Origin of the sequence: Orbus hercynius, from assembly GCF_003634275.1 — a bacterium.
GTDB lineage: Bacteria > Pseudomonadota > Gammaproteobacteria > Enterobacterales > Orbaceae > Orbus > Orbus hercynius.
This window is the reverse complement of record NZ_RBWY01000001.1, coordinates 230,686-288,356: the sequence shown is the minus strand read 5'-3', so window position 1 is coordinate 288,356 and position 57,671 is coordinate 230,686. Positions and strand designations below refer to the sequence as shown.

General features: G+C 38.1%; 56 protein-coding genes, 1 other RNA gene and 1 pseudogene (2 of these 58 only partly in view). 26 read left to right on the top strand and 32 right to left on the bottom strand.

The genetic code is table 11. The annotated features are described in order from the left end of the window. Positions 1-962, bottom strand: the 5' portion of a protein-coding gene (locus DES39_RS01460) for an alpha/beta fold hydrolase (protein ID WP_121143998.1). 277 nt of this gene lie to the left of the window's left edge; 962 of the gene's 1,239 nt are visible here — the first part of the coding sequence; it begins with the start codon at positions 960-962; its stop codon lies off the left edge, out of view. Positions 963-1,103: 141 nt separating this feature from the next. Here DES39_RS01460 and DES39_RS01455 point away from each other — a divergent pair, with 141 nt between their 5' ends. Then, a complete protein-coding gene (locus DES39_RS01455) occupies positions 1,104-1,994 on the top strand; it encodes a LysR family transcriptional regulator (RefSeq protein WP_121143997.1) in 891 nt (296 codons plus the stop codon). Positions 1,995-2,888: 894 nt separating this feature from the next. Here DES39_RS01455 and DES39_RS01445 read toward each other — a convergent pair. Further along, complete coding sequence (locus DES39_RS01445) at positions 2,889-3,716, bottom strand: hypothetical protein (protein ID WP_121143995.1); 828 nt, start codon at positions 3,714-3,716, stop codon at positions 2,889-2,891. A 769-nt stretch (positions 3,717-4,485) separates the two neighbouring features. Further along, positions 4,486-4,812: a thioredoxin TrxA gene (trxA, locus tag DES39_RS01440; protein WP_121143994.1), complete on the bottom strand. Its 327-nt coding sequence runs from the start codon at positions 4,810-4,812 to the stop codon at positions 4,486-4,488. Between the two features lie 185 nt (positions 4,813-4,997). Here trxA and rhlB point away from each other — a divergent pair, with 185 nt between their 5' ends. After that, complete coding sequence (rhlB, locus tag DES39_RS01435; RefSeq protein WP_121143993.1) at positions 4,998-6,245, top strand: ATP-dependent RNA helicase RhlB; 1,248 nt, start codon at positions 4,998-5,000, stop codon at positions 6,243-6,245. Positions 6,246-6,255: 10 nt separating this feature from the next. Here rhlB and DES39_RS10895 read toward each other — a convergent pair whose 3' ends face one another. The 4 genes from DES39_RS10895 to DES39_RS01415 form a co-directional block, all read right to left on the bottom strand. Continuing rightward, positions 6,256-6,489: a prepilin-type N-terminal cleavage/methylation domain-containing protein gene (locus tag DES39_RS10895; RefSeq protein ID WP_170143303.1), complete on the bottom strand. Its 234-nt coding sequence runs from the start codon at positions 6,487-6,489 to the stop codon at positions 6,256-6,258. A gap of 88 nt (positions 6,490-6,577) precedes the next feature. Continuing rightward, complete coding sequence (locus DES39_RS01425; protein WP_170143302.1) at positions 6,578-7,006, bottom strand: DUF2509 family protein; 429 nt, start codon at positions 7,004-7,006, stop codon at positions 6,578-6,580. Continuing rightward, a complete protein-coding gene (locus tag DES39_RS01420; RefSeq protein WP_147405408.1) occupies positions 6,999-7,562 on the bottom strand; it encodes a prepilin peptidase-dependent protein in 564 nt (187 codons plus the stop codon). The genes DES39_RS01425 and DES39_RS01420 overlap by 8 nt, the downstream gene beginning before the upstream one ends. Next, positions 7,556-8,059: a hypothetical protein gene (locus DES39_RS01415; RefSeq protein ID WP_147405407.1), complete on the bottom strand. Its 504-nt coding sequence runs from the start codon at positions 8,057-8,059 to the stop codon at positions 7,556-7,558. Before DES39_RS01415 ends, DES39_RS01420 begins: the two co-directional genes overlap by 7 nt. Before the next feature lie 232 nt (positions 8,060-8,291). Here DES39_RS01415 and epmA point away from each other — a divergent pair, with 232 nt between their 5' ends. Continuing rightward, positions 8,292-9,278, top strand: a complete 987-nt coding sequence (epmA, locus tag DES39_RS01410) for an elongation factor P--(R)-beta-lysine ligase (protein ID WP_121143988.1) — start codon at positions 8,292-8,294, stop codon at positions 9,276-9,278. Continuing rightward, on the top strand, positions 9,278-10,627 hold the full coding sequence (rmuC, locus tag DES39_RS01405) for a DNA recombination protein RmuC (RefSeq protein ID WP_121143987.1): 1,350 nt from the start codon (positions 9,278-9,280) through the stop codon (positions 10,625-10,627). Before epmA ends, rmuC begins: the two co-directional genes overlap by 1 nt. Positions 10,628-10,863: 236 nt before the next feature. Here the strand turns inward: rmuC and cydB are convergent, their stop codons facing one another. The 4 genes from cydB to sucC form a co-directional block, all read right to left on the bottom strand. Further along, positions 10,864-12,009, bottom strand: coding sequence for a cytochrome d ubiquinol oxidase subunit II (gene cydB / locus DES39_RS01400; protein ID WP_121143986.1), 1,146 nt, complete (start codon positions 12,007-12,009; stop codon positions 10,864-10,866). A 19-nt stretch (positions 12,010-12,028) separates the two neighbouring features. Further along, complete coding sequence (locus DES39_RS01395; protein WP_121143985.1) at positions 12,029-13,606, bottom strand: cytochrome ubiquinol oxidase subunit I; 1,578 nt, start codon at positions 13,604-13,606, stop codon at positions 12,029-12,031. Between the two features lie 108 nt (positions 13,607-13,714). Then, positions 13,715-14,584 (bottom strand): succinate--CoA ligase subunit alpha, encoded by an 870-nt coding sequence (gene sucD, locus DES39_RS01390; RefSeq protein WP_121143984.1) that lies wholly within the window; start codon positions 14,582-14,584, stop codon positions 13,715-13,717. 15 nt (positions 14,585-14,599) lie between these two features. Then, positions 14,600-15,772 (bottom strand): ADP-forming succinate--CoA ligase subunit beta, encoded by a 1,173-nt coding sequence (sucC, locus tag DES39_RS01385; protein ID WP_121143983.1) that lies wholly within the window; start codon positions 15,770-15,772, stop codon positions 14,600-14,602. A gap of 207 nt (positions 15,773-15,979) precedes the next feature. On the opposite strand from sucC, the gene fldA reads away from it, so the two are divergent. From fldA to cls, 5 genes are all read left to right on the top strand, one after another. Next, positions 15,980-16,492: a flavodoxin FldA gene (gene fldA, locus DES39_RS01380; protein WP_121143982.1), complete on the top strand. Its 513-nt coding sequence runs from the start codon at positions 15,980-15,982 to the stop codon at positions 16,490-16,492. A gap of 164 nt (positions 16,493-16,656) precedes the next feature. Further along, positions 16,657-17,106 (top strand): ferric iron uptake transcriptional regulator, encoded by a 450-nt coding sequence (fur, locus tag DES39_RS01375; RefSeq protein WP_245959546.1) that lies wholly within the window; start codon positions 16,657-16,659, stop codon positions 17,104-17,106. A gap of 84 nt (positions 17,107-17,190) precedes the next feature. Then, on the top strand, positions 17,191-17,730 hold the full coding sequence (locus DES39_RS01370; protein ID WP_121143980.1) for a septation protein A: 540 nt from the start codon (positions 17,191-17,193) through the stop codon (positions 17,728-17,730). A gap of 18 nt (positions 17,731-17,748) precedes the next feature. Further along, complete coding sequence (gene yciA / locus DES39_RS01365) at positions 17,749-18,210, top strand: acyl-CoA thioester hydrolase YciA (RefSeq protein ID WP_121143979.1); 462 nt, start codon at positions 17,749-17,751, stop codon at positions 18,208-18,210. Continuing rightward, a complete protein-coding gene (cls, locus tag DES39_RS01360; RefSeq protein WP_170143300.1) occupies positions 18,210-19,679 on the top strand; it encodes a cardiolipin synthase in 1,470 nt (489 codons plus the stop codon). The genes yciA and cls overlap by 1 nt, the downstream gene beginning before the upstream one ends. A 21-nt stretch (positions 19,680-19,700) precedes the next feature. On the opposite strand, the gene cpdA is transcribed toward cls, so the two are convergent. After that, a complete protein-coding gene (gene cpdA, locus DES39_RS01355) occupies positions 19,701-20,516 on the bottom strand; it encodes a 3',5'-cyclic-AMP phosphodiesterase (protein ID WP_170143299.1) in 816 nt (271 codons plus the stop codon). A 131-nt stretch (positions 20,517-20,647) separates the two neighbouring features. Further along, entirely contained in the window at positions 20,648-21,286 is a 639-nt protein-coding gene (nudF, locus tag DES39_RS01350) for an ADP-ribose diphosphatase (protein WP_121143977.1), read from the bottom strand. Between the two features lie 139 nt (positions 21,287-21,425). Here nudF and tolC point away from each other — a divergent pair, with 139 nt between their 5' ends. Next, positions 21,426-22,775, top strand: coding sequence for an outer membrane channel protein TolC (gene tolC, locus DES39_RS01345; protein WP_121143976.1), 1,350 nt, complete (start codon positions 21,426-21,428; stop codon positions 22,773-22,775). Positions 22,776-22,856: 81 nt separating this feature from the next. Here tolC and eco read toward each other — a convergent pair whose 3' ends face one another. Continuing rightward, complete coding sequence (gene eco, locus DES39_RS01340) at positions 22,857-23,360, bottom strand: serine protease inhibitor ecotin (protein ID WP_121143975.1); 504 nt, start codon at positions 23,358-23,360, stop codon at positions 22,857-22,859. Positions 23,361-23,518: 158 nt separating this feature from the next. On the opposite strand from eco, the gene ydiK reads away from it, so the two are divergent. Then, positions 23,519-24,568, top strand: a complete 1,050-nt coding sequence (ydiK, locus tag DES39_RS01335) for an AI-2E family transporter YdiK (RefSeq protein ID WP_121143974.1) — start codon at positions 23,519-23,521, stop codon at positions 24,566-24,568. A gap of 35 nt (positions 24,569-24,603) precedes the next feature. Here the strand turns inward: ydiK and htpX are convergent, their stop codons facing one another. Both htpX and ffs read right to left on the bottom strand, forming a co-directional pair. Next, positions 24,604-25,500, bottom strand: a complete 897-nt coding sequence (htpX, locus tag DES39_RS01330) for a protease HtpX (protein WP_121143973.1) — start codon at positions 25,498-25,500, stop codon at positions 24,604-24,606. A gap of 182 nt (positions 25,501-25,682) precedes the next feature. Then, positions 25,683-25,778, bottom strand: an RNA gene (gene ffs / locus DES39_RS01325) — signal recognition particle sRNA small type. A gap of 177 nt (positions 25,779-25,955) precedes the next feature. Between ffs and galE the strand changes: the two genes are divergently transcribed. From galE to DES39_RS01310, 3 genes and pseudogenes are all read left to right on the top strand, one after another. After that, positions 25,956-26,972, top strand: a complete 1,017-nt coding sequence (gene galE / locus DES39_RS01320; RefSeq protein WP_121143972.1) for a UDP-glucose 4-epimerase GalE — start codon at positions 25,956-25,958, stop codon at positions 26,970-26,972. Continuing rightward, positions 26,965-27,365 (top strand): annotated as a pseudogene (locus DES39_RS01315) (GNAT family N-acetyltransferase). The gene galE and the pseudogene DES39_RS01315 overlap by 8 nt, the downstream one beginning before the upstream one ends. 1 nt (position 27,366) lies before the next feature. Then, positions 27,367-27,951: a Maf family protein gene (locus DES39_RS01310; RefSeq protein WP_121143971.1), complete on the top strand. Its 585-nt coding sequence runs from the start codon at positions 27,367-27,369 to the stop codon at positions 27,949-27,951. Between the two features lie 66 nt (positions 27,952-28,017). On the opposite strand, the gene DES39_RS01305 is transcribed toward DES39_RS01310, so the two are convergent. Continuing rightward, a complete protein-coding gene (locus DES39_RS01305; protein WP_121144746.1) occupies positions 28,018-29,004 on the bottom strand; it encodes a 2-hydroxyacid dehydrogenase in 987 nt (328 codons plus the stop codon). Between the two features lie 254 nt (positions 29,005-29,258). Here DES39_RS01305 and DES39_RS01300 point away from each other — a divergent pair, with 254 nt between their 5' ends. Both DES39_RS01300 and DES39_RS01295 read left to right on the top strand, forming a co-directional pair. Further along, positions 29,259-30,527, top strand: coding sequence for an AmpG family muropeptide MFS transporter (locus DES39_RS01300; RefSeq protein ID WP_121143970.1), 1,269 nt, complete (start codon positions 29,259-29,261; stop codon positions 30,525-30,527). Positions 30,528-30,544: 17 nt separating this feature from the next. Beyond that, complete coding sequence (locus DES39_RS01295) at positions 30,545-31,195, top strand: NAD(P)H-dependent oxidoreductase (protein ID WP_121143969.1); 651 nt, start codon at positions 30,545-30,547, stop codon at positions 31,193-31,195. A 50-nt stretch (positions 31,196-31,245) separates the two neighbouring features. Here DES39_RS01295 and DES39_RS01290 read toward each other — a convergent pair whose 3' ends face one another. Further along, positions 31,246-31,434: a hypothetical protein gene (locus DES39_RS01290; protein ID WP_121143968.1), complete on the bottom strand. Its 189-nt coding sequence runs from the start codon at positions 31,432-31,434 to the stop codon at positions 31,246-31,248. Positions 31,435-31,712: 278 nt separating this feature from the next. Here DES39_RS01290 and tmk point away from each other — a divergent pair, with 278 nt between their 5' ends. The 4 genes from tmk (at position 31,713) to yciH (ending at position 34,479) form a co-directional block, all read left to right on the top strand. After that, on the top strand, positions 31,713-32,351 hold the full coding sequence (gene tmk / locus DES39_RS01285; RefSeq protein WP_121143967.1) for a dTMP kinase: 639 nt from the start codon (positions 31,713-31,715) through the stop codon (positions 32,349-32,351). After that, positions 32,338-33,357 (top strand): DNA polymerase III subunit delta', encoded by a 1,020-nt coding sequence (holB, locus tag DES39_RS01280; protein ID WP_170143298.1) that lies wholly within the window; start codon positions 32,338-32,340, stop codon positions 33,355-33,357. The genes tmk and holB overlap by 14 nt, the downstream gene beginning before the upstream one ends. 92 nt (positions 33,358-33,449) lie before the next feature. After that, on the top strand, positions 33,450-34,148 hold the full coding sequence (gene pyrF / locus DES39_RS01275; RefSeq protein WP_121143965.1) for an orotidine-5'-phosphate decarboxylase: 699 nt from the start codon (positions 33,450-33,452) through the stop codon (positions 34,146-34,148). 10 nt (positions 34,149-34,158) lie between these two features. Beyond that, positions 34,159-34,479, top strand: a complete 321-nt coding sequence (gene yciH / locus DES39_RS01270; RefSeq protein WP_121143964.1) for a stress response translation initiation inhibitor YciH — start codon at positions 34,159-34,161, stop codon at positions 34,477-34,479. Between the two features lie 65 nt (positions 34,480-34,544). On the opposite strand, the gene tmaR is transcribed toward yciH, so the two are convergent. From tmaR to leuA, 7 genes are all read right to left on the bottom strand, one after another. Beyond that, positions 34,545-34,865 (bottom strand): PTS system regulator TmaR, encoded by a 321-nt coding sequence (tmaR, locus tag DES39_RS01265; protein WP_121143963.1) that lies wholly within the window; start codon positions 34,863-34,865, stop codon positions 34,545-34,547. Positions 34,866-34,977: 112 nt separating this feature from the next. After that, complete coding sequence (gene hxpB, locus DES39_RS01260) at positions 34,978-35,649, bottom strand: hexitol phosphatase HxpB (RefSeq protein WP_121143962.1); 672 nt, start codon at positions 35,647-35,649, stop codon at positions 34,978-34,980. After that, the gene (locus tag DES39_RS01255; protein WP_121143961.1) at positions 35,642-36,415 is read right to left on the bottom strand and encodes a class I SAM-dependent methyltransferase; all 774 of its coding nucleotides are present in this window, start codon (positions 36,413-36,415) and stop codon (positions 35,642-35,644) included. Before DES39_RS01255 ends, hxpB begins: the two co-directional genes overlap by 8 nt. An 80-nt stretch (positions 36,416-36,495) precedes the next feature. Further along, positions 36,496-37,101: a 3-isopropylmalate dehydratase small subunit gene (leuD, locus tag DES39_RS01250; protein ID WP_121143960.1), complete on the bottom strand. Its 606-nt coding sequence runs from the start codon at positions 37,099-37,101 to the stop codon at positions 36,496-36,498. Between the two features lie 21 nt (positions 37,102-37,122). After that, positions 37,123-38,535 carry a 3-isopropylmalate dehydratase large subunit gene (gene leuC, locus DES39_RS01245; RefSeq protein ID WP_121143959.1) on the bottom strand — a complete coding sequence of 471 codons (1,413 nt, stop codon included), beginning with the start codon at positions 38,533-38,535 and terminating at the stop codon, positions 37,123-37,125. 24 nt (positions 38,536-38,559) lie between these two features. Beyond that, positions 38,560-39,639: a 3-isopropylmalate dehydrogenase gene (leuB, locus tag DES39_RS01240; protein WP_121143958.1), complete on the bottom strand. Its 1,080-nt coding sequence runs from the start codon at positions 39,637-39,639 to the stop codon at positions 38,560-38,562. Positions 39,640-39,696: 57 nt separating this feature from the next. Next, positions 39,697-41,241 (bottom strand): 2-isopropylmalate synthase, encoded by a 1,545-nt coding sequence (leuA, locus tag DES39_RS01235; protein ID WP_121143957.1) that lies wholly within the window; start codon positions 41,239-41,241, stop codon positions 39,697-39,699. A 529-nt stretch (positions 41,242-41,770) separates the two neighbouring features. Between leuA and hslV the strand changes: the two genes are divergently transcribed. After that, positions 41,771-42,298 carry an ATP-dependent protease subunit HslV gene (hslV, locus tag DES39_RS01230; protein WP_121143956.1) on the top strand — a complete coding sequence of 176 codons (528 nt, stop codon included), beginning with the start codon at positions 41,771-41,773 and terminating at the stop codon, positions 42,296-42,298. Positions 42,299-42,365: 67 nt separating this feature from the next. Further along, entirely contained in the window at positions 42,366-43,697 is a 1,332-nt protein-coding gene (gene hslU / locus DES39_RS01225) for an ATP-dependent protease ATPase subunit HslU (protein WP_121143955.1), read from the top strand. 59 nt (positions 43,698-43,756) lie between these two features. Here the strand turns inward: hslU and amtB are convergent, their stop codons facing one another. From amtB to purE, 6 genes are all read right to left on the bottom strand, one after another. Continuing rightward, positions 43,757-45,055: an ammonium transporter AmtB gene (amtB, locus tag DES39_RS01220; protein WP_121143954.1), complete on the bottom strand. Its 1,299-nt coding sequence runs from the start codon at positions 45,053-45,055 to the stop codon at positions 43,757-43,759. Between the two features lie 47 nt (positions 45,056-45,102). After that, on the bottom strand, positions 45,103-45,441 hold the full coding sequence (glnK, locus tag DES39_RS01215) for a P-II family nitrogen regulator (RefSeq protein WP_121143953.1): 339 nt from the start codon (positions 45,439-45,441) through the stop codon (positions 45,103-45,105). Positions 45,442-45,598: 157 nt separating this feature from the next. Further along, positions 45,599-47,029 carry an alkaline phosphatase gene (gene phoA, locus DES39_RS01210; protein ID WP_121143952.1) on the bottom strand — a complete coding sequence of 477 codons (1,431 nt, stop codon included), beginning with the start codon at positions 47,027-47,029 and terminating at the stop codon, positions 45,599-45,601. Between the two features lie 104 nt (positions 47,030-47,133). Further along, the gene (gene dgt / locus DES39_RS01205; RefSeq protein WP_121143951.1) at positions 47,134-48,624 is read right to left on the bottom strand and encodes a dGTPase; all 1,491 of its coding nucleotides are present in this window, start codon (positions 48,622-48,624) and stop codon (positions 47,134-47,136) included. A gap of 1 nt (position 48,625) precedes the next feature. Then, positions 48,626-49,711, bottom strand: a complete 1,086-nt coding sequence (gene purK / locus DES39_RS01200; protein WP_121143950.1) for a 5-(carboxyamino)imidazole ribonucleotide synthase — start codon at positions 49,709-49,711, stop codon at positions 48,626-48,628. A 23-nt stretch (positions 49,712-49,734) separates the two neighbouring features. Next, positions 49,735-50,265, bottom strand: coding sequence for a 5-(carboxyamino)imidazole ribonucleotide mutase (gene purE, locus DES39_RS01195; RefSeq protein WP_121143949.1), 531 nt, complete (start codon positions 50,263-50,265; stop codon positions 49,735-49,737). Positions 50,266-50,548: 283 nt separating this feature from the next. Between purE and guaB the strand changes: the two genes are divergently transcribed. The 4 genes from guaB (at position 50,549) to modC (ending at position 54,392) form a co-directional block, all read left to right on the top strand. Beyond that, positions 50,549-52,012 (top strand): IMP dehydrogenase, encoded by a 1,464-nt coding sequence (gene guaB, locus DES39_RS01190; protein ID WP_121143948.1) that lies wholly within the window; start codon positions 50,549-50,551, stop codon positions 52,010-52,012. Between the two features lie 251 nt (positions 52,013-52,263). Then, the gene (modA, locus tag DES39_RS01185; protein WP_121143947.1) at positions 52,264-53,022 is read left to right on the top strand and encodes a molybdate ABC transporter substrate-binding protein; all 759 of its coding nucleotides are present in this window, start codon (positions 52,264-52,266) and stop codon (positions 53,020-53,022) included. Continuing rightward, the gene (gene modB / locus DES39_RS01180) at positions 53,019-53,708 is read left to right on the top strand and encodes a molybdate ABC transporter permease subunit (protein ID WP_121143946.1); all 690 of its coding nucleotides are present in this window, start codon (positions 53,019-53,021) and stop codon (positions 53,706-53,708) included. Before modA ends, modB begins: the two co-directional genes overlap by 4 nt. A 3-nt stretch (positions 53,709-53,711) precedes the next feature. Further along, complete coding sequence (modC, locus tag DES39_RS01175) at positions 53,712-54,392, top strand: molybdenum ABC transporter ATP-binding protein (RefSeq protein ID WP_121143945.1); 681 nt, start codon at positions 53,712-53,714, stop codon at positions 54,390-54,392. A 63-nt stretch (positions 54,393-54,455) separates the two neighbouring features. Here modC and mukB read toward each other — a convergent pair whose 3' ends face one another. Next, a protein-coding gene (gene mukB / locus DES39_RS01170; protein WP_121143944.1) for a chromosome partition protein MukB crosses the window boundary here: on the bottom strand, positions 54,456-57,671 show its 3' portion. It continues 1,191 nt past the right edge of the window; the window shows 3,216 of its 4,407 coding nt (coding positions 1,192-4,407); its start codon lies beyond the right edge, outside the window; its stop codon occupies positions 54,456-54,458.

Genomic DNA, 57,671 nt, shown 5'->3' with positions numbered 1-57,671 from the left:
AGCTGCATTTTTTTGCGTTCACTTATAGCTTCTGTATCATGAACCTTTAACCAGTGTTGTGTATTGATGAAAGATTGTAATGTTTTGAAGAGAGATTCTTTTTCATTAAAGCTGCCCTGCATAATAGTTTCTTTTGCTTTTTGCCATTGTTCAATTCGTTCACTGTATTCTTGCCGTGCTGAAGTACCTATTAGTACCATATTTGAAATAAGCGATGGATTCAAAGCAGCCATTAACATAGCAATCATCCCGCCTTGGCTCTGTCCAATTAGGGTAGCAGGATCGAGTTTTAATTCTTTAATAAATAAAGTAACATCCTCAGCTAAATCTTTTAGTTCCCAGCCCTCTTTAGGATAATCTGACATACCATGAGCCGGTAAGTCGAAAGTAATACAGCGATAGTTTTTTTCTAACTCAGAAACTTGTGCCTCAAAGATTGAACGATCTGCAAACAATCCATGCATAAAGATTAATGTAGGACCATTTCCTCGATCAGAATAGGCATATCGAGTACCGTTGAGATTAATTTCTTTTTTTGTGCAGTCTTGGTAATAATTAAAACTTTGTGATAGTAATAGAGAGTCTTCAAAAATATGGTAGCGGGCAATTTTATTATCGCGCAAAGTAAAATGAATAGCCATATCACTACTGATTAGGTGTCCTGTCTTATTAACACGATAGCGAAAATTACCCAAGGTAACAACTTCATTACCATTGATTAGGGTATGATTAATATTAAATTCAGTCGGTGTTAGCATTTTTGGAAAATGACTAATCCATTTGCCTATTTGTTCCTTACCGGACATAAGCCCGATACTAAAAATATTCGTATCCCCATCAACATGCCAAACAATGTCATCTGTAAGCAGTGAAATTGCTTTTTCTACATCACATTCTGCAAAGGCTTTAAAATAGCTTTGAATAATGTTTTTAACTTGTTTTATTTCTTCTTTATCCGACATTTTATACTACTCCATTTAATTGGTGGTTATTAAGTTTGCTAGAAACTTGATAAGTGCATCATATGGCATTGCTATTAATTTAAAAATGCAAAATAATAGAGATATATTTTCTAAAAATGAAAAATATAGGTATTAAATATTATGAATAGACGATTAAATTGGGATGATTTACAGTATTTTTTGCATGTTGCAAAAACGGGTAACCTTACACAGTCTGCACTTGATTTAAAAGTGAGCCAATCAACAATTGCACGTAGAATTAGTGCCCTCGAAAAAGATATAAAAGTCACATTATTTACTCGCCATCAAACAGGGTATTATTTAACCGAACAAGCAAAAAGTATCTTTCATTATGCCGAGGAAATTGAAGCTAAGTTTATGGGGCTTGAGCATACGGCAGCAACGTTACAAATGGATGTGGAGGGGAACGTTAAATTAGCTACGGCAGAAAGTCTGGCTAACCACTTAATTATTCCTGTTTTACCTAAGCTTTATCAAAAATACCCTAAATTACAATTAGAAATTGTTTCGGGTATTAATAGTGTGGGGTTTGTAACGCATGAAGTAGATATTGCATTGCGTTTTGTGCGGCCAGAGCAAAATAATTTATTAGTTAGGCGAGTAGGCCGAATGTCATACAGTCTCTATGCACACCAAAACTATCTATTACCTTTTAAAAAGCCTTATGCCGATAATATGGATCGCTATAGCTTTATTACTTGGAGTAATAGCTATTCCCATTTACCCAGTGCAAAGTGGTTAGCTGTAAATATTCCGAATACAGCATCTAAGTTAGTTACAACCAGTGTTGCTAACCAAGTTGCTTCTGTGGAAGCTGGGTTAGGTATTGCAGTATTACCTGATATGTTAGTCAAAAATAATAAAGAATTAATCGCTATTAAAAAGCATATTTTCTTTGATGAGCTTTGGATTGTATCTTACCCTGAGTTGCGTTCATCAAATAATATAAGAGCCGTGATAGATTTTTTAGTTAATGAACTAAATGAAACTACATTAATTGATTCGATATAGTTTTATGTTCATAAAATAAAAAAGTAAAAATCAGTAACGGTATATTTTTCTTGGAGACATTCTTAGCGACATGATAAACCATCAATTAAGGAGATTATCCCGTGACAAGACAATTAAGTAGTGAATTTAAACGAGAATGTGCATAATTAGTTCTGAATTATGGCTATGCTCATAAAAATGCCACAAAAAAATAAGTATAAGTATTTAATAAAAAAATTAGATTTTACTTTGATTGTACACCATATTATTTTAGTCCATAGCAGTCCAGTATTTAAACGTCTACTAAAACGTATAACAAGTAATTTATGGAGAATTTTCAATATGAAAATATGTAAAAAAATCAAAACCATAGATGCAGAGTTGGCAAAACTTTATTTGTCCTGCGCTTCCGCCATTCTCTCCCAAGGCGTAACAGCAATACACAAAACGAACCAAATCACCTCAAAAAGAATAAGGCTCATTTTTTAACCAGCAATTTTATTCCTATCTGTATCATCATGTTCATGCACTCAATCAATTATTCCAGCACAAATATTGTATAAATAATCATAGATAATAAATTGATTAATATTTAGCCATATAATATATAGCGCCAAAATTCAGGTTACCTGGAGAAAAGTAATTTTGATAATTCGCAGGTTATAAAATGGTAACTGAATAACTTTTCTGGAAATCGCCCCTAATTCTAAATTTTACCTTATCTTATTTTGTTTACTAAAATGAGCCTGCAATACTGACTTGCAAGGATTTACAAAGATATTTTTAATCAAAAATGTATCAAAACTTGTTGTTAATAAGGCTGTTTCGCCAGTTTTAAAAAATGCACAATTTCTCATAGCGTTAGTGCGCAGGTGAGGCGGGGCTCAACGGCCCGCCAGCGCATAAAACAGTTATTTATAAATAGTCTTTTAAACGGTTTGATAATTTTTTTGCACCAACTAAGTTAACATGATCGCAATCAAAAAAATCATCATCATTAAAGAGATTTGAGTTAAAAAAGTCAATCATTTCAAACTTGTATTGTTTTTTTAACTCAAGTATTTTCTCAAAAGAGTTATTAGGAACTAGTCGCTTATAATCACGCCTAGCTGGCGATAGAATAATACATAATTTTTGATTATTTTTATTACATTCATTTATCAACTTTACAACATAATCTAATTGATCATTCTCTCGTTTATTTTCTCTTAGGTGTATATTCACTCGATCATTTACATTAAAACAGTCTAGCGGTTTATCTTTATGATACAAGAATCCATTATCAATTTTTTCAAACATATTAGTTTGCATTCTAAAAATTTTAATTTTCTTCTGTTCTAAAATTAATTCGTTATTATTAAATTTAGGTTCGATATTATATAGAAACTTAAAGTAAGCACTTATTGATTTTTCCTTAGTTTTTTCGATTTCAAAACCATTGGAAAAAATAGAGTAAAATAAAACGATAGTTTTTAACTCGTCATAAGAATTATTCAACTTTTTGTATAATTGGTATGAATAATATAAATCTTGACTGGTAGAACATAAATTAAATGAATTTCGTCCTATTATTTCAGGAATAAATGAGTAAGCGCCATGAGAAGAACCTAAAGCAAGTATTTCTAGCTTTTTCACTGCATTTAACTGAACCTTTTTATTATATAATTCATTAAAAACAAATGGTCCCTCTGTTTTTTTTAAACAGATTCCTGTTGTATTAAATATCCAGTTCCTTAATCCCATAAAGTTCTCGCAGTACGTTACTAAAGGTTATTCTTAATTCTACAAACAACAATGCCAATCTGTAAATATCTATTTCTCAAGTTAAACTTCTATCTTCTTTATTTATCATATGCCACCACTTACACTAATCTATTGCTAAATATTTGGAGATTATAATGGCAGCTGATCATGATTACGGTACCCAAGTTATTGAAATTAACCATGGCAGCAAGCTATCTGCAAGTAATACACAAACTGTTATTCCTTGAGGTTTAAGGAGCAAAACAGGCCAACTTACCACGTGCCTCTTCATTTTGAAAATCAACCATTGTTAATAGGGTATTTGTAGTCGCTAGTAAGCATATACTTGCTGTACATCTGTTGCTTTAGCGTTAGTAAATTCCGCCACACAGACGTTATTACCAACAACAAGAGCACGACTAAATAGGTAACCTTTAATTTGTCAGAATAGATTCTTTGCCAACACTTAGCATATATTAGAATCAATACAATTAACTCAAACAGTAAAAAGACGATTTTATGTGACTATAATGTTAATTCTAGCAGATAGATATAGCCAACTGTGTTAATTTCGATGCACACATGAAAAACAGTAATTTTTATCAGAAGGGAAAGTTAAAACAGCAGAGTAATAACAATTAATAGACTAGCAATTGCAATGATCAAAAAGATAATTAACTCAGCGTAAACAATATTTATCTTGAATAAAAGAGAATGACAAAAATAAACTTATTACTGCATCAATGATGCAGTAATAAGCGTAATATAATTATAGATGATTATCTAAAAACGTTTTTAATTGTAGTTTAGATAAAGCACCTACTTGCGTTGCAACTACTTTACCCTCTTTAAATAAGAGTAATGTTGGAATACCACGAATTCCAAATTTTGGAGAAATTGATGGATTTTGATCAACATTCAATTTTGCAATAACTAATTGATCAGCATAATCTTGTGCGATTTCTTCAAGAATTGGTGCAATCATTTTACATGGACCGCACCATTCAGCCCAAAAATCAACCAAAACAGGTTTAGTTGTTTCAGCCAGGATTTTATCAAAATTAGCTTCTGTTAACGCGACAATAGCATTACTCATTTTATTCTCCACCTATTAGATAATTATAAGTTATTAAACTCGATTTTACTGTCAAACATATTAGGCTATATTTTAGTTCTTCACCAGTAATTGAAACAATAGGGAGGAATAATTAGTGCTGTATTTCTACATGATGTGTTATACTCACAGCAATTTTGGAAAAACACGAAGTAAACTATAATTTTATGACACAATCTTATTTGACAAAAACATCATTTGATCAATTCGAATTAAACCCGTTAGTGTTGAGTGCATTGCACAAAAATGGCTTTCACTACTGTACACCGATTCAAGAAAAATCATTGCATCATACAACGAAAGGTCTTGATATAGCAGGACAAGGGCAAACAGGAACGGGGAAAACTATTGCTTTTTTAACAGCAACATTTAATTATTTACTTAATCACCAACCAATTGAAAATCATCAAAAAAATCAGCCAAGGGCAATCATATTAGCGCCAACACGAGAACTGGCTGTACAAATTCATCATGATGCTCAAATACTCGCTGCTGAAACTGGCTTACATTTAGGATTAGCGTTTGGTGGTGATGGGTATGATAAACAGCTAAAAGTAATAGCGGAAGGCGTTGATATTCTCATTGCAACAACGGGTCGATTAATAGATTATGCAAAACAAAAATATATTAATTTAGATGCGGTCCAAGTTGTTGTACTAGACGAAGCCGATCGCATGTTTGATTTAGGCTTTATCCGCGATATTCGTTGGCTATTTCGCCAAATGGTGCCAGCTAAAAAACGCTTTACCATGCTATTTTCAGCGACCCTATCGCACAATGTTAGAGAGCTTGCATTTGAATATATGAATGAACCACAGTATATTGAAGTTGAGCCCGAACAAAAAATTGGCCATCGTATTAAAGAAGAACTGTTTTTCCCATCAAATGAAGAAAAATTACCGCTGTTACAAACATTAATTGAAGAAGAATGGCCAGAGCGCGCAATCATATTTGCTAACACTAAGGTTACCTGCGATAAAATTTGGCGGCATTTAGTTGCCGATGGGCATCGAGTGGGTTTACTTAACGGCGATATCGCGCAAAAAAAGCGACTTACAGTACTTGAAAAATTTACTCAAGGTGAGTTAGATATCCTTGTTGCAACTGACGTTGCCGCCAGAGGTTTGCATATTCCACATGTTACACATGTTTTTAATTATGATCTACCGGATGATTGTGATGATTACCGTCATCGTATCGGTCGAACTGGCCGTGCTGGTGATGATGGCGTTTCAATTTCCTTTGCGTGCGATCGGTATTCTCATAATTTACCAGGAATCGAAAATGTTATAGGTCATTCAATTCCGGTCAGTCATTATGATTCTAGTGCGTTGTTGAGCGATCTACCAAAACCCAAAGCACCACGCCCTTTTAATAATGGTCGCCGCACTAAAAAACCCATGAATAAGGCTTAATTTAACCTTATCAATAGCAATACCACCTATCTTGGGTAACACTATTACCTAAGTTAGGTTGAACTGTTATACGAACAATATGACAATGATCCAAATAAGGTGTAATCATAATTCGATAAAGCCAATTAGATGGCAGCTCAATTAAGTCAGTATTGGGATATATGTCTAGCAACTGAAAAGCAATATGTTCTGCCTGTTGTTGCTCTTTAGCCTGTGATAGATTAGCGAGTAAGACAGACTGCATATTCAGAAATCCTAAAATAACAATATTGATTAATAAAATTGCTATCAAGACCTCTAGCAAAGATATTCCACTTTGCCCATTAAAATCATTATTCACAATCTGCTTGTCTTTTTTGTGGGCAATAATCAAGCCAATGTCCATGCTCAATTTTTAGCCGACCTTGCCGATAATTTGCCAAGTGGTAATAAGTAAATTCCCCTGATTGCCCTTTAATCACTGTGTAATTATTATTCGATAATGTCGCTAACTTGATACAAGCATAAAACAAGCTAGTAGGATGTTTTTTGCAATACCAAGTGTTATCGGGTAATTCCCACTCCAATGTTAATGCCCATTGAATCGCTGATAAAGCGTAATTTTTGTTTTGATAATGTTGTTTGTCAACAACCGTGCGTTTTTGAGTCGATAATGAAGTTCGGCGAAACTCAGTTAGTAAAACGCTCGTCAACAAAAACAACATCATCACCATCGCTATCGCACTAAACCCATCACTTTTCTTTAAAATAAATTTAGACATTATAATTCCTAACATAATAAGTCGCTTGATACTTAATCGAAGGAAAACGGATTAATCCCACCAAAATAGTTACTTTTGTGCTAGAACGGTATTGCTTTGCCTCAAATTGCAATACAGCAACTTCATTGGGATCAAATAATTTTTCCCAACGAGTGACAGCCTTGCCACAATGCGTCGCACCATTTTGAGCGCTAAGATTATGTTGATAATAACGGTAAGCGAAAACATCAGATCGTTGCCCCAAATTTGTGTGATCGCGCCAAATACCACTAATTGTGGAATCATAACGAATTATGATGCAATCACCCGATGGATTAATCGTTATCGCTGGTTGTTTAATATCCTTTGGGGAACTGGCAATAAAGCCAGCACGCTTGAGATCTTTAAATAACCCAGATAAAGCTTGCTCAGTTAACTGCTCAAGACGATTTTGTTGATAAATATTCATCATCCCCATATGAAACTTAGGATAAAAAGCTACAATACTCAGCATAATAAATGATGTTAGAGCCAACGCTAGCAGCATCTCTAACAATGAAAATCCACGTCTTAGCACGGGCTAAATCCGCTTAAATAGGTCTGATAACTACAGTAACGAATTCTTCCCGGCATAGAAATAATAATCTGACTATTACCGATACGATTGCTAAGGCGAATGCTGGTCGGCGTTGCCGAATTGTGCCGTCCATAAAAAATCAATGCCGAATCAGTCGTTAAACCAATCAAATCAACTTGCTTATGATCAGGTATAAAGCGTAATTTGGTCTGACAATCAGCCGGCCGATGATGCCGGCTTACAGCAATACACCACGGCAGAGAATGCGATCTAATCACGTATACCGTTAAATTATCATTGTGTCGGTTAGCATCAGACTTAACCTCATTTAAAAATGAGGTGAGTGCTAGTGTAACGGTCAGTAGTTCATTACGATCTCTTAAGTCCCGCCAACTGCTTATCCCTCCCACAGAGAGGATGGATGTCATCAAAATCACGACCAATATTTCTAATAATGAAAATCCAGTGAACTTCATATAGCAAAACTCTGCCATCATACGAATATCAAAATAATAAGTGAAAACGGTAGCAATGGGCACAATAACAGATCGATTTGCGATATAACACGTAAAATGATGTTAAAATAAACAAGAACTCACAACAAGCAGCCTAGAGAGCCGGTGATTTTTAAGCTATCGGCCATTATTGGCTTTTAATATTGGGGTTATTTCTTTAAACTAGTCACCAATTTTAACCTAACATTTTTATTACACACGAGCTAACCACGTTATGATAAACCCAGAAAATTGGCAACCAACAGCATCCATCGATCTTTTATTAAAGCGCGCTAAGATTATTAAAAAAATCAGGGAATTTTTTGCCGATCGTTGCATTCTCGAAGTCGAAACACCAATTTTAAGCGCAGCAGCAGTGACCGATTTACATTTAAGTTCATTCCAAACTATCTTTACTAAACCGGGTAATATGGACTTACTATTAGGGAAAAAATTATCCTTAATCACTAGCCCTGAGTACCATATGAAACGACTTATCGCCGCAGGAAGTGGGCCGATTTATCAAATTTGCAAATGTTTTCGTAACCATGAAGAGATCGGACGTTATCACAATCCAGAATTTACCATGTTAGAGTGGTATCGTATTCAATTTGATATGATGCAAATGATTAACGAAGTTGATGATCTGTTACAGCTTATTTTAGACACGCAGCCTGCTGAATATATAAGTTATCAAAACGCATTTATCAAATACTTAAGCCTTGATCCTTTTGAAGCGAGTCGAGAAGATCTCATCAACGCGGTAGATAAACTCGAATTAAGCTTTAATACCCAAGATGTTGATATCGATACCCTATTACAATTTTTATTCACCTTTGGTATTGAACCACATATCGGCCAGGAAAAACCTACCGCTATCTACCATTTCCCTGCAACACAAGCGGCACTAGCTGAAATCTGCTGCGAGGATCACCGCACAGCCAAACGTTTTGAGTTTTACTATAAAGGTGTTGAGCTGGCTAATGGCTTCAAAGAGTTAATTAATACTAAAGAGCAACGAGCACGTTTTGAGCGCGATAATCAAGATCGCCTCAGTAAAGGGCTACCGGTTCAAATAATTGATGAATATTTGCTAGCAGCAATGGCTGCAGGACTTCCTGAATGTTCTGGAGTTGCTGTAGGGTTAGATCGACTTATTATGTTAGCACTCAATCAAATGACGATTAGCCAAGTAATGAGTTTCAATCTGGAGAATGCTTAATGCCAGATACCACGCTACTTGATCTGCTCGTACTGCCACTCGGTGGTATCACCTTATTAATTCTACTAGTCCTTATTGTCTGGATTGTTAAACTACGCCTAACATTCAATAATCAACAGCAGCTGTTTGATTTACAACTTGAACAAAAAAAAACGGATAATGAGGTATTACTAGCTGAAATATCCCTATTACAAAATGAATTATCGCAAATAAGACAACAAAACTTGCAGCTTAGTATTGAAAACAGCGAACAAAAAACACGCCTTGAAGAGAGTCGAATCTTAGCGGATGAAAAACAAAAAATCTTAATTCAAAGCGAACAACGATTAAATGAACAGTTTGAAAACCTAGCAAATCGAATTTTTGATCAAAGTGGTAAAAAAATTGAACAACAAAACCAGCAAAGCTTAAATCATCTCTTAACGCCACTTAAAGAACAGTTAGAAGGGTTTAAAAAACAAGTTCAAGATAGCTTCGGACAAGAAGCAAAAGAGCGGCATACCCTCACATTTGAAATTCGCAATCTGCAAAAACTTAATGACCAGATGGCGAAAGAAGCTATCAATCTGACTAATGCACTCAAAGGTAATAATAAAACTCAAGGTAACTGGGGCGAAGTGATTCTTAACCGAATTTTAGAAAATTCTGGTTTGCGAGAAGGCTATGAGTATGAGTTACAAGTCAGTTTAAATAACGACAATAATCAACGCATGCAGCCCGATGTTATTGTTCATTTACCGCAAGGTAATGATGTAATTATTGATGCTAAAATGACGTTAATTGCATATGAACGGTATTTTAATAGTGACGATGAGCAAGAAAAATTCAAAGCGATGAGTGAGCATCTTATTGCTGTTCGTAATCACATTAAACAGCTCAGCCAAAAAGATTACCATAAACTCAACGGTGTGAAATCACTTGATTATATATTAATGTTTATTCCTGTTGAGCCCGCTTTCCTTGCGGCGATTGACCAAGATCCATCATTGATTAATGATGCATTAAAACACAATATCATGATTGTCAGCCCTACAACCTTATTGGTTGCACTGCGAACCATTAATAACTTATGGCGCTATGAATATCAAAATCGTAATGCAGAATTAATCGCCGAGCGAGCAAGCAAACTGTATGACAAAGTTCGTGGTTTTATAGAAGATATGGAAGTACTTGGGAATAGTTTAGATAAAGCACAACAGACTTATCATAGCTCAATGAATAAATTAACAAAGGGACGCGGTAATATCGTCGGTCAGTTAGAACAGTTCAGGGAAATGGGTATTGAAGTGAAAAAACCAATAAAAAATGAAATCAGTGAACAAGCAAAAGAGGAACTTAATCATTCCTAAGTATTCAATATTTGTAGTCACATAACAATACGATTATGAATGTAAACCAGTGAGTAATAAGATAAAAAAAGCGGATATCATATCCGCTTTTTATTTCACCTAAAAACTAATCTACTTTCTTCTCATCAATCTTTCGGTCAATCCATAATCCAATGACCACTGAAAGAAGGCTTGCCGCTGCCGTTATAGCAACCCAGAAAAAATAATGCATGCGTTTTTCCCCGTTTATATTTTATTTAGTAAAGCCCATGATCGTGCTTTTCAATGTAGTTTTTGTTTAATCGACCAAACATTTTGGCATAAGCCCAAATAGTGTAGAGTAAAACAATCGGCAAAAATATCGCCACAACCCAAAACATAATTGTTAATGTTAGCTGGCTAGAGGTCGCATCCCAGATAGTTAAACTAACATTGGGCATCAAACTTGACGGCATAATGAATGGGAATGTAGCAATACCAAATGTAAGTAATACACAAATAATCGTTAATGAAGAAGTCAGAAATACCAATACATTTTTATTTAAACCAGACAGTATAACCGTTAAAAATGGGAAAATGATACCAAACAATGGGACTGCCCATAAAATAGGATAGGTATTAAAGTTGGTTAACCAACTCCCATCAGCCGTTACAGTTTTAGCTAAAGGATTAGAAACAGCATTATGATCGATAGCACTTGTTATTTCATAACCATGGAATCCCCATAAACCAAAAGTAATCCATAAGCCAGTAATAATAAATACGGTTACCATGATTAAGGCTGCAACTTGCGTTGCTTTGCGAGCACGCAAATACAGTTCACCTGTTGTTTTCAGCTGTAGCCAAGCACCGCCATGAGTTACAATCATCATTAAACTCACAATACCTGCAAGTAAAGCAAATGGATTAAGTAGACCCCAGAAATTACCATGGTAAAAAATGCGTTGGAAAAGATCGATCTCAAATGGTACACCTTGCAATAAATTACCAAAGGCAACACCAAAAACTAATGCAGGAACAAAGCTACCAAGAAATATACCGGCATCCCACATATTTCGCCATTTTGAGCTTTCTAATTTACCTCGATAATCAAAACCAAGTGGTCGGAAGAATAACGCACAAAGTACGAGAATCATCGCAATATAAAACCCAGAAAATGATGCTGCATATACCATTGGCCAAGCAGCAAATAAACCCGCACCAGCAGTAATTAACCAAACTTGGTTGCCATCCCAGTGTGGGGCAATAGAATTGATCATAATTCTACGCTCATTATTGGTCTTGCCAATTATAGGGAGTAAAATTCCAACGCCCATATCAAAACCATCTGTGATAGCAAAACCAATTAACACGGCAGCAATAATCACCCACCAGATCACACGTAAAACTTCATAATCAAACATAGTGTATTCTCCTTGAGCCCTATTCTTTTTCTGCTTGTGGGGTTGTATTTTCAAAATGGTAGTTACCCGTCTCTAACGAGCTTGGGCCCAAACGCGCATATTTGAACATTAGGAACATTTCAGCTACCAAGAACAACGTATATAACCCACAAATAAGTAGCAATGTAAACAGAACTTCCCCAGCAGATAGTGATGAATGGGCTACACTTGTTGGTAAAATATCTTGGATTGCCCACGGTTGACGACCGTATTCAGCAACAAACCAACCGCATTCAACCGCAATCCATGGAAAAGGAATGCTAAACAATAAGAAGCGGTGGAACCAACGTTTTTCACCAATTTTATTTTTACAAGTTAACCAAACTGCGATGACAAAACCAAGCAACATTAAGAAACCTAAGCCAACCATGATTCTAAATGCCCAGAACAATGGTGCAACTGCTGGAATAGAATCTTGAACAGCCGCTTGAATATGAACCTCGTTTGCATCAGAAAGCTTAACATTGTCTTTATCTGTAAAACGTTGTGCTAAGTAACCATAACCCAAGTCATTTTTATACTCATTGAACATTTGACGAACTTCGGGATCTGTATTACCTTCTTTGATTTTTTCAAGGCTGCTATATGCTAAGATACCATTACGTATTTTAACTTCATTCTCAGCCATAATTTCTTTCAAACCTTTTACTGGCGTATCAAAAGATCGTGTCGTAATAATTCCCATGACATAAGGAATTTCAATAGCAAAAAGATTTTCTTCTTTAGATTGCGATGGAAAAGCAATTAAATTAAATGCTGCTGGTGCAGGGTTTGTGTCCCATTCAGCTTCAATCGCTGCTAGTTTAGTAGGCTGAATAGTCGCCATTTCATGACCCGCATCATCACCCATAATGATTAAATTAACGGACATTACTAAACCAAAAACCCCTGCAACGGCAAATGAACGCTTGGCAAATTCAACATCACGATTTTTCAGTAAGTAATAAGAGCTGATACCTAAAACGAATACCGCACCCGTGACATAACCAGCCGAAACAGTATGTAAAAATTTATACTGAGCAACGGTGCTTGAAATCAAATCAAGAAAATTACTCATTTCCATACGAGAAACGATCGGATTAAACTCAGAACCAACAGGGAACTGCATCCAACCATTAGCAACTAAAATCCAAAGCGCTGATAAGTTAGAACCGATAGCAACTAACCACGTTACCATCAAGTGCTTACCTTTACTCATTCGGTCCCAGCCGAAAAAGAATAAGCCAACCATTGTTGACTCTAAGAAAAAGGCCATTAGCCCTTCAATCGCCAACGGTGCACCAAAAATATCCCCAACATAATGGGCATAATAAGACCAGTTTGTTCCAAATTGGAACTCCATGGTTAATCCTGTTGCAACACCTAGCGCAAAATTGATACCAAATAATTTACCCCAAAATTTGGTCATATCTTTCCAGATTTGCTTCCCACTAACAACATATACAGTTTCCATAATAGCAAGAAGAAATGCCATTCCCAACGTGAGTGGGACAAATATGAAATGATACATTGCGGTAAGTGCAAACTGGAGTCTGGATAGTTCAACAATATCTAGCATATTAACTCCCTAAAGACTGCCATTAAAGCCTACAATGAATGATAAAAATAAATTCGTGCTATTGTACACTAAAATTCAACAATAAAAATTGACAATAATCAAAAAAATTTAATTAAATTGTTTTTTTACTGCTTCACCGATACCAATAAGGCTAGATACAACGGTCACTCCGGCTTCTTCTAATGCTTTTATTTTTTCTGCAGCCGTCCCTCTACCGCCAGAAATAATCGCCCCGGCGTGTCCCATTCGTTTACCGGTAGGTGCAGTGACACCTGCAATATAGCCTATAACAGGCTTAGAAACATGTTTTTTAATATACTCTGCAGCGGCTTCTTCAGCTGTCCCGCCAATTTCACCGATCATGACAATCACTTCAGTTTGTGGATCTTGCTCTAATAAAGCAAGTATTGCAATAAAATCACTGCCAGGAATGGGATCACCACCAATTCCAACACATACGGATTGTCCAACGCCAATATCTGTAGTTTGTTTAACGGCTTCATACGTGAGCGTTCCTGAGCGAGACACAATTCCAACCTTACCAGCTAGATGGATATGCCCAGGCATAATACCAATTTTACATTGATTGGGCACAATAATACCTGGACAGTTTGGTCCAATCATTATCGTGTCAGTCTGCTGTAATTTATATTTTACTAACAACATATCTAAGACCGGAATCCCCTCTGTAATGCAGACGATAAGTTTAATACCAGCATCTATGGCTTCTAGGATTGAATCTTTACCAAATGCAGCCGGTACATAAATAACACTCGCCGTTGCACCTGTTGCATCAATTGCTTCTTTGACCGTATTAAAAACAGGCAAACCTAAATGCTCTGTACCGCCTTTACCAGGCGTTACCCCGCCGACTAATTGCGTCCCATATTCAAGTGCCTGTTTAGAATGGAATGTTCCTTGGCTACCCGTAAAGCCTTGGCAAATCACTTTAGTATCTTTATTAATTAAAATTGACATATTGACTCCATTACCCTATTTAGCCACTGTAGATATTTTTTGTGCCGCATCAGCTAAACTTTGTGCACTAATGATATTGAGTTTGCTATCCGCTAATATCTGTCGTGCAATTTCAGCATTATTTCCTTCAAGCCTAACAACAACGGGTACACTTAGATCAATTTCTTTAATTGCTGCAATAATGCCATCTGCAATGAGATCACAGCGTACAATGCCACCAAAAATATTGACTAAAATAGCTTTGACATGACTATCTGATAAAATAAGTTTGAATGCTTCACACACTCTTTCTTTTGTAGTCCCACCACCGACGTCAAGAAAATTGGCCGGCTCACCACCATATAATTTAATAATATCCATCGTTGCCATCGCTAAACCCGCACCATTAACCATGCAACCGATATTACCATTTAATGACACATAGCTAATCCCTTGTTTAGTGGCAATAGACTCGCGTTCATCTTCCTGAGTAATATCTCGTTGTACACTAAGATCAGGATGACGATATAAAGCATTATCATCGAGTATAACTTTAGCATCTAGACATACTAATGAATCTTGCTGAGTCACCACCAATGGATTAATTTCAGCTATTGATAAATCATTTTCAATAAATAGTTTGACTAAATTAACAAAAATTTTGGTAAATTGATTAATGAGCTTACCACTTAAACCAAGTTTAAAAGCCAGCTCTCGTCCTTGATATGCACAAGGACCAACTAATGGATCAATATCGACTTTAAAAATGAGCTCAGGTGTATTCACCGAAACCGCTTCAATCTCCATTCCACCTTCTGTTGAAGCCATCACCACAATCCTCCGAGAACAGCGATCAACGATCACGCCAAGGTAAATCTCATTATGGATATCACAAGCTTGTTCAATCAAAATTTTATTTACTGGCTGACCGTTACTATCTGTTTGATAAGTCACTAAATGCTTGCCTAACCAATGTTCACTAAACTGTTTAATTTCTGACAATTTGTCCGTGCAAATAACCCCACCAGCTTTGCCACGGCCGCCCGCATGAACCTGACACTTTGCCACCCATTTAGCCGATACATTTTGTACTGTGAGTTCAGCCAATGTTTCAACAACGTCATCTATAGAATGACAAATATATCCAATAGGAACAGGTAATTCATATTTTTTAAATAAAAGTTTTGATTGATACTCATGCAGATTCATAAATGGATTCCAAAAAAATTGGTTATAAACTTACACCAAATAGATAGAGTTAATATTTGGAAAGTGTAATCCAATATTTAACGATTGGGTAGTCTTGTCACCCTTTCATAAAAAAAATCTATAATAAATGCAGCATTATTGCTGTTTTTTTATGGCGTGATGCTATAATTCTCATTTTATAAGTAACCATAAAAATAAGGTAAAAATATGTCCAAAATTGGAATTTTCTTCGGCAGCGATACTGGAAACACAGAGAAAGTAGCAGAACAAATTCAGCAATTATTGGGTAGCGATAACGCTGATCTCTATGATATTGCTAAAAGCACAAAAGAACAGATTGAAAAATATGATTTGCTCTTTTTAGGTATTCCAACTTGGTATTATGGCGAATCACAATGTGACTGGGATGACTTTTTCCCGAATTTAGAACAAATTGATTTCACTAATAAAGTTGTGGCTATTTTTGGTTGTGGCGATCAAGAAGACTATGCTGAATACTTTTGTGATGCAATGGGAACATTAAGAGACATCATTGAACCTAAAGGCGCTAAAATTGTTGGTCACTGGTCAACTGAAGGATACCACTTTGAATCGTCAAAAGGCTTAGTTGATGATAACCACTTTATAGGCCTTGCTATTGATGAAGATAGACAAGCAGAATTGACCGAAGAGCGTATTGCTAACTGGGTTGAACAAGTGAAAAAAGAGATGGCAATCTAAGTACCCTTTTTGCTAACATACAAGGGCGTTCTAATCGGCTTAATTCTCGCGATAACGCGTTAAAATAAGTAGATTGGAATATCCTTTTAAAATGATTGCTGTATTTTTAGCAATTATTTCCTATAATAAGGTTAATGAATAATCGTGTATCGGGATTTTATATAGTGACTCAAGAAAATAATACTGCGTTGAAAAATGCGGGTTTAAAGATTACGCTACCGCGGCTAAAAATTTTAGAATTATTGCAAAATCCACAATATCAGCATGTAACTGCGGAAGATCTTTATAAAAAGCTATTAGAATTAGGCGAAGAAATTGGGTTAGCAACTGTCTACCGTGTATTAAATCAGTTTGATGATGCAGGTATTGTGACACGACACAATTTTGAAGGTGGTAAAGCGGTTTTTGAACTGGCCTCACAAAATCATCATGACCACTTGATCTGTTTAGATTGTGGAGATGTATTTGAATTTAGTGATGATGTAATCAATAAAAGACAGCAAGAAATCGCTGAGCAACATGGTATAAAACTGACTTACCATAGTTTATATCTTTATGGACACTGTGCCGGTGGTGATTGTAAACAAACGCCTTCTCTCCATCACAAAAAATAATCACATAACGTATGGAAAACCTGATGAATCGTCGGGTTTTTATCATTAATATTCATATCGCGTTTTGCATAGGTTTGCGTTAGCATGAAACAATTACTTAATTTTATTCCCCTCGTTTTCTTCTTTGTTTTTCTAATGATGTACGATATTTTTGCTGGTGTTAAAGCCTTAATTATTTCATCAACCATTGTCTTTATTATAATCTGGTTGACTTATAAAAAAATTGAAAAAATAGAGCTATTTTCTTATTTGATGGTACTCGTCTTTGGTGCTTTGACACTTTACCTACATAACGAAAATTTTATAAAATGGAAAGTAACACTGATTAATTTTTTATTTGCTATTATTTTACTCATAAGTCAAATTGGCTTCAAAAAAAACCTTATCCAAAAATTGATGGGTAAAGAGATACAATTACCACTATCGGTATGGAATAAACTTAATATATTATGGGCAATATTTTTTATTTTATGCGGGCTCATTAGCTTATATGTTACTTATCACATGTCTACCGAATTTTTTGGTATATTCAAGGCATTTATTTTACCTGGCGCCTCTTTACTATTAGCCCTAGTATCAGGTATATATATCTATAGCCACATGGATAAAAATAACGATAAATAGTTATATGGAATATTAAAAATGAAAAAAGAATTTATTGCCCCAAAAGGGCAACTTGTCCTACGTACACTCGCAATGCCAAGTGATACTAATCCACACGGCCATATTTTTGGTGGCTGGATTATGTCACAGATGGATCTTGGTGGTAGTATTTTAGCACAAGAAATCGCGCGAGGAAGAATTGTGACTGTTAATGCAAGTAGTATTACTTTTCATAAACCTGCAATGGTGGGGGATGTTGTATGCTGCTATGCACATTGTTTGAAAACTGGGACATCATCCATCACAATCTCTATTGAAATCTGGGTCAAGAAAATTTCTGATGAAAGTAATACAATTGGTCAACGTTATTGCATTACCGAAGCTATTTATACCTATGTTTCTGTTGATAAGCACAACAAACCACGTCCGTTACCAGAACAAATTCAACACTACAATTGCGAGATGGACGATATTAGCAAATTAGCCTTAAGTAATGCTTAATGACAATTTCATGGATCTCTATTTATGATTGGATGAGTTATCTCATTCTTTTTAGCTATTGGTGTTTAATTGTCGCCACCACATTAAGAATTGTAACTAAAAGACGGCCAACAACCTTTGTTGTTGCCTGGATGCTAATCATTTATATTTTACCGATTGTGGGAATTATTCTCTATTTTTTATTGGGTGAAACCCGGCTAGGCCAACGTAGAGTCAAAAGAGCACAAGAGATGAGGCCCGTTGTTGATAATTTTGTCAAACAACTACACGACTACCCGTTCATCTTTACCAACAATGTTAGTAGTGTTGCCAAGCCATTATTTCAGTTATGTAAGAATCAAACAGGTTTGGATGGAATCCGAGGCAATCACATTGATTTAATTTGTACGCCAGATGAAATCTTCGATCACCTCATTAATGATATCAACCAAGCCACCTCTAATATCGAAATGGTATTTTATATTTGGTATAAAGGAGGCAGGGCAAATGATGTTGAAGAGGCATTAATTCAAGCTGCAAAACGTGGAGTAACATGCCGATTAATGCTTGACTCTGCAGGAAGTAGACAATTTTTGAAAACCGATGAAAACCATAAAATGAAACAAGCTGGAATTGAAATTGTTGAATCTTTGCAAGTGAACCTACTACGTTTTATGTTTCGTCGGCTTGATTTACGCCAGCACCGTAAAATTGCGATTATTGATAACCATATCGCCTATACTGGCAGTATGAATATTGTTGATCCTCGTTTTTTCAAACAAGATAAAAATGTGGGCGAATGGGTCGATATTATGATTCGTATGGATGGCCCTATCACTGCTTTAATGAGTACGATTTTTGCCAGTGACTGGGAGCTAGAAACCGGGAAAAAAATATTGCTGCCAAAAGTCACTGTGTTTGCCGAACCGCCGGAAGCCCAAAAACATATTATGCAGCTTATTCCATCAGGGCCTGGTTATACTGAAAATATGATTCATCAAGCCTTGTTGACCGCGATTTATTCCGCCCAAGAAGAAATCATCTTTACAACTCCTTATTTAGTGCCAAGTGATGATTTATTGCAAGCAATTTGTACTGCTGCACAACGCGGTGTCAACGTCTCGATTATCATTCCAGAAAAAAATGATTCCGTAATGGTAAAATGGGCTAGTCGTGCTTTTTTCAGTGATCTATTAGAAAGCGGCGTCAAACTCTACCAATTCGAACATAACTTACTACATACAAAAAGTGTTTTCATTGACAATCAACTCAGCCTTGTAGGTACCGTAAATCTTGATATGCGAAGCTTATGGCTCAATTTTGAACTCACGGCTGTAATTGATGATACTGAGTTTGCAAATAAGCTAAATAATTTACTCAAAAGCTATTTGAGTCAATCCACCGAGATATCGGCAATCAAATGGCAAAAAAGACCTTATTGGTATCATGTCATTGAACGGTTGTTTTATTTTTTTGCGCCACTACTCTAAATCAAGCATGTTTCCCGATAATTAATAGCCTTGCTGTGAAATATCAGGAAGAAATGAATCATTCTCCAGTGAATAACTCATAGACTTCACACCTCCATTATCGCTGAGCTCAATAACACGCCAACCTGGCCCATCATCAGCTAGCGTAAAATTGTGACATGCAGGCTTAAATTGGACACAGGTTGAAGGGGTCGAAAACACATGACAGTGATACCAAGTCTTTTCTATCGCTTGATGGATATGTCCCCAAGCAATCGAGCGGATATTGTGATGTTGACTAACGATTTCGCCGAGTGTGTCACTATTTTTTAAACAATGCTGATCCAACCAGTCGCAATTTGACCTAATCGGATGATGATGCAAAAACACGGCAACATAACGATCAGGGTAATTTGCTAATGTTGCAGCCAAAAATTCCAGTTCAGAAGGCGGTAAATACCCGTAAGGTTTGCCAACGACTTGACTATTTAATAGCACAATTAACCAGTGCTCACCCACTAAAATAACCTTTTTTTCCGGTAGTCCATGTTGTGTAAAAACAGCTTTCATTTCTGCATACACATCATGATTACCTGGCAACCAAACACAAGGAGTGGGTAACTGTTTGATCGTTTGAACAAACCGTGTATATGCAGCCCTACTGCCATCTTGAACAAAATCACCTGTCGCTACAATCAAATCATAATCATCCGATTGGTGTTTAATCTCATCAATCACCGCTTGAAAACTTTCATTGGTTCTAACACCCAAAAGTGCATCGTTATTCGCAAACAAATGCGTGTCAGTAATATGCAAAATTTTCGCGTTATTATCGCGTTGACTAAGCGAAATACTCAAATGCGTTTCCAATACTGACCTCATAGTGTTAATTATTTTATTGTAGTCTATGATAAAAATATCTGTATTTCTGTCAGATAGCGCACATTTTTTCAAAAATTAATGAGGTCATGTTTAAAATGTGAATAAAGTCACACACGATTCCACGCAGATTGCACAGTGCGATAATTTAACTGTAACCACTGTAAAGCAATAATAGATGCGGCATTTGCAATTACTCCATCGCAAACCCATTGATAAGCCTGTTCTCGACTAACAACATGCACTTTAATATCTTCATTTTCTTCAGTTAGGCCGTGAATACCTTTTGCAGTTAATGAATCGACTTCACCCAAAAATATGTGCAATTGCTCGGTTAATCCACCTGAGCTAGAGAGATAACTTAATACTGGTTTGCAACGACCAATCTCAATTCCGGCTTCCTCTTTGGCTTCACGACGTGCTACTTCTTCTATTGATTCATCTTGGTGGTCAACCATACCGGCAATCAACTCAAGCATCCATGGTGTTGACTGAGTCTCGATGGCTGCAATACGAATTTGCTCAATTAAAACGACTTGATCGCGCTTCGCATCGTATGCGAGCAACCCGACCGCATTACCCCTTTCTAAAATTTCACGCGTAACAGTTTCACTGATAGATCCATCAAATTTTCGATACTGAAATCGATACTCTGATAACGAAAAGAAGCCTTTGTATAGCACTTTTTTGGTCAAATTTAAGACGTCTTGATAACCAAATTGTATTGGATTAGATTTACTATTTTTCATAATTTAGCGTCCATATGGAATTAATTTTTAATAAAAAGTGCTAATAGTGAAAAACTAGCTCTTATGTATATACTAATTATCTGTTAAAATTGCGCAATCTATTTTGTCAAAATAAATGTTGCATTCTTAGGGAATCTCGATGAAAAAAGTATTACCATTCTTAATCAGTTTAATCATAGCGCCTTCAGCATTTGCTGAAAATTTAATCCAAGTTTATGAGCAAACAAGGCAGACAAACCCTGAACTAAAAAGTTCATTGGCTAACAAAGATAAAGTCTACTCAGCAATTGCAGGCCAACGAGCAAGTTTGCTACCACAATTAGGTTTAACAGCATCTTATGGCCTTAATTATGGTTACCGAGATAGTGATGATCAAAATCAAAAAACAGGTAACTTAGGGCTAAACCTCAGCCAAAGCCTATTTGATTATTCAAAATGGAAAGATCTCGATATTGCTAAGAAACAAGCTAGTGTTTACGATATTGCCTATCAATCACAAGAACAAGCATTGATTTTAAATACTTCAACTTATTATTTTAATGTGTTAAAAGCACTTGATACCCTAAGTTATATTGAAGCGCAAAAAAAATCAATCTACCGCCAACTTGAACAAACTCGCCAAAAGCATAAGGTTGGTTTAGTGGCGATTACTGATGTACAAAATGCACAAGCTAACTATGATTTAACAATCGCACAAGAAGTAACTGCGTCAAATAATCTCAATAATGCGTTAGAAGATCTTAGACAAATTAGTGGTCGGTTCTATAGCAATTTAGCCACGATTGATATTAAAGTTTTCACCACGCAAAAACCAGATCAAGTAAACAAACTATTGCAACAGTCTGAAAATTCTAATTTAGATTTACTAACTGCCCGCTTAAGCCGAGATGTCGCGAAAGATCAAATTAGATTAGCACAAGCTGGCCACTTACCAACGCTCACTTTGAATGCATCTACGGCGCTGAATAAAAATGAGTCTTACGGTGACAAACTCAACGCAGGGCCAAGCTATGGTCACAGTAACAAAATATCTGGGCAAAATTCGATTGGTATCACCTTTAGCATGCCAATATTTTCTGGTGGAGCCACCATGTCACAAGTTGAACAAGCCCAATATAATTATGTCAGCTTTAGTGAACAACTTGAAACAACCAATCGAAAAGTGATTAATTTGGTTCGTTCATCATATAATGATATCTCAGCATCAATTAGTTCTATTAAAGCGTATGAACAAAGTGTAATTTCAGCGCAAAGTTCATTAGACGCAACGCAATCTGGTTATGAAGTCGGTACTCGTACTATTGTTGATGTGCTTACTGCCACGACACAGCTTTACGATGCGAAACAACAACTGTCTGATGCAAAGTATGATTATCTCATTAGCTTGTTAAAATTAAAAAGTGCCATTGGTACATTAAATGCGAATGATCTAATCGAGTTAAATAACATGTTAGGTAAAGAAACCAGCACAATAGTAACAATTGATTAACACACTCGAGTTTTAATTACTCAAAAATAAAAAACCTGCCTTTAATAGACAGGTTTTTTTATATCAGCAATTCATCTGTACTTATTTATCGATAATTGCAGCCTTTAATGGTGTTTGAGCTGACCAAACACGGTATTTGACTTGTACGTTGCTCGGCGTATAAACCACAATCGGTAGCTTACTATTGTAACGAATAAGTCCAATATCGTTATTCATCGTCACAAATGCCATTTTATTTTGCTCATCAGAAGGGCATGCCATCATCGTCGAAATACCGCTTCCTACATTTTCAACGACATAATATGAATATCCCCAGCCCTTTAAATCCTCTTGCTTGATTTGCCCAGACAAGCGGTGAATATTACAATCAACTAGCATGTCTTTACCAATAATTAATTCAACTTTGGCATTTTGTTCATCTTTAAGTTGAGGCAAATAAATAACAGAACGCACTTCACCACTTTTTGCGGCAGGGAAAGGCGCGATAGTTTCTTTATTCACTGCATCAGATTGATGAGATACTCCCGAGCATGCAACAAGAAATGAGCTCAATGCACTTAATGTTAACACAATAATTTTTTTCATTTATCCTCCTATTTATCAACAATTAATATCAACAATTTTGGTTTTCTCTATCATAAATACTAGCGCAATCATTGCAAGTTTAACGTAAATAAATTAATAGCCGCAAAGATTGTTATCAGCTATCATATCACTGTTTTTAATTCGATGATGCAAACACTATGCCTATAGAAAAAAATAATGATTTATTAAAATTAATTTTAAACCTGATTATCATGGGTTTATTTATTATCATTACTTACAGAGTAATAGAACCCTTTTTATTTGGTTTCTTTTGGGCAGTCATGGTGGTTATCACCACTTGGCCACTAATGATACAACTTCAACATAAACTGTTCAATCGACGCCTATTAGCTGTGCTAGTGATGACCATCATTTTATCATTATTTTTTATTATTCCATTTATGCTCATCATTATGAGTATTACTAAAAACAGTGGTTTTTTACTCGATCTAGCCAAAAATCTTTCTCAACAAAGTCTGCCCTCTTTTGACTGGTTAGCTCGAATCCCACTAATTGGAAACGAACTCTATACCAAATGGCAAGAAGTCATCAACAATGATGGCAGCGAATTAGTTAAAGAAATACAACCTTATTTTGGTACTGTCGTATCTTGGATGATTGAACAACTGACTAACATTAGTGTATTTGTTTTTCACTGTGCGGTCATGATAGTGTTTAGTGCCCTATTATTTCTTAAGGGTGAAGATGTTAAAAAATATGTTTATCACTTTGCCTATAAACTATCTAAACAACATGGTGAAAATACCATTACCTTAGCGGGTAAATCAATTAGAGCCGTAGCACTCGGTGTAGTCGTCACGGCTGTAACTTTGACATTAATTGGTGGACTGAGTCTGGCAATCACATCCATGCCATTTACAGGCTTCTTAACTTTACTCCTTTTCCTTTGTTGCGTAGTACAGATTGGCCCAACATTAATCATGGCAATATGTACTATTTGGCAATTTTGGGATGGTCACCTTGTTTCGGGCTTTATTCTACTGACTGTCACTATTATTCTCACAACCCTTGATAGTATTATGAGAATATATTTAATCAAAAAAGGAGTCGATTTACCTTTCTTATTGATTTTATTTGGTGTCATAGGTGGACTACTCGGATTTGGTGCAATGGGACTCTTTATTGGCCCAGTAATTTTAGCATTATCTTATAACATTATTCATGCTTGGATTGAAGAACAAGATTAAAAGATAGCGAATTGCTACCTTTTAATCAATAAAAGTTAGCTAATCAAGCGGCCATCGGTTGATTGAGATAAATACGTCCCATTACGCAATGCTTCGATACGTTTATCAAGTGGGGGATGGGACATAAATAGTTCTGACATTTTTGCTTTTTTAACACCATTAATGCAAAAGGCCATAATAGATACATCTTCTTTTGGTTCATAACTTACTTTTAAACGCTCTAAGGCCGCTATCATTTTTTGCGTACCGACAATTTTTGCCGATCCTGCATCAGCATAAAACTCACGTCGACGTGAAAACCACATCGTAATCAAGCTCGCTAATATACCAAACACAAATTCAAACACCATCACAATTAAAAAATAGACCATAGTCGACATTCCTCGATTACGCTCTGACATTGCTTGTACTACTACAGATGCTAATATTCTTGAAATAAAAATGACGAAAGTATTTAATACTCCCTGCAATAAGGTCATAGTGACCATATCGCCATTGGCAATATGGCTTATTTCATGGGCAATCACCGCTTCTGCTTCATCTTGGCTCATTGATTCGAGTAATGCAGTGCTCACTGCAACTAATGAGTGATCACGGCGAGCGCCGGTTGCAAAAGCATTCATATCTGGCGCTTTATAGATAACAACATCTGGCATTTTAATATTTACTTGCTCTGATTGCCGACGCACAACATCAAACAACCACTGTTCTTGAGCATTGCGGGGTTGTTTGATAACGGTACCGCCAACTGCACGTAATGCCATCGTTTTCGATAACAATAATGAAATAATTGAGCCGCCAAAACCGAAAATGGCCGCAAAGATAAGTAAACCAGAGGTACTACGCGCATCAACGCCAAAAATACTTAAAACAAGACCAAATACAAACATAACAGCTAAGTTAGTCAGAATAAAAAGACCTATTCGCATCATATGATTATTCCTTATTAATAACAGACATATCTACTCATAATATATGGACAATTAACACAATTTTAAAGTCATATATTATATAAAATACTGCAAAATTGGCGATATAAACGAATTAAAGTGCAAGAAGGCAATTATCATGCATGTTTTAACAATAAAAATGCATCAAACAAGATTGGAGGAGTCCCTATCAGCCACATCCCACACACATATAACTTACTTTGGCTGCTTCCTTCCGGACCTGACCTAGTGAGCAAGCAAATGTTGCAGGAGGACCCATAGGGCCTCCATAGAAGAGGACTAATTATCCACTAAAAATAGCGAAAAGACAACAACAATAGTATCAATGGAGCCAAATTTTCCCCTATTTAATCAAATGATCTCAATATTTTTAAGCTATATTTATCGATTGATTCACGTTATACTTAAAGCATATTTGACTGTATTAAGTAAATAAAATGAACATTCTGATCACTGGCGGCTTAGGCTATATTGGTAGTCATACCTGTGTCAAATTGCTTGAAGCAGGCTATCATCCAATTATTATTGATAATTTGTATAATAGTAAAAAAAGCGTTTTACAGCGCATTGAACGCATTACAGGTAAAACGCCTTTATTTTATTATGGTGATATTCGAGATAAAGCGTTGTTAAACACTATTTTTCAACAACACACAATTGCTGCGGTCATCCATTTTGCAGGTTTAAAAGCTGTTGGTGAGTCGGTTACTAAACCCTTAGAATACTACGAAAATAATGTTTATGGATCTATTTGCCTAGCACAAGTTATGCAAGCGCATCAGGTAAAAAATTTGATCTTTAGCTCTTCAGCAACGGTATATGGCGAAAAAAATCCAACCCCTTATTTAGAAAGCTATCGGACAGGTAATATTACCAACCCATATGGTTGGAGTAAATTTATGGTTGAGCAAAGCTATATCGACTTATATAACGCACAGCAAGATTGGAGCATCGCATTACTGCGTTATTTCAATCCAGTTGGCGCCCATCCGTCAGGTTTAATGGGTGAAGACCCGAAAGGTATTCCCAATAACCTGATGCCATATCTATCACAAGTTGCGATAGGCAAACGTGACAAGCTCTCTGTCTATGGTAATGATTATCCAACCAAAGATGGCACCGGTGTGCGTGATTATATTCATGTTGAAGATTTAGCCTTAGGTCATGTTGCGGCCTTACAAAAAATGGACCAACCTAGTGTACATATTTATAATCTCGGTTCAGGGCAAGGCAGTAGTGTACTAGAGGTACTTGCTGCTTATGAAAAAGCTTGTGGAAAAAAACTACCTTATCAAATTGTTGACAGGCGAGCCGGAGATATTGCCGCTTTCTGGGCTGATGCATCAAAAGCGAAGCAAGAACTGAATTGGCAAACCGAGTGCAGCCTTGATGATATGGCAAAGGATAGTTGGAACTGGCAGGCAAAAAATCCTGAAGGATATCCAAATGAATAACCTGATTTATCGTGCGGATATTAAACCACAATTAGAAGAAACAATCCGTTTATACTCTCGCTGTTCCTTAGGAGAAAGGCGCCCACTCATGCCCCTCGTTTTCAAGCCATGCTTGATAACGCTAACTTGCTTATTACTGCCTGGGATGGCGACAAACTTACCGGTATTGCCCGCTGTATGACAGATTTTGTCTTTACAACCTATTTATCGGATTTGGCGGTTGATGAAGATTATCAACATCAAGGCATTGGTAAACAATTGATTAAAGAAGTACAAAACAAGACAACGCCGGAATGCAGAATTGTTTTATTATCAGCCCCGCAAGCCGTAAACTATTATCCTCATATTGGATTTAGCCCTCATCCATCAGCCTGGACATTAATTAAAGATTGATATGAAACTCATTTTAGCGTCAACATCGGAATCTCGGAAAAAGATTCTCAAAAAATTTGCCTTACCTTTCGACTGTGTTGCGCCACAATGTGATGAAACTCCCTTACCTAATGAGAGTGCAATCGATTTGGTGCTGCGTTTATCACAAATTAAAGCCGAGTCAGTTGCCGCGCATCACCCCAATGATATTGTGATTGGCTCAGATCAAGTAGGCGTACTAGATGGTAAAATTATTGGCAAGCCGCATTCAACAGATAATGCGATAGCACAATTATTAAATAGTAGTGGTAAAACATTTTACTTTTATACGGGGCTTTGCGTCATTCATCAATCTTCACAGCAAATAACGACCTTATATGAACCCTTCAAAGTCACATTTAGGCAATTAACCTTAGCCGAAATTGAATCTTATGTGCAAAAAGAGAGGCCGCTACAATGTGCTGGTAGCTTTAAATGCGATGAGCTTGGTATTACACTATTTGAAAAATTTGAAGGCCATGATATTAACGCCTTAGTTGGTTTACCGCTGATTAAACTCAATCAAATCCTGATTCAAATGGGCTTTAATCCATTATTGTTAAAATAACCCGACGTAACATCGGATTATCTTATTAATATCACGCCAACGATTTAAATCGAGTATGACATCCGTTTATACTATATTATGGCATTCTTGATTTTCAAATACGTGTTGAATATTCGATAACGTTGTTTCAGATATATTGAGTAATGCTTCTTGCGTTAAAAATGCCTGATGTCCCGTAAAAATCACATTATGGCATGACGATAAGCGACGAAATACATCATCTTGAATAACATCATTTGATTTGTCTTCAAAAAACAGGTCTCGTTCATTTTCGTAAACGTCCATCCCTAATGCACCAATTTTTGAGGTTTTAAGTGCATCAATTGCGGCTGCAGCATCAAGTAGCCCACCTCGACTAGTATTAATAATCATTACCCCATTTTTCATTTTACTAAATGATTGTGCATTCAATAAATGATAGTTATCTGGCGTCATTGGGCAATGTAGTGTAATCAGGTCAGATTGCGCATACAACTCATCTAAATTGACATAATTTGCTCCAAGTTCAATAGCTTTATCAGTTGGATATGGATCATGCGCTAAGATTTTCATGCCAAAACCATTCAAAATACGAATCATCGCTTGCCCAATCTTACCGGTACCAATCACACCAGCAGTACGATTATGCATATTAAAACCCGTTAATCCTTCTAAAGAGAAATTAGCATCTCGAGTGCGTTGATACGCCTTATGAGTACGACGATTTAGTGTCATCATTAAAGCCATAGCATGCTCAGCAACAGCTTCTGGTGAATATGCAGGTACCCTAACCACTGTGATGCCCAATTTTTTAGCTGCGTCTAGGTCAACATTGTCAAAACCGGCACAGCGTAATGCTAAAATCTTTACGCCCGATGCAGCAAGCTGCTGTAAGGTTTTTTCATCAGCTTCATCATTAACAAAAATACAGACAGCATCGAAACCATCTGCCGTCACGGCCGTTTTACAACTGAGTTTATGCTCATAATATTCAATATCAAAACCAAATGATTTGTTTGTCATTTCTAAATGTTCACGATCGTAGTGCTTACTACTAAACACAGCAACTTTAATTTTATTGTTCATCGTATAACCTCATTGAATTGCATATTAACCCCGACTATTCTTATTAGCATAATCCTTTCTAAATATAAATCAATAGATAGCTATTGCTGCAATTTTCTGATTTAGCATGATGATAGAGACTAAAATATTGATACTAAGTTCTATATTCATGGTTTTTAAAACAGATGATATTCCTACACGCAAGCTGTGGTATAATCAATATAGCCTATAGATAAAAATACAAAATAGCATATGCGATTGACATGAATAATAAAGCACAAAATACTGAATCGATCATCCGCACCATTTTAACAACTAAAATGCTCATTTGCGTTTTTACTGGTTTTGCATCTGGATTACCACTCTATCTTTTAATTCAACTAATGCCTGCTTGGTTAGAAAGTGAAGGTGTTAACATCAAAACAATTGGTGCATTTACACTTACTCAAATACCCTATGTATGGAAATTCCTCTGGGCACCGTTCATGGATAATATTTCATTATTTAATATGGGGCGTAGACGAGGATGGATGATTTGCACACAAATTTTATTATTCTTTAGTATCGCAGTATTAGGATTTATTTCACCCCAGCTCAATATTATGCTTATCGCCATTCTCAGCTTTGCAATAGCACTTTTTTCAGCTACCCAAGATGTTGCGCTTGATGCCTTTCGGCGAGAGCTACTTTCAGATAAAGAGCTAGGACTCGGTAATAGTATTCATATTAACGCTTATCGCATTGCTGGTTTAGTACCGGGATCGCTTTCATTAATCTTATCTAATTTTTATGCTTGGGACATTGTATTTATGATTACCGCGTGTTTTATGTTCCCAGCCATCGTTATGACATTATTGGTTAAAGAACCCAATAAATTCACTGCTAAACCGTATAAAATTGAAAATATCATCACAAAACCATTTGTTGAATTTATTCAGCGTAATGGCATAAAATCAGCGCTAACGATTCTGGCATTTATTTTCCTGTATAAATTAGGCGATAGCATGGCAACATCCCTTGCAACACCCTTTTATCTTAAAATGGGATTTACCCGCATAGATATCGGATTAATTGCCAAAAATGCCTCACTATGGCCAAGTGTATTTGGTGCCTTAATCGGCGGCATTACGATGATTAAAATTGGAATTAATCGTGCATTATGGTTATTTGGAATTGTGCAATTGTTATCAATACTCGGATTTTTGTGGTTATCAATTGAAGGACCATTTGAAAACATTCGATCAGCCCAGCTTATTTTATTGGCAGCCGTCATTGGCTTTGAAGCGTTAGGTGTGGGTTTAGGGACGGCAGCTTTTGTCGCTTTTATTGCCAAAACAACCAATCCATTATATACCGCAACCCAATTTGCACTTTTCACTAGTTTTGCCTCAATTCCTCGAACACTGATCAATGCATCAACTGGTGTTATTGTCGAAAATGTGGGATGGACAAATTTTTTTGGGTTATGTACGATACTTGCTATTCCCGGAATGTTGCTACTATATAAAGTAGCACCGTGGCAATCAAAATAATTTAGACTGGAGACAACATGGATAAGCTCACTCAAGCTTTTAATTTTCGTCATGCTTGCAAAGTTTTCGACGAGGCAAAAAAAATATCCGCACAAGATATTGATTATATTTTGGAAGCAGGACGAACTTCACCCTCTTCATTTGGCATGGAACCTTGGCACTTTGTTGTGACTACGAATGACTCACTGAAAGAAAAATTAAAAACAGCCTGTTATAATCAGCAGCAAGTAACAACCTGCTCTCATTTCATCGTCGTCCTATATCGTAAATCAACACAATTTACAATGCAAAGTGAATATTTAAGGCAAACCGTCCAACGTTCATTACCAACTGATGGTGCTTCTTTTGATCTTGATGCCGCCTGTCAATATTTTATCAATTACTGTAATAACGGATTATCGCATGGCGTAAGTGTAGATAATTGGTCTGAAATGCAATGCTACATCCCGTGCGCAAATATGATGACCGCAGCGGCTTATCGTCAAATTGACTCGTGTGCGATCGGTGGTTTTCAAGCAGATAAATTGCTCGCAGAACTTGCTAAAGCTAGCCCTCAGATTAATGAACACAATTTTGGTATTGCCTTATGTCTTGCCTTTGGATATCGTAAAAATCCGCAATCAACACAATTTAGATGGTCTAAAGAAGAAATAACCACTTATCTATAAAAAAATCCCGCACTCAGCGGGATCATTTTGAGTTAAACATTCATTTTTTATTATCGTAAAGCACTATATAAATTTTCGACATCACATGATGCTGAGCCAATAATAAATGAAATACCAGATAAAATATCAATAATTTTCGAATCTTCAGCACTATTTTGTGCTGAATTAAGAATTTCTTGAGCCCAATTTATTTTACGTAGTACAACTTCAAGCTGTTCTAGTGTCATATCGTTAACCATTTTTTCATCTCCCACTTGCAAATTATAATATTAAATAGATTACTCATTTAGTGTTATTATGATGGCTTTTTTTTGCTTTTCAACACAAAAAACACAATTATCTAATTTTTTACGTTTATTTATTTCTTTTTTAAAAACAAATAAATTTTAAAAAATATATCGATAACTAAAAAAACAAATAAAATGATTAAAAATCATACTAAAGATAAATAAATTGATAAGTATTTTATATGATAATAGCGTATAATTCTGATTGTTAAAAACGAAGGATTGATCTTATGCTTGGTAAGTTTATTGTTATTGAAGGTCTTGAAGGCGCAGGAAAAACAACCGCCATCAATGCTGTTACCCATATTTTAATCAAGAAAAATATTACTGAACTTGTCTATACAAGAGAACCTGGTGGCACTGCGATTGCAGAAGCATTACGAACTATTATAAAAAAGGGTCTCAACGATGAGCCACTCACTGATAAAGCAGAGTTATTGATGTTTTATGCCGCTCGTATTCAACTCATCGAAAACGTCATAAAACCAGCATTACAGGCCAATAAATGGGTGATTGGTGATCGCCATGATCTGTCAACCCAAGCTTATCAAGGTGGCGGCAGGCAAATCGATCCACAATTCCTTTCAATGTTAAGAGAAGGTGTATTGGCAGGATTTAAACCCGATTTAACCATTTATATGGATATCTCACCTGAATTAGGTTTACAACGCGCAAGATCCCGTGGTGCACTTGATCGTATCGAGCAAGAATCCTTACCATTTTTCGAGCGCATTCGTGCTCGTTATTTAGAACTAGCCCGTCGTGATAAAAGTATCATCACAATTGATGCTTCACAATCGCTAGAACACGTAACACATGATCTTCAACACGTCCTTAATCTTTGGTTGCACTCAAATGGAATCGACTAATTCGACTATTGCAGCTTATCCTTGGTTGCTAAATGGCTATCGGGATTTAACGCTACCTTTAAATCAAGGACGAGCTCACCATGCGCGCTTAATTCATTATCTGCCTGGCTCGGGTGAAGATCTCCTCATGAGTCAGCTGGCAATGCGTTTGCTGTGCTTAACGCCAAAGCATAACCAACCATGCCAACAATGCCATCACTGCCAGCTATTCTTAGCAAATAATCATCCTGACTATGATGTGATTGAACCCGAAAAAAATAAATTGTTGATTGGCGTTGATCAAATTAGACAAATAACAAAAAAAATATATGAACGTGCTCAGCAAGGTGGCAATAAAGTTATTTGGATAAAAGCCGCTTCACAGATGACAGAAGCCGCAGCCAATGCGTTACTAAAAACATTAGAAGAACCACCAGAAAATACCTATTTTCTACTTTCAGACAAAAATAATGGTCAACTATTACCGACAATTCGCAGTCGTTGTCAATTTTATTTTTTAGCGGTTCCTGATATTGAAACATCAATCTCTTGGCTAAAAACAAAGTGCGATTGCGGTCAGTATAATGACAATCAATTGGCAACCGCCTTGTTACTAAGTTGTAATGCTCCTTTGGCTGCATTATCGCTATTAACGACCGAGTGCTGGCAAGCACGTGAGCAATTTAATCAGCAATTACAACATAATATGATGCAAAAAGAGATGTGGGCGTTGCGTGAGATATTAATTCATCAAGACAATATCTTCATGTACTTAGACTGGTTTTGTACACTCATTAGCGATGCGCTCAAAGCTAAACAGAAATCAGGTCGATTCATTATTAACCGCGATCAGGTGCCACTCATTAGATTAATTGCTACATATAAAGTTGAAAAAATCATTGAGCTTTATGAGCGGTGGCAAAGTACCCGTAAACAACTTGCCACCATCACAAGTTTGAATCAAGACTTAATCATAAGTAATCTACTAGCTCAATCGGAAATAATCCTCTATTCTTCGGCTAATTAACTTCAAAATAGAGTGTAAGTATTGCTATAATAGCACTCAGTTATATTTCGATGAATTGCTAGAATAGTGCATTTATACAAGGGAATTATATCATGCCATCACCAATTATTGTTGCTGTCGATTTTGCCGATATTAAATCAGCATGGAATTTTATTGATCGTGTTGAACCAACAGATTGCCGTTTAAAAATCGGTAAAGAGCTATTTACAATAGCAGGTCCCGAATTTATTAAACAAATTCATAATAAAGGCTTTGAAGTCTTCCTTGACTTAAAATTTCATGATATTCCAAATACAGTTGCAAAAGCAGTGACCGCTGCAGCGGATCTCGGTGTTTGGATGACGAATGTTCACGCAAGTGGTGGCTCACGCATGATGCAAGCTGCTAAAGATGCGCTCTATTCTTATGGTAAAGATGCACCCATGCTAATTGCCGTTACCGTGTTAACTAGTATGGAATCAGCTGATTTAAATGAAATTGGCATCAATGTGTCACCATTAGAGCAAGCGACAAGGCTGGCAGTACTTGCTAAAAACTGTGGTTTAGATGGTGTTGTGTGCTCAGCTAAAGAAGTACAAAGTTTTAGGACTCGCTTAGGTAGCGATTTCAAATTAGTAACACCAGGCATCCGTCCAGTTGGCACGGATCCAGATGACCAACGCCGAATAATGACCCCGCAACGTGCTCAAGCAGCAGGGTCAGATTATTTAGTTATTGGTCGCCCAATTACCCAATCTGATCAGCCTGAGCAAACACTACGAGATATATTATCAACACTCGAGCCCGTTTAAGGTTTGTCTTATGTCAGAAAATCATCTTGTTTATTCGACTGAAACAGGTCGAATAAAACCAGTACCCAATAAATCTATCAGTTCCAAAGGCGATGGCATTGTTCGTATACAAAAACAAACGGCGGGTAGAAAAGGCAAAGGAGTTTGTGTCATCTCCGGATTAGACTTAGAGAATATAGAATTGACTAAGCTTGCCGCTGAGTTAAAAAAACGCTGTGGTTGTGGTGGCAGCGTCAAAGAGGGTACCATTGAGATTCAAGGCGATAAACGAGAACTACTCAAAGAGTTACTGGAATCAAAAGGCTTTAGAGTCAAATTCGCTGGTGGATAGTTAGATTGTTTTAAGCATAAAAAAACCAAAACAGTTGTTTTGGTTTTTTAGTAACTCGCTAAAGCTTAGCTGCAGCTCATTACACGCATTTTTGATGATATTTCACGACGCTCTTTTGAGATTTCAGCATTTTTAATAATAAAGTCATCAACACGATCTTCATAATCAAGTTTCATATTGGCAATAATTGCTTGAACTTCATCATACGTCATATTAGGTTTAATATAATCACTTAAATTTTCAAGTAGCAACACACGTTTTTGGTTGTCACGAATTTTTTTCTCATTATCAGTGATTTCGCGTTTGAGTTTATTTAAACGACGAGATAGACGAACATACTCTAATACGTTCTGGAATGAAGGTTTTACTACTTTATCCTTTTCCATGAATAACCCCTTATATCAAATTGTGAATATATAAATTATCAAACTACTAATAAGTATATACTAGTTATAACTTAAAGTAGACAAAATTCCAAACTTAATCAGCACTTTTCGATTATTTTAAATGTGCTCGAGACAGTTCCAATAGTGATTTAAATTGATAGTCAGCAAGGCACCACTGTGGAAGAGTGCGCTCATGCGCGGCTGGAATCACGATCGATTTCATTTGCGCCGCTTTCGTTGCAATCATACCTGGAATAGAATCTTCAATCGTCAAACAGTTAAACGGACTTTCACCCAATTTTTGGGCAGCCAGTAAATACACGTCTGGATTTGGTTTGCCATAAGCCAACTTTTCAGCTGATACGCGCACATCAAAATAATGGGTGAGATTCAAACAATCCGTTACCGCATCAATAACGCGCATTGGTGAAGACGATGCAAGGCCAACTTTCAAACCTAATTCACGACAGAGCATTAATGCCTCTTCTACCCCTGCAAAAATGGGCTTAGTTGCAGAGACTTTCTCAATAACTAAGTCGATAATTTTGTTTACCAGCGTTTCGCTGTGCATATTTTTTTCCGGCACAAGCTGGCAATATAAATTTGCTACCTGATCAATACGTACCCCAGTCAATGATAATTCATATTTTCGGTGTAACTCATCATAATCAACACCGTAAATGGCTAGCGCGTCTTTAACCGCCTCATCCCATAATGGCTCTGAGTCGAGCAAGACACCATCCATATCAAACAAAACAGCTTTGGTTAAAAATAATTTATTCATGACTAGTTGCCTCAATTAGGAGTGTATCACTGGTAAATGAGCCATCGTCTTGAAGCTCAAAATATTGCTGGACTTCTTTGCTAGCTGAAACTTGATATTGTTTGATCGCATCAATAAAATGCGTAGGCGTTCTCATCCGTTTAACCCAACTTTCAAATTGTAATAATAAGCGATAGCGATAGGTCTTATCAACCATTAGCCCAGCTTCGGTAATAAAGGTCAGTAATTCACCTGGCGAGTAATCTCTAACATGAGACGTATCTCGTAATGCCTCAACCGTTTGCAACCAGATATCAAGCACCTGATGGCCTGGTGACGTCACATCGATTAAAAAAAGTTTACCACCGGGTTTTAACACGCGAACCGCTTCGCGCATTGCCACACCAGCATCTCGCCAATGATGAAGTGAATAACGACTAGTGACAATATCAAAGCTTTTATCAGCAAATGGCAATTTTTCAACGATGCCTTGCGTAGTCACTAAATTATGCAACGCTTTCTCTTTAGCTGTTTTACTAACAACATTTAGCATCTCGTCAGATAAATCGTAGGCAGTGACTGATTTAACCGCTTGTGCGGCTAAAAAACTCACATGCCCAGCCCCACAGCCCAAATCTAATAAGTTCGCATTAGGATAATTGGCTAATAATACGGCAAGTTGCTTTAAATCGTCACCTTGAGCATGCACAGAACTGGTTAAATAAGCATTTGCTTGCTCGCCAAATTGCAGCTTTACTCTGTCGTGATGGCTATCTGATTGTGTCATAAGTCTCTCATACTTCTTTCACTGGTATAAAACAAAATAGCCCATAAAATATCCATTTATGGGCTATGAACCGTATTGTATTACGCTAAAAAGCGAGGAACTTTGTGCTCAAAGTCACTAATCGCGCTTTCGTGCTGTAATGTCAAACCAATATTATCCAAACCATTTAGCAAGCAGTGGCGTTTGAAAGGATCAATCTTAAACGAATAGGTTTTATCGCCGGCAATAACCACTTCTTTTTCAAGATCAACGGTAAATTCAATGCCTTCGTTTTCATCAACCAATTTGAATAATTCATCCACTTCATCTTCCGATAGATTAACTAACAATAACTGGTTATTAAATGAGTTATTATAAAAAATATCAGCAAAACTTGAACCAATAATCGTTTTAAAACCATAATCAGCTAACGCCCATGGTGCATGCTCACGTGATGAGCCACAACCAAAGTTTTCACGTGTTAGTAAAATAGTTGCGCCTTTATAACGCGGTTTATTTAATACAAATTCCGGATTCGGTTTTTGCCCTGCATCATCTAAAAATCGCCACTCATGAAAGGCATGTTGGCCAAACCCGGTGCGGGTTACTTTTTGTAAAAATTGCTTAGGAATAATTGCATCTGTATCAACATTAGCAGCATCTAAAGGTGCCACTAAGCCTTGATGTTTAGTAAATTTAGCCATGATTGTTTCCCAAAAGTAATAGCCTTAAAATGGTTGACGGATATCGGTGAAATGACCCGTAATAGCAGCAGCTGCGGCCATTGCAGGGCTCACTAAATGCGTTCTAGCATCACGACCTTGACGACCTTCAAAGTTACGATTACTTGTCGATGCGCAGCGATCACCCGGTGCTAATTTGTCGTCATTCATTGCAAGGCACATTGAACAACCCGGTAAGCGCCATTCAAATCCAGCCTCGATAAAAATTTTATCTAATCCTTCTGCTTCCGCTTGCGCTTTAACCGGACCTGAACCTGGCACAACTAATGCTTGCACACCATCAGCAACTTTACGGCCTTTGGCAATACTTGCTGCTGCGCGCAAATCTTCAATACGTGAATTGGTACATGAGCCAATGAACACTTTATTAATTTTAATATCCGTCATTTTGGTACCAGCGCTTAATCCCATGTAGGCCAAAGCGCGCTCAGCAGAGTGTTGCTCAATTGAATCATCAAAATCACGCGGATTGGGTACAACACCATCAATTGATGTCACTTGACCTGGGTTTGTGCCCCAAGTAAGTTGTGGTGCAATATCTTTAGCCGCTAAAGTGACCACTTTATCAAAATGCGCACCATCATCAGTTTTTAATGTTTGCCAATAAGCAACTGCACGATCAAAATCCTCGCCTTTTGGCGCAAACTGACGCCCTTTAACATAGTTAAACGTAACGTCATCAGGTGCAACGATACCCGCTTTTGCGCCCATTTCAATCGCCATATTACATAACGTCATGCGACCTTCCATCGATAATGCTTTGATCGCATCACCACAAAACTCAACCACATAACCGGTTCCGCCGGCACTGGTTGTTTTGCCAATAATCGCCAGAATAATATCTTTTGCTGTAATACCCTCAGCAACTTGACCATTCACTTCGATTTTCATTGTTTTAGCGCGGCCTTGTTTTAAGGTTTGTGTCGCTAACACATGCTCAACTTCAGATGTACCAATACCAAAGGCTAAAGCACCAAAAGCACCATGCGTTGCCGTATGTGAATCACCACATACAATCGTCATACCGGGTAATGTCATCCCTTGCTCAGGCCCAATAACATGGACAATCCCTCTTAACGGGCTTTGAATATCATATAATGAAATACCGAACTCTTTGGTATTTTTAGCCAATTCAGTTAACTGAATTCTAGCCATTTCACTACATGCACTTAGTTCATTACTTTTGGTCGACGTGTTATGATCCATCGTTGCAAATGTTTTATGCGGCTGACGAACCGTGCGGTTCATCGCGCGTAAACCATCAAATGCTTGTGGTGAAGTGACCTCATGAACTAAATGACGATCGATATATAAAATAGGTGTTTCATTGGGTGCTTCATACACCACATGTGCATCATACAACTTTTGATACAATGTTTTAGGTTGTTTGCTCGACATTGCTGTATTCCTTTATAAATTTTATTAGATCAAATTGCAGATAATATCGCCCATCTCATCGGTGCTAATATGTTTGCCGCCACGCGCTAAGTCAATCGTGCGATAACCTTGTTCAAGCGCTTTATTAACAGCATTTTCAATCTGTTTAGCGATATCGTCGCGTTTTAAGCTATATCGTACTAATAAAGCAAGCGATAAAATTTGCGCTGCAGGGTTAGCAATATTCTTACCAGCAATATCAGGCGCACTGCCACCGGCTGGTTCATAAAGCCCAAATCCTTCTTCATTTAGGCTTGCAGAAGGTAGCATTCCCATTGATCCAGTAATCATCGCGCACTCATCAGATAAAATATCACCAAATAAGTTTGAACATAGCATCACGTCGAATTGAGCAGGATCTTTGATCAGCTGCATCGTCGCATTATCAATATACATATGCTCTAAGGCGACATCAGGATAAGCTTTTGCCACTTCACTGACCACTTCACGCCATAAAATTGAAGTTTGTAGGACATTGGCTTTATCAATTGAGGTCACTTTTTTACGGCGTAATCTTGCCGCTTCAAAACCCATTTTAGCAATACGTTCGATCTCAAAACGGTGATAAACTTCAGTATCAAATGCTTTTTCTTGTGGGCCACTGCCTTCACGGCCTTTTGGTAATCCAAAGTAAATTCCACCAGTTAACTCACGCATACATAAAATATCAAAACCACGCTTTGCAATATCGTCGCGTAACGGGCAAAGTTCTTCTAATCCCTGATAAAGACTAGCAGGACGCATATTAGCAAATAATTTAAAGTGTTTACGTAGTGGTAGCAATGCACCGCGTTCAGGCTGTTGATCCGGTGGTAGATGAGTCCATTTTGGTCCACCGACAGAACCGAATAAAATGGCATCAGCTTTTTCACACCCTGCTAGTGTCTCTTTAGGTAATGGACAACCATGAATATCAATGGCAGCGCCTCCAACATCATATTCACTGGTCGTGATCGATAATTGGTATTTTTCCCGTATAACATCGAGTACTTTATAGGCTTGTTTCATCACTTCTGGGCCGATTCCATCCCCAGACAAAACGGCTATATGGTATGACTGTGACATAAATGATCCTCAATTGTTTTTCTATTGTGTTATTTTCTAATTAGGTAATTTTACATATTAACCGTGTAAACGCTGCTTTGCTGCGGCAACAATTGAAGCACGATAAATATTATTTAACGCATTAATTAACGCTTTAGCTGATGCTTCTACAATGTCCGTTGCTAAACCCACACCATGAAAACGTCTGCTATTATATTCAACCACAATATCGACTTGACCTAATGCATTCTCACCTTGCCCTTTAGAGGCTAATTGATATTTTACAACAGAAACCGGAATATTTGTAATACGATTAATAGCTTGATAAACCGCATCGACAGGACCATTACCCGTTGCTGCGTCTGATTTTTTCTCATCCCCTGCGGTTAAACTAACTGACGCAGTTGATACCACCGTCGTACCCGATTGTACGTTAAAATAATCTAAGGCAAAGTGCTCTTCATCATCTTTTAGATTATTCATAAAAATTAAAGCTTCTAAATCATAATCAAACACTTGGCCTTTTTTGTCTGCTAAGGCTAAAAACGCTGCATAAATCGCATCTAAATTATAATCTTCATCACGGTAACCTAATTCTTGTAACCTGTGTTTTACTGCGGCACGACCAGAACGGGATGTTAAATTTAACTGTACTTGATTTAAACCAATCGATTCTGGCGTCATAATTTCGTAAGTTTCACGATTTTTTAACACGCCATCTTGATGAATACCTGAAGAGTGGGCAAAGGCATTACTACCAATAATAGCTTTATTGGCCGGAATTGGCATATTAGCTATTTGACTGACAATTTGGCTTGTACGATAAATTTCTTGATGATTAATATTGGTATGGACATTTAAAATATTTTGACGAACTTTGATCGCCATAATCACTTCTTCTAAAGCCGTGTTACCAGCACGCTCACCTAAACCATTCATCGCGCCTTCAACTTGACGAGCTCCCTCTTGTACCGCACTAATTGAGTTGGCCACTGACATACCCAAATCATCATGGCAGTGCACCGAAATAATCGCTTTATCAATATTTGGTACACGCTCAAATAAGGTGCGAATAATACCACCAAACTGGTAAGGAACGGTATAACCAACTGTATCGGGAATATTAATCGTTGTCGCCCCAGCAGCGATTGCCGCTTCAACAATGCGACATAAATTATCGATTGGCGTACGCCCTGCATCTTCACAAGAAAATTCAACATCGTCAGTATAATTACGCGCACGTTTCACACTATGAACCGCTCTGGCAACAACATCATCAAATGACATTCTTAATTTATCTTGTACGTGTAACGTTGAGGTGGCCATAAAAGTATGAATACGAAATTGTTCAGCGACTTTTAAAGCTTCGGCAGCGACATCTATATCTTTATCAACACATCTTGCTAATGCACAAACGCGACTATTTTTAATTGTTCTGGCGATCGTCTGCACGGATTCAAAATCACCAGGAGAAGAAACGGGAAAGCCCACTTCCATCACATCAACGCGCATTCTTTCTAATGCTAAAGCAATTTGTAGCTTTTCTTTCACACTTAAACTGGCTTGTAATGCTTGCTCTCCGTCACGTAATGTGGTGTCAAAAATAATTACTTGATTGCTCATTTGTTTTTTCCTTATATTAAATACTAAATTTGCCAGTTTATGCTGCAAGTTTTTCTAATCTCAAAAAACAAAAAACCCGCAACTTAGCGCGGGTTTCTGTTAATCATGAAGCAAATGTTAATCCAATTTTACTCCGAATACAGACTATCCGCGCAAGACGATGCGAGGAGGAGGAGGCTGAGTAGGAGGTTCATTGAGTTAAACATTTAGTTCTCTTAATAAATTTTAAAAATAATAGTGCTATTTCTATCAAATATTAGACCGAGTGTCAAGCAACTATTTCTAATGAGTCATGATTTTAGTCATAGCAGTAACGTTTATCATAGAAATATCAACAACAATGATTATATTCAATGAGCAAATAACGATATCTAATCTAAATGATTAACTAAGGAATTACACACCATGTCATTAACATTTCTCTACACTTCTCGAGTTGAAAAGCATTTTATCATCCCAATATAAACTATATCTATCCTCAGCTTGATCGTGAATATTGATCAACTGATATAAATTCAAGGAGCAAAATGTGACTACAATTGTAAGCGTCCGTCGTAACGGACAAGTTGTCATTGGCGGGGATGGCCAAGTGACTCTAGGGGAACGAATTATCATGAAAGGCAATGCAAAAAAAGTGCGCCGCCTTTATAACAATAAAGTGATCGCAGGTTTTGCCGGTGGCACAGCGGATGCTTTTACATTATTTGAACTATTCGAGCGAAAGCTTGAAATGCACCAAGGACACCTAACGAAGGCGGCTGTTGAACTCGCCAAAGATTGGCGAACAGACAGAATGCTACGAAAACTCGAAGCGCTACTTGCTGTTGCCGATGAAACTGCCTCGTTGATTATCACTGGTACTGGTGATGTTATCCAACCAGAAGACGATTTAATTGCTATTGGTTCAGGTGGTCCATATGCACAAGCGGCCGCAAGAGCTTTACTTGATAGTACTGAATTATCAGCAAAAGATATTGTACAAAAATCACTCACCATCGCTGGTGACATTTGCGTGTACACCAATAGTTTCCAAACAATTGAAGAATTAAATTATTAATCATCATTGGTGTAATACCAATGATACTAATTTAATAAATTGATAAACATATTGAAGAGAACAGATTATGTCCGAAATGACCCCAAGAGAAATAGTTAGCGAACTTAACCAACATATTATTGGTCAAGATAAAGCAAAACGTGCCGTTGCAATCGCGCTACGTAACCGATGGCGACGTATGCAACTTGATGAGGCATTGCGTCATGAAGTCACCCCCAAAAATATTCTTATGATTGGACCAACGGGTGTGGGTAAAACTGAAATTGCCAGACGCCTTGCTAAGCTTGCTAATGCACCTTTTATTAAAGTTGAAGCGACCAAATTTACCGAAGTCGGTTACGTTGGTAAAGAAGTTGATTCGATTATCCGCGATCTGACCGATTCAGCCGTAAAAATGATCCGAAGCCAAGCGATTGAAAAAAATCGTAATCGCGCTGAAGAACTTGCTGAAGAACGTATTTTAGATGTGTTAGTACCGCCGGCTAAAGATGGATGGGGTCAAACTGACAATCCGACCGAATCAACAGCAAGACAAGCTTTCCGTAAAAAATTACGTGAAGGGTCTTTAGATGACAAAGAAATTGAAATTGAACTTTCTGCGACTAATATTGGCGTTGAAATCATGGCACCTCCAGGTATGGAAGAGATGACCAGTCAATTACAATCCATGTTTCAAAATATGGGTGGGCAAAAAAGTAAGCCTCGAAAAATGAAAATTAAAGATGCCTTTAAGCAGCTCATTGAAGAAGAAGCCGCTAAGCTGGTTAATCCTGAGGATTTAAAACATGAAGCCATCGAGTCGGTAGAGCAAAATGGCATTGTCTTTATTGATGAAATCGATAAAGTATGTAAACGTGGCAGTAACTCGTCAGGCCCTGATGTATCACGTGAAGGGGTACAACGCGATTTATTACCACTGGTTGAAGGCTGCACTGTGTCAACCAAGCATGGTTCAGTAAAAACGGATCATATTTTATTTATTGCATCAGGGGCATTCCAAACAGCAAGTCCATCTGATTTGATTCCTGAGCTACAAGGCCGTTTACCTATTCGAGTTGAATTACAGGCGTTAACAACGCAAGACTTTGAGCGTATTTTAACGGAACCCAACGCGTCATTAACCGTGCAATATAAAGCATTAATGGCAACGGAAGGTGTCAATATTGAATTTACTCCAGAAGGTATTCGTAAAATTGCCGAATCCGCATGGCAAGTTAATGAACAAAATGAAAATATTGGTGCTCGTCGCTTACATACCGTACTTGAGCGCTTAATAGAAGAAGTGTCATTTGATGCCAGTGATCTAGGTGGTAACACCATTACGATTGATGCCGATTATGTGAGTAGTCATCTGGATAAATTAGTTGCAGATGAAGATCTAAGTAAATTTATTCTATAATGTATTGATTAAAAACAAAAGAAAGGCTAGCTTTGCTAGCCTTTCTTATCTCTGCACCATTATTGGTTGAACGCACTTTCACCGTGACTATTAATATCTAATCCTTCACGTTCATGCTCTTCTGACACACGTAAACCAACAAGTTTATCGGCAATTTTAAAGGCAATAAAGGCAACGACTCCCGTCCAAACAACGCAAGTGACAATGCTCAGCGCTTGAATACCAATTTGCGATATCATATTAATACCATTGGCATAACCAACGCCACCTAACGATTCAGCCGTAAAAATACCGGTTAATAAGCAGCCAACAATTCCACAGACACCATGCACCCCAAATACATCACAAGTATCATCAACACGTAGCATACGTTTTAATGCTGATACGCCCCATACCCCAACCGCACCACATACTAAGCCAATGATAAGCGCACCGCCAACACCGACAAATCCCGCCGCTGGCGTAATACCAACGAGTCCAGCAATCACTCCCGAACACGCACCTAAACACGATGGTTTTCTGCGATGAATCCATTCAACCGTCGACCACGAAAGTACTGCGGCAGCAGTTGCTGCCATAGTATTAATAAATGCAAGCCCCGCAATTTCATCTGCCTGAGTTGAAGAGCCAGCATTGAAACCAAACCAACCAATATACAAAATGGCAGCACCAATATAGACATACGGTAAATTAAACGGTTTTAATGCTTCTTTATTAAAACCTAACCGTTTACGAATTAAATAGGCCCCGACTAATCCAGCAACCGCAGCATTAATATGTACTACCGTTCCGCCTGCAAAATCCAATGCACCTTCATCGCCAAGGATACCACCACCCCACACCATATGCGCCATCGGAATGTAAGAAAAAGTGAACCAAATCAGCATAAAAATAATGACTGCAGAAAACTTAATTCGCTCAGCAAAGGCACCGGGAATTAAACAACAAGTAATACAAGCAAATGACCCTTGAAATGCAACCCAAACTAATTGATAGATAGATCCTTCAACATCTGTCATCTTAATATCAGATAACAAAATTTGATCAAAGTTACCAAAGAACCAATTGCCATCACCAAAGGCAAGTGAATAGCCATATAAAATCCAAAGCACACAAACTAATGAAAAGGTAAAGAGTACTTGTGACAACATCGATAAAATGTTTTTAGAGCGTAGCAATCCGCCATAAAACAACGCAATGCCTGGGACTGACATAAACAGCACTAATGCAGTACAAATCATCATAAACGCGTTATCAGCTTTATCTGCACTGCTAGCGACTTTTTCAGCAATCCTATCATCAGCTAGCACACTCGCTGATATAAAAAGACTGGCTAGTATTATTAATTTTTTTAACATAATCAAAATCCTGTTCTCGAGTTTTTCATCATTTATACAAATATCACTTAAAGCGCAGCATCATCGGTTTCACCAGTACGAATACGAATAGCGTGTTCAAGGGGAGTGACAAAAATTTTGCCATCACCAATCTTTCCGGTGTAAGCCGCCTTCGTAATTGTTGCTAAAACATCATCAAGCTGCTCATCAACAATTGCCACCTCAATTTTAACCTTAGGTAAAAAATTCACGGTGTACTCCGCACCACGATAGAGCTCAGCATGCCCTTTTTGGCGGCCAAATCCTTTGACTTCAGTCACCGTTAATCCATTGATATCAATATTTGATAAGGCTTCTCGTACATCTTCTAGTTTGAAAGGTTTAATGATAACAGTAACTAACTTCATAGCAGCTCCTCGTAATTGAAAAAATCATCAATAGTCCTGCAAATGTTGTGCCAGTTTTTAATTTAATTCGTTACGGTATGAGTTGATGGGTAAAATCATGTTATTTAATTAAATAACCAAAGGATAATACACGAAGTGTATTATCCAAATGTACAAGCTATTGCGTCGATGTTACTTGATTTAATGATAATGCATCACTAATAATAAAAAATAAGTCGGTTTGATCGATAAGTCCCGTCACATTGGCGGCTGAGGGACCGTAAGCCGCTATTCTTACTTGTGTGCCTGTATGTTCTTGGCTTTCCGTTTCACTCGTCGCATAACTTATCGCCATAAAACTATTATCTTGGGTTTTTAATGTTTGCGTTAACCCATATGCCTGACTGTTAACGGGGATAATCTGCGTAGCATGAGCATGGTCAGCCGTCACAATAACTAACGTATCGCTGTTTTCTTTGGCAAATTGTAATGCCACTAATACTGCCTCATCCAAATCAGCAGCCTCGCCAAATTGACCACACGGATTGGCATAATGCGCTTGTTTATCAATCGATGCACCTTCAACTTGCAAAAAGAACCCATTAGGATTACTTTGCAACAATTTAATGCCTTTTTTAGTCATCTCTGCAAGAGTCGGTATTTGGGATTTACGTTGTGGATTCATGCTGCATGTCACGGCGTTATCATCTAAGTTGCCGTGGTAAACCGCTTGAGGACCAATCCATCGTGCTGGCATATTGCCTGGCGCAAATAAACCTAAAAGAGGATCTGTTTGACCTGCATGCTTAATATTGTTAAGTTGATCGAGATTGGTAACAATCTGGTAACCACGCTCAGTAGCTTGCTGAGTTAAACTTTTTCCTTGCCATTGCCCCGCTTTTGCTAACTCCGCAAATGTTTTGACACCCCCACCTAATGTAACATCGGCACGAACATTGAGTAATTGCTCCGTAATCGAACCGGCACCACCCGCTTCTAACGCATTGATTTGACAAATGTCACTGGTAACATCGGGCCCATAACATTTTCGATTTATGACATGAGCGTATAATGCTGCAGGTGTCGCGTCTTGAATTTCAGCAGTAGAGATATTTCCAGTTGCTTTTCCATGTTCTTTAGCAAGTTCTAACAAAGTTCTATGTGGTTGCTGAAATACATCGACGCCTAATGCGCCATTATAAGTCTTAACGCCAGTTGTCCATGCCGTCGCAGAGGCCGCAGAATCAGTAACATAATTTGGTAAGTGACTCAATTTATCAAGAGAGTAGTGTGTATAAGAACCAGTAAACTGCAAGCTATCCAATCCCGAAAAATAACCGCCAGCACCTTTAATATAATTGCGTGCGGCGGTAATTTCAGCATCGCCCATGCCATCACCAATTAATAAAATGACATTCTTCGCTTTATTATTATTAATAATCTGCTGTAATTCACTTACCTGTTGACGATTTAAACGCTTTGCCCCGCCAAAATCTGTAATATTTCCTACCGCTGACCGAGTATAAAAAAATTCGTCAGCCATAATACTCTGACTAAGAAATAAAGAAGATAACAACAGAGCGGGAAGTTTGATTGAAGTTAATTGCATAGCTATTTCCTTTTAAGTTAACACCGAGCTTGATAAGAAATAGCTTATAAAGAGATCATGTCATTTTTATGACATATCTACTATTTTATGCGGTCGACCTATTGCTAATCAGTCACCATTAATTGTCGATATTCATCATAGGCAAAGTGATCGGTCATGCCGCTAATATAATCTTGAATCAAACGCGACCGATAATAAAACTCCCAAACCAAAAAGCCCTCCGCTTGCCTATCGAGTTGTTCAATCGCTTGTTCATAAGCAATACAATGCTTAGCGGATAATTTATGGAATAATCGCGTTTCAATCATATAATGTTTGTGGCGACCTTTTTCGACTAATTCTAAAAAATCATGAGCCGGCATGGCGAGCAAAGGACAGTAAATATCGAGCAAACCATTAATAATGCGGTAACCTTGTAACTCAATATTTTCCACTGACTCATGATTAAACACATGCTTAAAACCAACATTTTTAAAAATATCGAGCAGTTTAAACTCCGCATCATGATCCTCGAGTAAAGCGTGATTAAACGAACCCTCATAAATCGCATCAATATTCTCAATAAAACGCTCAGCTGCGTGTGGCACCAATTTACCGATCGTATTCACTCTTAAGTACATAAAAAATTGATCAACGCCAATAGGATAATATGCACTGTGTTTTAAACTCGAGTAGGCCCGTTTCACTACCACATCAAAAAGATCACCCTCTTTTATTGGCCCCCACTCCTCGTGCAAATAATCGTACAGTTGTTCAACCGTAAAAATACGTTTTTCCACCGCATCTTCTAAATCGGCAATGCAGTAAGAGATATCATCAGCCGCTTCCATAATATAAGTTAACGGATAACGGTGATACTCTTGTTGCCCAAGGCTACTAAGTAGTTCTTTTACAAAGGGTTCTTCAGCTAAATAAAATCCTGGTTTTTTCATTAAATAATCAAACTGAGCAGGCAATGCTTGCGTCCAGTAAGCCGGCTTGGTGTATTTTAAAATACAGGCAATTTGTGAATAGGTTAAATTGAGTTTTAAAATCGTATGCACCAAACGAATCGCTTGCGCATTGCCTTCAAAATGACATAAATCTTGTCGTACTTTTTTGCGCAGCTCATTCAAAGCCGCACTATCTGTTGGCTGATAATTCAGTAAGGTATAATCTGTCTGTTGTTTATCAACGCCTAAACGGTTTGTAAACCAATGATTAATTGCGGCTTCACCAAAATGGCCAAAGGGTGGATTGCCAATATCATGCATTAAGCACGCCATTTCAACTAAACTTTCGATCACAACACTGAGTTTATCCAAACCATATTGCTTTAATTGATGGCTCATCTCTAAGCGCTGATAAATCTCTTTGACAATATAGCGACCAACTTGTTGGACTTCGAGTGAATGCGTCAACCGGGTGCGTACCACCGAATTGCGCTCTAATGGGAAAACTTGTGTCTTTTGTTGCAAACGACGGATAGCGGCAGAATTCAAAATGCGACCACGGTCACTTTCAAAACGGCGAATGAGCGCATACTCATTAGCCTCACACTCTTTTTGCCCACCAACATGGCGCTGATAACTAATTTTACTTTTAAAATCAATCATATTAACCCTCAATCCCTGACGCTAATAATTTTTCTTGTGCCCACTCAATCGCGCTCAAATAATCACTTGGCAGCATCGTTCTTAACGTGCTTAGCGAATGACTTAAGCGCTCGTGATCCTGATGAGTAAGGTTTAAATGACCCACTTTGCGCCCTGCTCGAACCTCTTTATTGTACCAATGCAAATGAACGAGCGGCTCCGATAACCAATCTTGATGATAAGGCGTGCCAATCAAGTTAACCATTACACTAGTCGAAAAGACATCTGGGCTTGGTAGTGGTAAATCGAGTATCGCCCTTAAATGCAATTCAAACTGACTAATCGATGCGCCATTTTGTGTCCAATGGCCACTATTATGTACCCGAGGAGCAAGCTCATTAATCAAAAGCTTATCGCCAACAGCAAAGCACTCCATCGCCATTACGCCAATATAATCAAGTTCGGTCATAATGGTGCTTAACATGGTTTGAGCTTGCCGTTGTAGCGTTGCATCAACATCAGGTTGCGCAACACTCATTTTTAAAATACCAGCTTGATGAAAATTATGCGTTAAAGGATAAAACACCATTTTACCTTGGCGATTACGTGCACCAATTAATGACATTTCACCGTCAAAGTTGATTGCTTGCTCAACAATGCAAGATTGGTAAGCCTCTAAAGGTACTTGTTCAACACAGTCAGCCGTCACGCGCCATTGACCTCGTCCATCGTATCCCCCGACTCGGCTCTTCACAATCAACAAATTACTTAATTGATTAAATAAAGTCGGCCAAATATCGGCATGTTCTAGAATTCGCCAGGCTGCCGTCGGTAGATGCAAACGATCAAACAGCTGCTTTTGTGTTAAGCGATCAGCAATAATCGGAAATACATCGCGGTTAATAAAAGCCTGATGCTGCGCTAAAATTTGCGTAAAGGGCGTATCTGGACAGCGTTCAATTTCAGCCGTAATTATCGAATTTTGATAAGGGATAGTTGCGGGATCTAGATCTAAACCAACCGGATACACATCAATACCTAATGGCTCGCCCGCCTGACGAAGCATTCGTCCTAATTGACCATTACCTAATACACATACCGATTTCATGGAAAGCTCCTTGTCATTAGCGCTTAACTTACTCTGGGATCTGAATTGGCAAGCACATCATCAGTCTGAGCCTGCCGAAATGTTTCAAGCCGTTGGAAAAGTGACGCATCATCAATTGCCAAAATCTGGGCGGCTAATAACGCAGCATTCGCGGCGCCGGCTTTACCAATGGCAAGAGTGCCAACTGGTATGCCTTTTGGCATCTGCACAATCGAGTATAAACTATCTATCCCACTCAACGCGGCGCTTTGTACTGGTACGCCAAGCACAGGGACTAAGGTTTTTGCTGCCAACATACCCGGTAGGTGAGCGGCCCCGCCCGCTCCGGCGATAATCACTTTAAAGCCATTCTCTTTCGCTTTTTCAGCAAATTGAAATAATTTATCCGGCGTTCGATGCGCGGAAACAATTTCTACCTGAAACGGCACGGCAAGCTGTATTAGCATATCTGCGGCATGTTGCATGGTGCCCCAATCACTCTTGGACCCCATGACAATGGCGATCTGACTCTGTAATGGTTTGACAATGGAACTGGCTAAGGATTGTTTAGACATAATGGCACCTTATCAAAATCAAGAGAGCACCATTATAAAGAATTTACCTAATGAGTTATAGGTTAATTTTGATTTAATATCGGTTTATCTTTTAATCGGCAAAATAAGTCTACCGAACTAAGTCATACTGCAAAAATAAAGTAAATACCACGTTAATAAAGACAACAATCGATTTAATTCGCATTTTTATTAAAAATAACTGGCTTTACCCAATAAAAAAATATAGAATGCTTCGGCAATATTTTATCAAAACTTTTCTTCAACTCTCACGGTGAATATTGCTATGTCTCGCATAATTAAAGAAGCACTGACCTTCGACGATGTCTTATTAGTTCCAGCTCATTCGACCGTTTTACCTAACACGGCTGATATTAGCACACAGTTAACCCCCACTATAAAACTTAACCTGCCAATGATTTCGGCAGCGATGGATACTGTGACCGAAGCGGCTTTAGCGATTGCTTTAGCGCAAGAAGGCGGTATTGGTTTTATTCATAAAAATATGCCGATTGAAATGCAAGCAGAGCATGTCAAACGAGTGAAAAAACACGAAAGCGGTGTTGTGCAAAATCCAATCACGGTTTTACCAACCGCTACGATTAATGATGTGATAAAACTGGCGAAAGATTATGGTTTTGCCGGTTTTCCTGTCGTCAACAGCAATAATGAACTCGTGGGTATTATTACCGCGCGTGATGTGCGCTTTGCAACCGATTTAACCTCACCAGTCACTGCCGTTATGACACCAAAAGAGCGTTTAGTCACCGTACTTGAAAATGAACCTCGTGAAGTAGTATTACAACGCATGCACGAACGCCGAGTTGAAAAAGTCTTAGTCGTCGACCATGCTTTTCATTTAAAAGGCATGATTACCGTACGCGACTTCCAAAAAGCCGAAGCCAAACCAAATGCGTGTAAAGATGAACAAGGCCGCCTACGTGTAGGCGCGGCAGTTGGCGCAGCACCGGGTAATGAAGAGCGTATTGCCGCGCTGGTTGAAGCCGGCGTTGATGTATTATTAATCGATTCATCGCATGGTCACTCAGAAGGCGTATTACAACGTATTCGTGCAGCAAGACAAGCTTATCCAGATTTGCCAATTATTGGTGGTAATGTTGCAACGGCTGAAGGGGCATTAGCACTGATTAAAGCGGGCGTTAGCGCAGTGAAAGTGGGCATTGGCCCTGGTTCAATTTGTACAACAAGAATTGTGACGGGTGTTGGTGTACCGCAAATTACCGCTATTATGGATGCGGTTGAGGCAGCTAAAGCCCATCATATTCCTGTTATTGCTGATGGTGGTATCCGCTATTCGGGTGATATTGCCAAAGCACTTGCTGCAGGAGCCAGCTGCGTTATGGTTGGTTCAATGTTTGCAGGGACGGAAGAAGCGCCTGGTGAAATTGAGCTCTACCAAGGACGTGCATACAAATCTTACCGAGGGATGGGCTCACTAGGCGCGATGTCTAAAGGTTCATCTGATCGTTATTTCCAAACCGATAATGCTGCCGATAAATTAGTCCCGGAAGGCATTGAAGGTCGCATTGCTTATAAAGGGCCATTAAAAGAGATTATCCATCAGCAAATGGGCGGATTACGTTCATGTATGGGCTTAACTGGCTGTGCAACCATCGATGAATTACGAACTAAATCACAATTTACCCGTATCACGGGCGCCGGTATTAAAGAGAGCCATGTACATGATGTTTCGATTACCAAAGAACCACCTAATTATCGTTTAGGTTAATTTTTTAGGTACATAAAGGCGACAAATTGTCGCCTTTAGTATTAACGCCCCAGCATTAATATCGTTATACTCTGCATGCCACCGTTCATCGTTCATCACGCGCTACCTAAAAACCGCACTGCTTAACGCGCGATATCATATACATCGTATAATTATTTTGTTAAAATCGTTATATTATTTTTTATATAACGAAATTAAACCCTCATTATCACATATCATCGTTTAATCTGCGTATTCAACCAGGAAAGTATATGAACAAATTCATTAAAATGATTATCGTAACTAGTGCCCTACTCGTTAGTCTTTGTGCTGTTTCAGCCGAGAAAGTGACCGTCTTTGCTGCCGCATCATTAACCAATGCGATGCAAGATATTGGTGCGCTCTATAAAACTGAGCATCCTGATAGCAACATTTTATTCTCTTTTGCCTCCTCCTCAGTACTTGCCAGACAAATCGAGCAAGGTGCGCCGGTTGATATTTTCATGTCAGCGGATCAAAAATGGATGGACTACTTAATTAACGAGGAGCTAGCCAATAATAAAGAGACCTTGCTCAAAAATGCGTTAGTGCTTATTGCCCCAATTGACTCAAAACTTAATAATGTGGTTATTGACCGTAACACCGATTGGCAAACCATTTTACCCGCCAACGAAAAAATGGCAGTCGGCGATCCTGATCACGTACCAGCGGGTCTTTATGCGAAAGAATCATTAACTCACTTAGGTGTGTTTAAACAACTTGAGCCTCAGCTGGCTCGAGCTAGCAATGTACGGGATGCTTTAATGCTAGTTGAACGCGATGAAACCGCATTAGGGATTGTCTACAGCACGGATGCCAAAGTCAGTCAAAAAGTTAAAGTCATTGGCGAATTTCCAGTAGAGAGCTTCGAAGCGATTGAATATCCAATCTCCAGACTCACCGATTCAAATGATGCGAAAGCTTTTTACCAATTTTTAAAAAGTTCACAAGCTACTGCGATATTTAAACAATACGGTTTTGTGACGCAATGATCTTAACGCAATATGAGTGGCAGGTATTGCTACTTAGTTTAAAAATTGCCGGCGTTGCTGTTGTATTTAGTTTACCTATTGCTATCTTAGCGGCCTGGTTACTTGCTCGTTGTAACTTTTGGGGTAAATCGTTATTTGACAGCGTGATTCACCTGCCATTGGTTTTACCCCCCGTTGCGCTTGGCTACCTCCTGCTCATGACGATGGGCAGGAAAGGCATTATTGGTCAGTGGTTATACCAAAATTTAGGACTCAGTTTTAGTTTAGACTGGCAAGGCGCCGCATTGGCATCAGCTGTTGTTGCCTTTCCACTGGTTGTTCGATCGATTCGATTGGCCATTGAGTCGATTGATCTTCGTTTAGAAAATGTCGCCAGAACCTTGGGCGCGAACAGAGTCCGTGTATTTTTAACCATTACGTTACCGCTTGCTTTCCCTGGCATTTTAATGGGTATTGTACTCGGCTTTGCTCGCTGCCTTGGCGAATTTGGTGCAACCATCACCTTCGTGTCAAATATTGAGGGAGAAACCAGAACGATTCCCTTAGCGATGTATACACTGCTACAGATTCCTAATGGTGAAAATGCAGCAATGCGACTGTGTATTATCTCGATCGTGTTAGCATTCATCGCGTTAATCATTTCAGAATGGTTAAACCGCTGGCACAAAAAGAAACTGGCGGGATAAATCATGCTACAGATTAATGTGACTAAAACATTGTCCTCTTTTACCTTTGCATTTAATCAAGAAATTACATGTCAGGGCATTACCGCTATCTTAGGCGTCTCTGGTTCAGGAAAATCAACGCTAATCAATTTACTTAATGGTTTACTCCAACCCGATAACGGCATCATTAAACTGAATGATACAACTTTAGTTGATACCACAAGCAATCAATTTGTTCCCGCTCAGCGGCGCCATATTGGTACGGTCTTTCAAGATCCGCTTCTTTTCCCGCACTATACCGTACGTAAAAATTTACATTATGGCTTACACAAAGCGATGGTAACAAGATTTGATGAAATTATTCAAGTGCTCAATATTAGCCACTTACTGCACCGCTACCCAGCAATGCTATCAGGGGGAGAAAAGCAGCGCGTCGCCATTGGCCGAGCACTCTTGACTAACCCGCAATTGCTATTAATGGATGAACCACTATCCGCGCTAGATATGCCAAGAAAAAAAGAGTTGATTCATTATATTCAACATTTAGTTAATGAAATCAATATCCCCATTATTTATGTCACTCATAACATTAATGAGGTCAAAAAACTCGCTAATAATGTTGCTATTATTGATCAAGGCAAACTGTATGATTATGGCGAGACAGACGCGATCTTGCAAAGTGACTATTTACAGCATTGGTTATAGTCAGATCAAAAAACGGGATAATTATCCCGTTTTTTATTTCACTAACGCAAAGATAACCCCCTGCTAAGCAAATCCTTTTAAGCCAACAACATGAACGAATTCATTATTATTGACCACTTTTCGCACAAGCTTATAGGTGGTGCCTTTCTCTGGGCTAATGTTTTCTGGCGCTGCAATAATGAGCTGCATCGCTAACTTGTCACACAGTTCAAATAATGTCGCAATCGATTTGGCATCCAAACGAGCCGCCTCATCAAGGAATAGTAATCGACATGGCACAATATCTTTACTGCGTAGACGTTTTGACTCTTCTTCCCAGCTTTGGATAACCATTAATAAAATAGACATCCCGGTACCAATTGCTTCACCAGTCGATAATGCACCACTTTCCGCTCTCAGCCAGCCATCTGCGCCACGATTAACCTCAACATCGAGTTCTAGATAATTACGGTAATCTAACAGCTCTTCACCGATAGTTTGCGCAGTACGTTGGCCGGTATCAATATGTGGATTAAGTCGTTGATACAATTTAGCTAATGCTTCCGAAAAGGTAATCCGGTTATTATCAAATAGATCTTGATATTCATCATGTTGTTCAGCAAGCGCACTTAATAACGTCGCATGCGCTTGACGAATGTTAACATTTAAACGTACGCCGTTAACCTGACCAAATGCAACCGACTGTAAGCCCTGATTTAGCATACGAATACGATTTTGCTCACGTTGGATGGTTTTACGAATAATATTTGCCACGCTTTTCGAGCTAATAGCCAATTGCTGTTCACGCGAGGTCAGTTCTTCGGTTAACCGAGATAATTCAATTTCCATTTGCTCAATTGCTTCAATTGGATCATCAGTCTTAACAATATCTTGCCTAATACGTTCACGTAAATGGTGATAAACCGCAATATAAAATTGAATCTTACGCTCAGGTCGTTTTGGATCTTCAGACAAACGTAACACGTCGCGTAAATGCTCATTATCGGCAACCGCAAGTCGTAAAGACCCTAACGCTTTATCCGACATCGAACGTAGTTCATCAGCATTTAAATAAGCAAGCTCGCGGCGGTGTAAACGGCGTTCCACTCGATTATCTTTCACCAAGCGCAGCACCAAGCACCAACCCACTTTAGCTTGTACCACTTGTTCGCGCAGGGTTTGGTAGTCTTTTTCGACTTGACGCAATCTCTTTTGTAACTGCGTCATTTCGTTTTCACACATCACTAATTGTTTTTCTAATGAAGTGCAAATTTGTCGGTTTTGGTTTACTTTCTGATGCATTTCATCACGACGTAACCGTGCGCGCTCTTCGGTTATGGCGTCAGCTTTAACGCCGATTTGCTCAAGCTCTTTTTTCAAATCACTGAGCATATCGCGTTTTGTTTCAAATGCACTTTTGAGTGAAGCAAATGTTTGGTTATACTGATTATACTGTTCTTGGTATTGACGCATTTTAGCGCGTGCTTCCGTACGAGCTTTTTCAACACTATCAAGTCGCTTACGTAACTTATCATTAAGATCGGAATTATCACCCACCATCGCTTGTGAATCAGTATAGCTAAAGTGCGCACGCCGCTGTAACACTTCCGTTAAGGCAAAAACTTTTTGCTTCACTTCCCGTTGTTTTAACTTAATGTCATGATACTGCTGCTGTAAACTCTCATTTTGCTCAGGATCACTTTGCAACACCGCAACAAGGGGTTCAAGCTCTGTAATCACTTTTTGGTTTTTATTGACATAATTTGCCGCATCTTGTGCCCAGTGAAGCTGCTCACGCAGTTCATCAACCCGATCAGCTAAATCATCATCGGCTAGTAAATGTAAATGTGCAGTTAATTTATTGAGTAAGGTTAATTGCTCTTTTAACTCATTAACCTGTTGCTGGTTTTGCTTATCAACCATTTGCTGGGAATTGAGTGCGCGCTCAATTTCATTACGTCTTACCGACAGTTTTTGGCTTTCTGCTTCTGGATCTATCTCAAAAGCAATCCCTAAGTATTGACCGATAAATTGACTAAAATTTTGCTCAATGCGTTGGACTTTTTGCAAATCAAACGATAAGTTAGCATAACGTTCATGCAGCTCATCACGTTCATGAGTAAGCTTGTCAAGATGCTTCTCGCGGGCGGCGCGGCCAAATAATGGCACTTGTGGAAAACGCGAATAACGCCACTGCCGATCACCGGCTTTAACTAACACCGCATTCGTCAGTTCTTCACTTTCAAATACACTATCATCAAATGATGATGGATCCCCTTCGATAAAATAGAGATCATCTGGGCAGTCTTCTAAATGATCTAACTGCGCTTTCACCAATGATAAATCAGGAACCACAATTGCTTGTCTCGATGGACCATACAGTGCCGAGAAGAACGGCGCATCATCAATGGTGACATCTTCGTAAATTTCCGATAACAAGACACCATTAAATCGCTCGGCCAATGTACTTAAACGGCTATCATCAGCGCCGTTTGGCTGATTCAACTGCGTGATTAATTCATCGAGCTTATCACGCCGGCCAACCACGCGATCGCGTTCAACCGTATACTGACGTTCTTGCTCAAGTAACTTTTGCATATATTCAGTCACTTGCTGACTTGAGCTTAGTGGCGCATCCACTTGCTCGCATAGAGCGATAAGGGCATCTTGCGCTTTTAACCAACTCGGGGCTTTTTGCCTATAATCAGTAATTTTATGCTCAATCTGCTCAAGTTCTTGCCTAATCGCGATGCGTTTTTCACTCGATTCACTCGCCATCGCCGCATTTTCATCAAGCGTTGCCTCTAAGGTTTGTTTGAGTTCATCAAGTTCATCATACTCGACTTTACGGCCAAGACGTTTGCAAAATTGATTGAGTAATTCTTGCGCTTCTTTTTGCTCAAAGAAACGCTGTTCAAGTTCATCAAGTTGTAATTGTATTTGATTAACACGCTGTGCTTGGTAGCTCTGTGATGGCCATGCTTTTAATGCATCGCGTGCAGCTTGCCAGGCATCACTACGCGTTACCTCACCAACTAATTTAACCACCAGTTGATATGCTCGCTCAAATTGATTCACCGCAGCATCAGCAACGCTCAATTTTTGCTCAAGTTGTAGCACCGTCTCCGTGATTTCAGCTTCTCTTTCCGCAAAAATTGCCAGATGATCATCGGCCTCATCGGCGTTTAATGTCGGCAGTTGACATAATTTTTTAGCATTTTCAAGTGCTTGCAAAGCTTGCTGATATTGAATCGCACGCGTTTGCTGTACATCAAGTGCTTGTTGGTAATCAGCAAGTTG

What these genes read in the sequence shown, in the direction of transcription:
- DES39_RS01455 (WP_121143997.1), top strand. Translation starts at nt 1,104, where the DNA reads ATGAATAGACGATTAAATTGGGATGATTTACAGTATTTTTTGCATGTT.
- DES39_RS01445 (WP_121143995.1), bottom strand. Translation starts at nt 3,716, where the DNA reads ATGGGATTAAGGAACTGGATATTTAATACAACAGGAATCTGTTTAAAA.
- trxA (WP_121143994.1), bottom strand. Translation starts at nt 4,812, where the DNA reads ATGAGTAATGCTATTGTCGCGTTAACAGAAGCTAATTTTGATAAAATC.
- rhlB (WP_121143993.1), top strand. Translation starts at nt 4,998, where the DNA reads ATGACACAATCTTATTTGACAAAAACATCATTTGATCAATTCGAATTA.
- DES39_RS10895 (WP_170143303.1), bottom strand. Translation starts at nt 6,489, where the DNA reads ATGCAGTCTGTCTTACTCGCTAATCTATCACAGGCTAAAGAGCAACAA.
- DES39_RS01425 (WP_170143302.1), bottom strand. Translation starts at nt 7,006, where the DNA reads ATGTCTAAATTTATTTTAAAGAAAAGTGATGGGTTTAGTGCGATAGCG.
- DES39_RS01415 (WP_147405407.1), bottom strand. Translation starts at nt 8,059, where the DNA reads ATGATGGCAGAGTTTTGCTATATGAAGTTCACTGGATTTTCATTATTA.
- epmA (WP_121143988.1), top strand. Translation starts at nt 8,292, where the DNA reads ATGATAAACCCAGAAAATTGGCAACCAACAGCATCCATCGATCTTTTA.
- rmuC (WP_121143987.1), top strand. Translation starts at nt 9,278, where the DNA reads ATGCCAGATACCACGCTACTTGATCTGCTCGTACTGCCACTCGGTGGT.
- cydB (WP_121143986.1), bottom strand. Translation starts at nt 12,009, where the DNA reads ATGTTTGATTATGAAGTTTTACGTGTGATCTGGTGGGTGATTATTGCT.
- DES39_RS01395 (WP_121143985.1), bottom strand. Translation starts at nt 13,606, where the DNA reads ATGCTAGATATTGTTGAACTATCCAGACTCCAGTTTGCACTTACCGCA.
- sucD (WP_121143984.1), bottom strand. Translation starts at nt 14,584, where the DNA reads ATGTCAATTTTAATTAATAAAGATACTAAAGTGATTTGCCAAGGCTTT.
- sucC (WP_121143983.1), bottom strand. Translation starts at nt 15,772, where the DNA reads ATGAATCTGCATGAGTATCAATCAAAACTTTTATTTAAAAAATATGAA.
- fldA (WP_121143982.1), top strand. Translation starts at nt 15,980, where the DNA reads ATGTCCAAAATTGGAATTTTCTTCGGCAGCGATACTGGAAACACAGAG.
- DES39_RS01370 (WP_121143980.1), top strand. Translation starts at nt 17,191, where the DNA reads ATGAAACAATTACTTAATTTTATTCCCCTCGTTTTCTTCTTTGTTTTT.
- yciA (WP_121143979.1), top strand. Translation starts at nt 17,749, where the DNA reads ATGAAAAAAGAATTTATTGCCCCAAAAGGGCAACTTGTCCTACGTACA.
- cls (WP_170143300.1), top strand. Translation starts at nt 18,210, where the DNA reads ATGACAATTTCATGGATCTCTATTTATGATTGGATGAGTTATCTCATT.
- nudF (WP_121143977.1), bottom strand. Translation starts at nt 21,286, where the DNA reads ATGAAAAATAGTAAATCTAATCCAATACAATTTGGTTATCAAGACGTC.
- tolC (WP_121143976.1), top strand. Translation starts at nt 21,426, where the DNA reads ATGAAAAAAGTATTACCATTCTTAATCAGTTTAATCATAGCGCCTTCA.
- eco (WP_121143975.1), bottom strand. Translation starts at nt 23,360, where the DNA reads ATGAAAAAAATTATTGTGTTAACATTAAGTGCATTGAGCTCATTTCTT.
- ydiK (WP_121143974.1), top strand. Translation starts at nt 23,519, where the DNA reads ATGCCTATAGAAAAAAATAATGATTTATTAAAATTAATTTTAAACCTG.
- htpX (WP_121143973.1), bottom strand. Translation starts at nt 25,500, where the DNA reads ATGATGCGAATAGGTCTTTTTATTCTGACTAACTTAGCTGTTATGTTT.
- galE (WP_121143972.1), top strand. Translation starts at nt 25,956, where the DNA reads ATGAACATTCTGATCACTGGCGGCTTAGGCTATATTGGTAGTCATACC.
- DES39_RS01310 (WP_121143971.1), top strand. Translation starts at nt 27,367, where the DNA reads ATGAAACTCATTTTAGCGTCAACATCGGAATCTCGGAAAAAGATTCTC.
- DES39_RS01300 (WP_121143970.1), top strand. Translation starts at nt 29,259, where the DNA reads ATGAATAATAAAGCACAAAATACTGAATCGATCATCCGCACCATTTTA.
- DES39_RS01295 (WP_121143969.1), top strand. Translation starts at nt 30,545, where the DNA reads ATGGATAAGCTCACTCAAGCTTTTAATTTTCGTCATGCTTGCAAAGTT.
- DES39_RS01290 (WP_121143968.1), bottom strand. Translation starts at nt 31,434, where the DNA reads ATGGTTAACGATATGACACTAGAACAGCTTGAAGTTGTACTACGTAAA.
- tmk (WP_121143967.1), top strand. Translation starts at nt 31,713, where the DNA reads ATGCTTGGTAAGTTTATTGTTATTGAAGGTCTTGAAGGCGCAGGAAAA.
- holB (WP_170143298.1), top strand. Translation starts at nt 32,338, where the DNA reads ATGGAATCGACTAATTCGACTATTGCAGCTTATCCTTGGTTGCTAAAT.
- pyrF (WP_121143965.1), top strand. Translation starts at nt 33,450, where the DNA reads ATGCCATCACCAATTATTGTTGCTGTCGATTTTGCCGATATTAAATCA.
- yciH (WP_121143964.1), top strand. Translation starts at nt 34,159, where the DNA reads ATGTCAGAAAATCATCTTGTTTATTCGACTGAAACAGGTCGAATAAAA.
- tmaR (WP_121143963.1), bottom strand. Translation starts at nt 34,865, where the DNA reads ATGGAAAAGGATAAAGTAGTAAAACCTTCATTCCAGAACGTATTAGAG.
- hxpB (WP_121143962.1), bottom strand. Translation starts at nt 35,649, where the DNA reads ATGAATAAATTATTTTTAACCAAAGCTGTTTTGTTTGATATGGATGGT.
- DES39_RS01255 (WP_121143961.1), bottom strand. Translation starts at nt 36,415, where the DNA reads ATGACACAATCAGATAGCCATCACGACAGAGTAAAGCTGCAATTTGGC.
- leuC (WP_121143959.1), bottom strand. Translation starts at nt 38,535, where the DNA reads ATGTCGAGCAAACAACCTAAAACATTGTATCAAAAGTTGTATGATGCA.
- leuB (WP_121143958.1), bottom strand. Translation starts at nt 39,639, where the DNA reads ATGTCACAGTCATACCATATAGCCGTTTTGTCTGGGGATGGAATCGGC.
- leuA (WP_121143957.1), bottom strand. Translation starts at nt 41,241, where the DNA reads ATGAGCAATCAAGTAATTATTTTTGACACCACATTACGTGACGGAGAG.
- hslU (WP_121143955.1), top strand. Translation starts at nt 42,366, where the DNA reads ATGTCCGAAATGACCCCAAGAGAAATAGTTAGCGAACTTAACCAACAT.
- amtB (WP_121143954.1), bottom strand. Translation starts at nt 45,055, where the DNA reads ATGTTAAAAAAATTAATAATACTAGCCAGTCTTTTTATATCAGCGAGT.
- glnK (WP_121143953.1), bottom strand. Translation starts at nt 45,441, where the DNA reads ATGAAGTTAGTTACTGTTATCATTAAACCTTTCAAACTAGAAGATGTA.
- phoA (WP_121143952.1), bottom strand. Translation starts at nt 47,029, where the DNA reads ATGCAATTAACTTCAATCAAACTTCCCGCTCTGTTGTTATCTTCTTTA.
- dgt (WP_121143951.1), bottom strand. Translation starts at nt 48,624, where the DNA reads ATGATTGATTTTAAAAGTAAAATTAGTTATCAGCGCCATGTTGGTGGG.
- purK (WP_121143950.1), bottom strand. Translation starts at nt 49,711, where the DNA reads ATGAAATCGGTATGTGTATTAGGTAATGGTCAATTAGGACGAATGCTT.
- purE (WP_121143949.1), bottom strand. Translation starts at nt 50,265, where the DNA reads ATGTCTAAACAATCCTTAGCCAGTTCCATTGTCAAACCATTACAGAGT.
- guaB (WP_121143948.1), top strand. Translation starts at nt 50,549, where the DNA reads ATGTCTCGCATAATTAAAGAAGCACTGACCTTCGACGATGTCTTATTA.
- modA (WP_121143947.1), top strand. Translation starts at nt 52,264, where the DNA reads ATGAACAAATTCATTAAAATGATTATCGTAACTAGTGCCCTACTCGTT.
- modB (WP_121143946.1), top strand. Translation starts at nt 53,019, where the DNA reads ATGATCTTAACGCAATATGAGTGGCAGGTATTGCTACTTAGTTTAAAA.
- modC (WP_121143945.1), top strand. Translation starts at nt 53,712, where the DNA reads ATGCTACAGATTAATGTGACTAAAACATTGTCCTCTTTTACCTTTGCA.